Raw genomic sequence first — 57,671 nt, 5'->3', positions numbered from 1 at the left:
TTGCCAGCGCAGCCTGCTTGTTCCAGGTCGCCATAGCCGGGAACGGGAACAAAGGCTTCAACTGCCCCGATACGGCGACTCCGCCTCTCGTTTGCAAGGCGTCGCCTACGAAAACCGCCCGGCTGCGCGTGTCTAGAAAAGCCATCGAGCCCGGCGTATGGCCCGGCACGGCGACGGCTTGCAGCGAGCCGATCCGGTCGCCGTCCGCGAGCAGAACGTCCGCCCGCGTCCGTACGTTCTTCGGAACGCCGCCGCGCACCGGCGTTTGCGGCTCGTCCGGATCGAGCGAAACGTCGCCGGCCAGCAGTCTGCTGTCCCGGGCCGAGATGTAGACCGGCACGGCGGGCAGCGCCGTCTTCAGCGCATCAAGCGCGCCGATATGGTCGCTATGAGCGTGCGTCAGGACGATCCGCGCGATAGGCTTGCCCAGGCGCTCCGCCGCGCCGATGATCGCCTTTGCGCTGTAGGGCAGGGCGGCGTCGATCAGCGTAAGGCCGTCCGCCTCTTCCACGAAATAGCAGTTGACCGGAAACAAGCGGGGCATAAACGACAACTGATATAAAGTTTCCATTTTGGTTAATCTCATATATAATACACCTCATTTATTTTTTAAAAACTAATATCATTAGTTTTATAATAACTAATGTCATTAGTTTTTGCAAATCTTTTTTGCACCGAGCAAAAGGAAGTAGCCGGCCCGGCCTCAATCCAGTACAATGAAAGCGCCTAAATGAACCGGCAGAAAGCGGTAAAGGGGTGGCGGCATGGCGAAGCATCCGCTGGAAGAAGTCACGTTTCGGGCAAGCACATCCTTCGGCAAACGGGAGTGCGCTCCGGGCTGGTACTGGGACCATCAAACGCCGTTTCACGATTACGATATTTTTTACATCGTCTCCGGCAAAGGTACGATGCATTTAAGCGACGGCTCGTTCGACCTGCGCAAGAAAAGCTGCCTTGTTATGCGTCCCGGCGATATACCGAAAGCGGTTCAGGACCCTCATGACAGGATGACCGTGCTGTATATGCATTTTCAGGTTTCGGGGGCGAACGGGCTGATCCCCGATTTTTCGCTTCCGCGCTTTACCGTCGTCGGCGACGCGTTTCGGGCTGAGCATCTGCTGTACCAGATGATGGAGCTGCTCGAATTTCCCGCTCCGCTGCGGGATCTGGAGTTCGATTGTCTGATGAAGCAGTTTTTCGTCAACTTGTTCCGGCTGCAGCTCGCACCGCAGCATTCGGACGCCCATTCCGCCAAGCAGATGCAAACGGTCCGCGCCATCATGGCCTACATTCGGGAAGCACAAGGGGTGGACGTCGGCTTGGACGAGCTGGCGGAGGCGGTGAACATGTCGCCGCCCTATATAAGCAGGCTGTTCAAGGCGTGCAGCGGCGTTACGCTGAAGCAATTCATAGCGAATACGAAGGCGGAGCGAGCGCGCGAGATGCTGCTGCAAACCCGCATGAGCATCGGCGAGGTTGCGGAGCGTATGGGCTACAGCGATGTTTACGCGTTCAGCAAAAGCTTCAAGCGGGTATTCCGCCTATCGCCGTCCGACTATATGGCCCAGGCGAGGCTATCCAGACAAGCGCCCGGCTCGCAAAAATAGTTTACGCCCTATACGTTTCAGGACATCATTGTTCGTCACGGCACATTCCTTTTCGCCTCCGGCCTTGTTACGATACAGTCAAACGAGCGAGGGGGAAGATCCATGTTCAAGCCGACCGATGACCCGCAGCACATTGCCGATACGATGTACCGGTTCGACAAGCTGGCCGAACATCGCGTAAGAAGACCGGAGGATGTGACCGAAGAAACGATCAACCGCTACTACGAGCTGGGTTATGTCGTGATCGAAGAGGCGCTGACCGCAGAAGAGGTGGAGAAGGCGCTTCAGGACATCGCGGATACGATTCACGGACGGATCGAAGGGCCGAAAATCCAGTACTTCAAAGGCAAAAAGGAGCTGGATGCCAGCGGGGGCTTCCAAACGCCGGAGGAGCTGGAGCTGGCGGTCCGCAAGCTGCACCGGTTCATTCCTTACTGTCCGAATCTGCACCATATTTGCTACCATCCGCAAATCATGACTGTGCTGGCGCGTTTATTCGGCGAAACGCCGCGATTTTGCGAGGACCAGGCGCTGCTGAAGCCGCCCTCCAAAGAAGCCGGCATCGAAAAGCCGTGGCATCAGGATATGGCGTATGCGAACTTCTCGTTCAGCAAAATGGTTTCCGGCGTCTGGGTCGCCCTGGACGAGGCGGCTTTGGACAACGGGTGTATGCACGTCATTCCGCGTTCCCACCGTAACGGTCCGGTGCCGCACTATGCCGTCCGGGATTGGCAGCTATGCGATGCCGTCGTGGACGTGGACCGGGACGAAGCCGTTCCGCTCAAACCGGGAGGCATTCTCGTCTTCTCCGGTCTGCTTCATCATGGGACGCCGCCGAATCTTTCGAACAAGCGGAGAAGAGCGTTGCAATTCCACTACGCGCCGGAATCGGCGGCCAAGATGACGCCGGATCAGTACAAGGCCGTGTTCACGAACGAAATGACCCGGGCGGAATGCTAGCCAGTCACGATTTTGACCATTTATTGGGGCGACGGCTTGGGCTACAATAGAGAAGTCCGTTGGAAAAACGGACCAATCGGGGAAGGGTAGGGGATACGTTTTGCGGACAGGAACGAGCGCCATGCTGTATGAAGCGGTAGAAGGATGGGGCACACTGCCGGAGGGGATCAACTTCGGCTACACGCACGGGATCGTTGTGGACGGGAACGACAACATCTATGTGCTTCATTCGCTCCAGCCGAACGTCGTCGTGTTCGACCGCGACGGGAAGTATCTTTCGTCGTGGAAGCTGGAAGGAATTATCGGCACTGGGGCCCACGCCTTTTATTTGCATCGCGAAGCGGACGCCGAATATGTGTACTTGTCGGACAGCAACAACGGCAATGTCGTGAAAACGACGCTGCAAGGGGAAGTGGTGCTTCGGCTGACCCGGCCGGATTTGCCGGACGTTTACGGGGAAGGAAAACCGTACAAGCCGACGGACGTCGCCGTCGCTCCGAACGGGGACATTTACGTGGCGGACGGTTACGGACAACACTGGGTTCACCGGTATTCCGCCGAAGGCCAGTGGCTCTCCTCTTTTGGCGGAACGGGCAGCGAACCTGGCAAGCTGAATAGCCCGCACGGCATTTCCGTGAAAACAAGCGGCGCAGAACCGGAGCTGTACGTGGCGGACCGGGGCAACTATCGCATTCAGGTATTTACGCTGGACGGGACGCACAAGCGGTTTGTGGATCACGATATGGATAGGCCGTGCAGCTTTTATTTTCATGAAGACAAGATGTATTTCCCGGATCTGAACAGCAGAGTGACGATATTCGACGAACACGACCGGCTGCTCGCCCATCTCGGCGAGGATCAGCAGGCGTACAAGCAGAAGGGCTGGCCGAATTTGCCCAAAGAGTACTACCGCCCGGGAAAATTAAGCTCGCCGCACGGCGTGTGCGTCGATTCGCAAGGCTCGGTTTACGTCGCGGAGTGGATATCCGACGGTCGTTTGACGAAGCTGAGACGGGTACAAGCGTAAATCGGTAATCTTACTTTGCAAATACGAACGCGAAAAATCCGGCCCTGCGCCTAGGCGAGGGTCGGATTTGTTATTGACGATCGGCTGCGGGGTTACTCGCTCTCCACGAGCTCGTAATCGTACCACATGGCCGATTGATCCGTGCTTAAGTTGACGATGGTGTTGTAGGGGGTAATCGCATACAGCTGCCTATCCGAGCTTGCATACAGCTGTGCTTTCTCCGGGAGCGAACCCGGCAGCTTGGTCAGCTTTCCTTCCGCATCTACCGTATAGATGCCAGCCAGGCCGTTCGGCCGCCAGGTTTTCAGCGAAGCGCCGCTCAATTCGACGTACAGCTGACCGTCGCTCCGACGCGGGTCCGTATTCTCGAGGCCGAGAACCGAAATTTGCAATTCGTCCCATTCTTTGTTCATTAGGCGGAAGTTGCCCTGCGGGTCGAGCAGGCCCAGCGGATACGAATCCGGAAGCCTATGGCGCAGCTCCGAACGTCCGTCGGCGGCAATCCAGTAGCTGCCATCCCCGTTGCGTATAATCCGGTACGGTTCGCGCTTCAAGTCTTCGATGAGCGTGGCTTTGCCGTTTGCGATCCAAAAGGAGAAAACCGTATACGAGGAAACCGCGCCCGGATACAGGATACGGCGCTGAAGCGTGAGCAAAGATTGGCCTTCGTCCAGCTCGAACTCCGCGGTCGTCCATTCCAGCCCCGCCTGCACACTTCCCGGCACGGCATTTTCCGCTTGCTCTAGCAATTTGATCCCTTTGTAATAAATCCCGTCCTCCCGGATGTCCGCTTCAACCGCTGCACGGGCGTACGGAACGTTCGAGCGTCCCCGATCCATTTCAGACCGTACCCGGTCCGCTTCCTCTTTGTTCAGCCAGACCGGCTGCTGCTCCAGCGATTTGTGGATTTTGATCAAGCCGCCGTGCCACGGTTCCGTAATAATAACGGAGCCGGCATACAAATAATCGGCGTCGTCATAAACGATCGGGCCCAGTATCGGCTGCTGTCCTCCAATGACATTGAGCCCGTTCGCCGGGTCGAAGTACATCGTAAGCCTGAGCTGATCGTGCGCGAGCTGCCAGGTAAGCGGCAAATAAGTGATTCCTTCAAATTGGAGCAGCGGGTATGTCTCCTGACTGCTGTCAAACAGGCTCGTTTCGACGACGACCGGATCGGCGGCTTTTGTGACGGCGACCGTTCCGCCGAGCCGTCGACTCGCGGTCAAATCCTGTTTGAAACGCTGTTTTTTCCAGCCGATGAAGTTTCCCCCGCCTTTGCCGTAGCTGTTCCTAATCAGCATCGTTCCGTAATCGTCCCAAAACAGCTGTATGCCGAGCGCGCTCGTATTGTCCCAGGTTAAGGGTAAGTACGTAATGTCGCGGTATTGCAGAAACGGGTATTTCGTATGCGCGTTATCGATCAATTGCCCGTTGATGCGAATCGGCCCGGCGGCAATAGACGCGACGGTTCCGGCATTACCGGCCGCGTTTGCCGAGGGGGCGATGCCGACGATTGGCAGCAGCAGGGCCAGGATTATCAAGACAACCATCCATTTGCGGATCAAACCTGTCACCCTTCCTTTACATAAAATGTAAGTCGAATGGTTAGACGGTCATCAGTGCGGAAAAGTTGCGATAACGGCGGCCAAATATGGAAAAGCAAACCGACGTAAATGAAAACAGCCGCTGCGGAACTCGATCCCAAACGTTAACATCGTTAACAAGGGAGGCGAAGTTCGCCGGGCGGCTGTGTTTGTTCGTCTGACATGTATGTAACGACGCCGACTGTTACCGTACGCGCGGGAAAATACGCCGGATCGGCATGATAATCAGCGTAACGGCCAGCGCCTTGGCCGCATCCCCGGGCAAATACGGGAAGCAGCTCAGCGACAGCGCCTTGCCAAACGAAACGTTGAATTTGTAAGCGAACCACGGAACGCCCGAAACGTACAGCAGCAGCGAGCCGCACACTTCGATAATCACAAATACGGCGGCATAGGAGGCCCAGCCGTTGCCTTTTACTTTGCTGACGAGCCAGCCGATGAGCATGGCGCTGATCGGATACATCCAGATGAAGCCGCCGGTTGTGCCGAGCAGCAGGCCGAGGCCTCCCTGACCGTGCAGCAGGGGCAATCCGAGCGCGACCAGGAACACGACCAGGAACATGCTGAAAAAGCCGTAGTAGGCGCCGAGCAGGGCGCCGGCGATCATGACCGCCATGTTTTGCAGTGTAATCGGAACGGGAGAGAAGCCGAGGCGAATCTGGATATAGCTCATGACGGATAGAAGAGCGCCGAATAAGGCGCTGAACACAATGCCTTTGACCGAAAAAAGCGGCCGTGATGAGGCGGTCATACGTTTATTCCTCCCTTTCGCAGCGCTGCGTGCGCGTACAAGTTCAAACGGTTATCAGGCTTGCCATTATCGAAATTACAGCAAGCCACTTTAATTGTCAACCATTTTTCTGTATAATCAGGTTGACGTATTGGAGAGAGAGGAGTCAGGTTCGGTGAGAGCGGTATGGACTCTGCAAGAAGCGGACATCGGGCTGCAAACCGGAAACGAGACGGAGACGGTGCTGCGGCGGCTGAACCTGCGCATCGGCGAGGGAGAGTGCATCGCGGTGGTCGGACGCAACGGCAGCGGCAAAAGCACGCTGCTCCGCGCCTTGGGCGGGCTTGCGATCGCACCGGTTACGGGCGGGAAGCTTATGAGGGAGCAGGACGAGGAGTTGCTCGTCCGCATGGTGTTTCAAAATCCCGACGCGCAGCTCGTCGGGGAAACCGTATATGAGGATATCGGCTTCGGCCTGGAAAATAGAGCCGTTCCGCCGCCGCAGATGCCGGAGCGGGTGCGGTCGGCGCTCGCCGCAGTCGGACTGGATGTTCCGCCGGATCGGCCGGTAGAAAGCTTGTCCGGCGGGCAGAAGCAATTGCTGTGCATAGCGGCGGCGCTCGCGACTGGGGCGCAGGTGCTGCTGCTGGATGAGCCGACCTCGATGCTCGACCCGGAAGCAAAGCGGGACGTGCTGCGCGTCATGAGGAAGCTGCATCAGGAAGGCGCCACGATCGTTTGGACGACGCAGGCGATGGACGAGATCGGCGCAGCCGGGAGGGTTATCGCCCTGCAAGACGGGAGTGTGGCGTTCGACGGGACGCCGGAGCGATTCCTTTACGGCAGCGAGGGCGACACAGCCGGGTCAGAGGAGGCATGCCCGTGCCTGAAGGTCGGTCTGCGGCTGCCCTATGCCGTACAGGTCGCGCAGCGGCTGCTTCGCTCCGGCATAATGCTTTCCGCGAGGCCGGTAGATAACGGCGGGCTGCTGAAGGCGGTGACGGACAAGTGGCGATAAAAGCGGAACGAGTGAGCGTGCGGGTTGGCGGCGCGTCCCGGCCGCTGCTGAGCGACGTGAGCTGCACGCTGGAAAGCGGGCAAGTGACGCTGCTGATCGGCCGCAACGGAGCGGGGAAGACGACGCTTCTCGATGTGCTGGGCGGACTCGCAACGTTTGAGGGGAGCATCACGGTAGACGGACTGCCGCTTATGACGGAAAAGAGAGGGGTAGCGTCCGGACTTGAGCGTACCGGACAGCTGTTCCAATACCCGGAGGCGCAGCTGTTCGCCCGCAGCGTCAGGGGAGAATTCGATTATTCCCTGCGTTATTTGAAGCTGCCCGGAGCGGAGGCGAAGCGCCGGACGGAGGAGGCGATGCGCGAATTCGGCCTTGCCCCCGAACTGGCGGGGCAGTCTCCGCTGCTGCTGAGCGGCGGCGAGAAACGCCGCGTCGCGCTCGCTTCCACGGTGGCGCCAACGCCCGACTGGCTGCTGCTGGACGAACCGACGGCCGGGCTCGACCCGGAAGCGGCGGAGGAGCTGCTCGCCAGCCTGCTGCGGCGTAAAGCGTCGGGCGTCGGTCTCGTCGTGGCGACGCATGACCTAGACCTGCTGCTGCCGATCGCCGATCGGGTGATTGCGCTACGAGGCGGCCGCATCGCCTTCGATCGGCCTGCCGCGGAGCTAGCCGCCCAGCCGGAGCTGTGGGCGCATGCGCAGCTTGGCAAGCCGCTGTGCGTGGAGCTGACGGAGCTGCTGCGGGAGTCGGGCGAGTCGGCTCCGGCCGCGTTTTGGACGCCAGCGGAGGCGGCAGACGCATGGGCAGCGCAGCTTGGGCGGCGGGAGGCGGAAGGAGCCGCTCCGTCCGCAGACAGCTCGCCACAGCCGCCCGAAGCGGCCGTCACGGCGGTGCCGGAGCCGCTGTTAGCCGGGAACGCTGGCCCTTCGGGGAGCGATGACGCTGCCGGAGCGAACCCGTCGATCCGCTCGCTGGACCCGCGCTCCAAGTGGCTGTTTTATATGATCTTTTCCATCGGGATATTCGTGCAGCGCGATTGGTTCGGTCTCGGTATTGGCTTCGTGCTGACGGCTGCGCTCGTTATCGCATGCCGAGTTCCGATACGCAGCCTGACGCCGTTTGTGCGTCCGCTGCTCGGAATAACGGCGATATCGGCCGTTGTCTCGGGAATCGGCATGGGCGGCAAGCCGGGCGAAGCGGCAGGGCTGACGATCCCGTTCGGGAATGTGGAGTTAACGTTCTCTATAGTGTCTGCACTAGCCACCACGCTGGAATTTATGAAAATTTTGTGCGTTTTGGTCGGCGGCATCCTGCTGTCCGCCACAACGACCCCGCTTGAAATGAAGCGGGGGATCGAGAAGCTGCTTATGCCTCTCGTGCTGATCCGCTTTCCGGCCGAGGCGCTGTCGCTGGCCGCCTCGCTGCTGCTGCGCTTCGTCCCGGTGCTGCGCAAGGAGGCGGGCCGGTTCGGCCGCATCGCCAAATCGCGCGGCAAACGGGTGCGCCGCAGCGGGAAGATGCGCCTGCGCGATCTGCCCGCGATGTTCGTGCCGCTGCTGCTGTCGCTGCTGCAGCTCGCGTCCGACCTTACGCTGGCGCTTGAGGCACGCGGCTACACCCGGACGGGGCTGCGCCGTACGTCGGCCGTTACGCTGCGCTTGACGCGCCGCGACGGCGCAACCTTTGCCGCATCGGCGGCGCTGCTGGCCGTTATGCTCGCGCTTCCGCGGCTGATCTAGACGGGCCGTTACGCCGCCGTTACATCGCCGCTTGCAGCTTGAGACCGGCGTCTGATGCGGACGGACATGAGCGCGGCCGCCATGCAGACGAAGCCTGCTATCATAAACGCGACGTCATAGCTGCCGAGCGACTCGCGCAGCAGGCCGGCTCCGAAGGCGGCCGCAGCCGCTCCAAGCTGATGCGCGGCGACAATCCAGCCGAAGACCATGCCGGCCTGAGCAGCGCCGAATCGGTCGGAGGCGATTTTGACGGTCGGAGGCACGGTGGCGATCCAGTCGAGACCGTAGAAGACGGAAAATAACGTCAGCTCCGTGTACCCCATATCGAGCGCCGCCGGCAGGAAGAGGAGCGACAAGCCGCGCAGGCTGTAATACCAGAACAGCAGCCAGCGGCTGTCGAACCGGTCGGACAGCCAGCCTGACAGCGTCGTCCCGACTAGGTCGAACACGCCCATGAAGGCGAGTATGCCCGCCGCCGTTACTTCGGGAATGCCGAAATCGCCGCAGGCGGCGATCAGATGGGTGCCGATCAAGCCGTTCGTCGTGAAGCCGCATATGAAAAAGCTGCCGGCCAGCAGCCAGAACGTCCCGCTTCTCAAAACCGAACGCAGGGCGAGAAGAGGCTGAACGAACAAGCTGCCGCGAAAAGGAACCGGCCGAACGAGCTCGTCGGAGCCGTACGGCGGGAGTCCCAACTCAGCGGGATGGCCCCGCATCCACTTGACGGACACCACGATCATAACGATCAGAGCGGCCACGGCGGCCCACACCGCATAGCGCCAGCCGGCGTCTGAGGCAAGCTTGGCGAGCAGCGGAAGGAACAGCAGCTGGCCCGTAGCGGCGCTCGCGGTTAAGATGCCGACGACGAGTCCTTTGCGCTTCGCGAACCAGCGGTTCGCCACGGTCACGCCCAGCACATTGGCCATGACCGAGGTGCCAAGGCCGATAACGACGCCCCACAGCAGGGTGAGCTGCCAAAGCGAGGTCATCGCCGCAGACAGTGACAAGCCGGTAGCGAGCAAGGCGAGCGCCGTCACCATCATTTTGCGGACACCAAACTTTTCGAGAGATGCAGCTGCAAAGGGCCCCATCAGGCCGTACAGTACAAGATTGATCGAGACGGCGGCGGATATGCCCGACCGTTCCCAGCCGAATTCCTGTTCCAGCGGAAGCATCAGCACGCCGGGCAGCGAACGGATGCCGGCGGCCACGAGCAGCGACGCGAACGTAACGGCGGCGACAATCCAGCCATAGTGCAGCTTGCCGCTACCCGGAACTTCGTCGGATTTTATGCGTTTCATTGCCTGGTCCCCCTCGAGAAGAAATGTAATAAAAAAAACTACAGTTATAAGCGCGGCGGTGGCGTCATATGATCGAAACCTCCTAAAACACCGCATTGCCCAATCGCTGGGACAAGCCAAATTGCGTTGCGTGCTTATCCTTTAGCCTGTTGCTGTACGATGTCCAGCACATCCGCAATCGTATATCCGCCGAAGTAACGCTCCATCTGCTGCTCGGCTCCCGTAAAGATGGAGTCCATCGAGCTTTCGATATGCGCGCCTATCAAGCATTGCGGATTCGGGTTCGGCCACTTCGGCTTGATCGACCCTTCCGCCGTCAGGCGGTACAATTCGTCCAGCGTCACACCCTCGGGACTTCGAATGAGCTCGAATCCGCCCTTGGCCCCTTCCTTCGAACGAATGTATCCGTGCTTCCGCAGCAGGCTGAGCACCTTGCGAACCCGTACAGGGTGGACGGATACGCTCGTTGCGATATGGTCGCTCGTCGCCAGCCGCTCCTCCACATGGGCGAGAAATGTGAGACTGTGGACGGCTATGATGAAATCGCTGTTCAATCCGCCTCCCCCTTCCCTTTGCGCTTTTCTGAAATATATTTTATTACAGTTATAATGTCAAGATCAATTTTATGTACCTGCAACTGTTCAATTATAGGAAAGAATTGCTTGATCCTTGTGGGGTAAAATGGGGGCACGCCGCTACACGCCTAAGGCGGATGGCGGCCAAGATGCTGCCGGATTACGGTGCAAGGGGGATAAACAATGAAACGGATGCAACACAAATGGATCGTGCTGGGGATGTCGATGGCTGTGCTGCTGGCCGGATGCGGAGGCAAACAAACGGGAGCTGCCGACGAGGGCGAAAAGAAAGCGGCGGAAAACCGCGAGCCCGTGACGCTGAACTTTTTGTACAACGGCTATTCCAAGGAACTGCTCGAAGAACTGAAAGCGAAAGTAGAGAAACAATTGCCGCACATCAAGCTGAACGTTATGCTTGAAGGCAAGGGCAACATGCTCGAAGATGTAATCGGCGCGGGCGTATCCGTGGATGCGATAGCGAGGGCGGCGGGCGGGCTGCCCGGCACCTTGAAGGATCGTCTCGTAACGGACCTGACGCCGTACATGACGAAACAGAAATTCGACATCAACCGGTTTTCGCCAGGTGTGCTGGAAACAGTGCGGTCGTATTCCGACAAAGGCGAGTTTTTGCTCATGCCTTACGAGCTGAACAACTCGACCTTGTATTACAACAAAAGCCTGTTCGACAAATTCGGCGTTCCTTATCCGACCGACGACATGACATGGGACCAGGTATACGACCTGACCAAAAAAATGACGCGCGTCGAAGCCGGCATCAAGTACAAAGGCTTCAAGTTCAGCGCGCTGAACCTCGCCTTCCGGAACCAGATGGGGCTGCCGTTTATCGATCCGGTAACGGGAAAAACGCCGATCAATACGGAGCCGTGGAAAAAATGGGTGGAGTCGATGGTCCGTTTTTACGAAATTCCCGGGAACGAGCCATCGGCCGAAGATACGGCCAACTTCTTCACGAACCAGACGCTGGCTATGATGGCGGGTCCGAGTCCGCTCGACCTTCTGCCCGCCGCCGTGCAGAAGGGGCTCGACTGGGATGTCGTCACTTTGCCGCATTATGAAGGGATGAAGGGCGTTGGCTCTCAGATGAACGCTCCGTTTTATTCGATCATGCCGACGAGCAAGCATAAGGACGAAACGTTCGAGGTGCTCGCTTACATCGTCTCCGACGAGATTCAGGCAGCCAATGCGAGGAAAGGGCATGTGCCCGTGCTGAAGGACGAGAAAGTGCTGAACGATTTCGGCAAAGACCTCGATATTTTAAAAGGCAAAAACGTCAAGGCGTTCTACGCGGAGAAAATCGCCAAGCCGGTGCCGACGGTCATAAACGACGGCGGCATCCGCTCCAAACTGAGCTCGATTATCGATACGTTCGTCACCAGCCAGCAGGACCTGAATTCGATGCTGCGCAAAGCCGAGGAAGACGCGAACAAGCAAATCGAGGAGCAGAACAAAAAATAAAACGCCCCCCATCCCCGCCGAGCCACGATCGCAAACGATAGGCCGGCGGGGATGGGCGTTTTTCCGTCAGGAAATGACCCGCAGCCAGGCGCGGCCATACCTCCATTCGACCTCGACCGGGGATTGGAAAAAGTCGGATAAATAGGATCCGGTCAGCACGTCCTGGGTCGGGCCGGACTTGTACACCTCGCCGGAGCGAATCAGAAGCGCTTTCGTAAACGCAGGCGTTATTTCTTCGATATGGTGCGTCACGTAGAGCAGCGTCGGCGCATCGGGCTGCGAGACGAGCTCCTGAATGCTCGACAGCAACTGCTCGCGCGAGAAGACGTCGAGCCCGTTGCACGGCTCGTCCAGAATGAGCAGCTTCGGCGAAGCCATGAGCGCTCTGGCGATGAGCAGCTTCTGTTTCTCGCCCTGCGAGCACGAATGATAATGGCGGTCGTGCAGATGCCACACGCCGAGTTGCTTCATCAGCACCTCCACGCGTTCCATGTCCGCAGGCTCTGGCTTGTCGTACATGCCGATCGTCGCGTGTTTGCCGCTGAAAACGACATGCTGGGTTTTATCGTTCATATGCAGCTTTTCCTGCAGCGAAGAGCTGACCCAGCCGATCGACTTGCGCAGCTCGCGCAAATCTACGGTACCGTACAAATGCCCGAATACGCTGACTTCGCCTTCCGTCGGCCAGATGTAGCCGGTAATCATATTCAGCAGCGTCGTTTTGCCCGAGCCGTTCAGTCCGAGAATGGCCCAATGCTCGCCGGCGGCGACCTGCCAATCGATATGCTTCAGCAGCATTTTGTTGTCGCGTTTCCAGCTCACTTCGCGGACGTCTATGACGGAGCTCACGTTAGTCCACTTCCCATCTTTGTTTTTTACCCACGATTGTATCATATGGTGCGTGTGAAGGATCAACAATTTACCCGAAAAATGGGAAGCAAAAACCCCCGGGTCGGCATCGCTGCTCGAAAAGTCCGGGGGATTCCGCATCACAAACCGGGCGTATGCACTTATCGCTAGCCCCGGTCAGTTGCTGTTTTTGTATTTGCGCCAATCCATCTTGCTGTTCTCGAGCAGATGGCCAAAATCGTTATCAAGCCGTTTCTGCTCGACTTTACGCGCCTCTTCCTCGCGCTTCCGGGTTTCTTCCTTGCGCTGCGCTTCCGCGGCTTTCAGCTCGTCGCCGGCGGCCTTCAGCTTTTCGACGACAGCGGGGTTCAGCAAATCTTTGAGCGTAGCCGGTTTATCGGCAGCGGCCGGCGCGGCCTGGGAGAGCGGTTTTTTAGGTTTTGCCATAACGTTCACCTCGGATTTCTTTCTTACCATCATTATACCATAAACGGGCGGCGCAATCGGATGGGAGAGCCGTTTTACGGGAATACTGGAAGCGGGCGCCATTTTCTTTTTAACGGTCAAAGTGATAAAATAAAGCCAATAGCTGAAAGCGTTTGCGGCCTGTGGGGGGTCTGCGGCGGCTATCCGCCTCATTCGTCGAACGGAAAGGAATTTACGCATGGGGAAAAATAAGAAGAGATGGCTTCTCGCATCGGCTGCCGCAGCGACGGGAGCCGCCTGTTTCGCCGTCGTCGTCTGGTCGCCGTTTTCCGCGAAGCGGGAAAACGACGGGAAGCCGCCGGGAGAAAAGGAGAAAATCTCCATCGTCATCAGCAGTCTGGGGATATCGTTTCCGCCAGGGATGAACGAAAACAACAACCCGTATTTGGACTATATCGAGAAAAACACGAATCTGGATATCGGCGTATTCCTTCCTCCGATCGAGAGTTATGAAGAAAAGCTGAACATTATGATGACGTCCAGCAAGCTGCCGGATATGCTGCATACGGGCAATGAAGTATGGCTGGCCAGCTACGTCAGGCAGGGCAAGCTAAAGCCGCTGGACGAGGAGATTAACAAGTACGGCAGCGCCTTGAAGCAGAAGATTCCGAAAGAGGCGTGGGATCAAGTCACATATAACGGACACATCTATGCGATCCCGAGCTTGAACGAGGTAAAGGGCATCGAGCTAATGTACGTGCGGAAAGACTGGCTGGACCGGCTCGGCCTGAAGCCGCCGCGGACGCTTGATGAATACTACGAGGTTATACGCGCCTTCGCGACTCGCGATCCCGATGGCAACGGCAAAAACGATACGACCGGGCTGCTCGTTACGGAAAATTTGGGCCGGGCGGCCCCTTTTTTCGGCGCGTTCGGCACGCAGCTGAATCAGTGGCTGGAGCGGGACGGCCGGCTTGTGTATTCGAACGTTTTGCCGGAGACGAAGGAAGCGGTCGCCTTCTTGCACAAGTTATACGAGGAGAAGCTGATCGAGCCCGATTTTCCGCTCAACCGGATTCAGAATTTGTACTATGATAAAATCGTATCGGGGACGGTCGGACTGTTCTCGGCCACCTGGTACGATACGCGCGGGCCGATCGCGCAAAATAAAAGCCGCGATCCGAGGGCGTTGTGGATTCCGCTCGAATATCCGACCGGACCGGGCGGGGCCAAAGGCGTTTATTCGACCAATCCGGTGCGCGGCTACAACGTCGTTCCCGAGAGCAGTCCGAACGCGGCCAGCGTCGTCAAAATGCTCAATTTCATCGCCGGAGAAGGCCACCGCAATTTGAAGCTCGGCTTCGAGAACGAAGTGTGGAGCTTGCAAAACGGGAAGATGGTGACCGACTTCGAAAAGCATAACCTGAGCTTGTACCGGGGCATGTACTCCTCGCTCGCCGACGTTGTCGATCCGGATATGGAGAAACGGCGTCTCGACTCGCTCGGCGAGTCGTTTAATCTGTACGACAACCAGAAGCGGATCGAAGCCAATCTCATACCGAATAAATTCGACGGTTTGCCTACGCCGTCCATGGCGACGTATATGTCCAAGCTGACGGCGTCGATGCAAGAAACGTTCATCAAGATGATCGTCGGGGTGACCCCGCTGGACGAATTCGATGCTTATGTGGAGCGCTGGAAGCGCGACGGCCTCGACGCCATCACCCGCGAAGTGAACGAATGGTACCTTCGTCCGGCAAGTGACCGCCGGTAGGAGGGGGCCGCTTCTCCCATCTGAACCGAATTCTGAACCGAAACGGGGGTTTTGACGATTGCGCTGTTTCGCTGGATCAACCGGATGTACCGTCAAAATATCCAGCTTCGGTTGACCGTTTATTTTTTATTTATTTTGCTGCCGCTCGTTGCAGTCAGTTTGTTTCTGGCGTTCCGCTCGCGGGATTTGCTCGTCGAGCAAACGACGGAGCGGACGAAGGCGGCGTTGTCCTCGTCGATGGATTATATCGATTTGACGCTGCAGAACGTTGAAGAAATATCGACCAGCATCGCGACGGACAGCAATATGCTCCGGCTGCTGGAAAATTCGGGACCCGGCTTGCCGCCGCAAGCGGTAATCAATTATTTGGAGCTGCAGAAACAGCTGTCGAGCGTGACCTCGATCAATCAGATGATCTCGCAAATAGCGGTCTACCATTCGATCTCGGGCGTAATGATCTCGACGGCGAGCGGGAGCAAGAGGATCACGAATCCGGCACAGCTGGCATGGCTGGAGCAGATGTCCCGTTTCAGCGGAAGCGGTATCGTTTATACGATGTCCTCCGAGCCCACGCCCGACGGTTTGACCTTTGGCAATCTGATCGGTACCGACGGGATCTCGATCGTCCGCGCGATGGATCTGAACAACCCGAACCGCCAGCCGAATCTGCTTACCGTTACGCTGAGCAAGGCGAAGCTGCTGAACCTGATTCATTCGCTGCTGCCGTCGGAGAACGCGCAAATTTATTTGATGACGAACAACCGCAAGATCATCACCGGCTCGGACAATATCGACGAGAAGCAGCTCGCCGCCAAACGGGCCGACGACAGCATGTTCACCGTCGAAGTCAATTCGAAGGTGTACAAATGGTCGCTGCTGCTCATGCAGCCGGAGAGCGAAGTGTACGCGAAGTCCAAGCAGATGGAGCTGTATACGTATGTCATCATCGCCATCAGCGTGCTGCTGGCGCTCTGGATTTCATGGGCGGTGTACAGCGGCATCGCTTCGCCGATGCAGAAGCTGCTGCAAGGGATGAAGCGGGCCGGACGCGGCAATTTCAACGTCAAGCTGGAGACGGATCGCGAGGACGAGTTCGGCTATTTGACCCAGTCGTTCAATCAGATGATCCAGAACCAGAAGCAGCTGATCGAGAACGGCTACGAGCAGCAGCTTCGGGTGGCGCTTACCGAGCTGAAGTTTTTGCAGACGCAGATCAATCCGCATTTTTTGTACAATACGCTCGATTCGATATACTGGGCGGCCAAAAACTACGAGGCGGACGAAATCAGCGAAATGGTGCTGAACTTGTCGCGCTTTTTCCGGCTTAGCCTGAGCAAAGGCAGCGACACGTTTACGGTCGAGGAAACGGTCTCGCACCTGCACTACTACGTGCGGGTTCAGCAGCTCCGGTTTCTGGACAAATTCGCCATCGCCTATGACATTCAAGAAGAGAGCAAAGCGATTCCGATCATGAAACTGCTGCTTCAGCCGCTCGTCGAAAACGCCATCCTGCATGGCCTGGAGCAGCGGGACCGCGGCGGGGAGCTGCGCGTGCAGATTCGTCTGGACGACGCGTATCTGCATATGACCGTGTCGGACAACGGCGTCGGCATGTCGGCGGAACGGATGCGTTATGTACAGGACGAGCTGGCGCAAGTATTCGCTCCGGACAAGCCGATGCTGTCGCTCCCGCCATGGGAGGCTCCCAAAGATTTGTACGGCCTGAGAAATGTAGCATCGCGCATTCGTCTCGTCTACGGCAAGAGGTCGCGTATGGAGGTGGACAGCGTCGAAGGCGAAGGAACGAACGTTTCGGTATCGCTGCCGCTCGACAGGTGCAAGGAAACGTTTCAGCTTTCGCCGGAGAGGGCGGATACCGATCAACAGGAAGAGGCGGGGGGAACAACATGAATCTGCTCATAGTGGAAGATGAAATCCGCTTGTGCAACAGTCTGGTCAACAACCTTCCGTGGGAGCAGCATGGCATCGAGATCGTGGGCATGGCTCATAACGGACTCGACGCGCTCGAGCTGATCGAACGGAAAAAGCCCGATCTGCTGCTGCTCGACGTGCAGATTCCGGGCGTGGACGGGCTTGCCGTCGCGCGCAAGGTGCGTGAGCAGGGAATGATGACGAAAACGATTATTTTAAGCGGTCACGATAATTTTACGTATGCGCAAAAAGCGCTGGAGTTCGGCGTATCCAAATATTTGCTCAAGCCGGCCGGAGACGAGGAAATATTACAGGCGGTGCTGGACGCGGCCGGGCAGCTGCGCCGCGAGCTGGAGCAGAAGCACAGCCAGGACGCGCTTCAAGAGAAATGGAAGCACAATTTGCCGCATTTGCAAAATAACTTTTTCGTCAACTGGCTGAACGGGAAGTTCGTCGAATGGGAGGTAACCCGCCGCAGCCAGGACGTGCAGCTGGAGCTGGAACGGGAGGCCCGTTATGCGGTCGTCGCCATCGACATCGATCCGGTGCCGGAGGAAGAGACGCGGTTTCAGCAGCAGGATATGCCCTTGCTGCAATTCGCGCTCGGCGGCATCGCCAAGGAGGTGCTGCCGGACTTCTGGGTATGCTCCGACCCCGGCGGACCGACTGCGCTTATATACAAAGTGCCTTCGGACAAGGAAGCGGACGCGGTCATGCTGCAGATCAATACGGATGTAGCCCGGCTGCTGTCGACCGTGAAGGAATGTTTGAAGCTAACGGCGAGCGGCGGCATTTGCCGGACGACGGGAAGCCGCGATGAGGTACCGGAGCTGTACAGGCAAGCCGTGCGCGCGCTCCAGAACCGGATTGTCTACGGAGGCAACATCGCCATTCCGTTCCGGGAAGAGCCCGGCAACCGGCCGATGCTGCCGACCGATCCGAATATGGAGAAGTCGCTTGAGATCGCCTTGCAGACCGGCGACGAGAACAAGGCGACGGAGGCGCTGGAGGCGCTGTGGTCTTTCAGCGGGATTACGGATGCCGTATCGGTGGATGACGTGCAGGAGAACGTTCTGTATTTCAGCGCGCTGCTGATCCGGATCATGCAGCAGCAAGGCTGGCCGTTCAAGGAGCTGGCCGGGGACGACTTCGTGCATTTCCTGAGCCCGCAATCGCTTGGCCACAAGGAGCAGGTTCACGCGCTGCTGCTGCGAGTCGTGCGCAGGGCCGCCGGGTATGTGCAGAAGCAGCGCATGTCCGTCAGCCACCAGATCGTGAAGCAGCTGCTCGGCATCGTGGAAGAGGAGATGGATCAAGATATTTCGCTGCATCAGGTAGCCGACCGGCTGTTCGTCAATTCCTCGTACCTGAGCCGTCTGTTCAAGCAGGAGACGGGCAAGTCGTTCTCCGCGTACGTCATCGAACGCAAGATGGAGCGCGCCAAGACGGCGCTGCTCGACGGCGCGAAGATCAGCGAGGCGGCGGCGATGGTCGGTTATCACGACGGCAGCTACTTTACGCGCGTATTCCGCAAATATTGGGGCGTTACGCCGGGCGAGGTCAGGCCGTAGGACCGTCCCGCCCGGCGGTTCGAAATGGGATTACGCTCCCAGTGCAGGGGAGCGGTTATTCCTGAATCGTTCTTCGGTACACGGTAAACAGGGAGCCGTATTTTTGCTGCAAAACGGGAATGCGATCGACCAGAAACCAGTACATTTCCGTGCGATTTTGATTGGAAGGCCTCAGCGTTTCCTGCACCGCTCCGTTATAGACGACATCGAACACGATCATGGTACATGCGCCTCCCCGTTTTAGTCTTATCTCCATTGTATCACACCTCGGTTAACCCGGTATTATTGGGATGTTTTTGGAATGTAAAGCCCGGAGCAGGCGGCCGGGTTTCTTCGGCGTTCCTCCGCCTGTCGGAGCTGCTTGCGCCCCCGTAAGAGCAGACGCAGCAACGTTGTCACGAAAGTACCAAAACACGTAAAAGTAGTCCGGTACAGACGGGGACGCCATTTGCTATGCTTATAACAAGACATAATGAACGACGGAAGAGGCTCCCCTAAGCAGGCAGCTCCGATCGATCAGAAGGGGGACAAACAGATGAAGCCGGCAACGACCGAAGGCACCGGTCCCGCACCGAAAGCTCCGAAAACGTATATGCAAACGTTATGGTCGGATATACGCAAAGACTGGGATTTATATTTGGCGCTTCTTCCCGGTATCGCATTCATATTGCTATTCAAGTACACGCCGATGTACGGCATTGTGATCGCCTTCCAAGACTTCAACATTTTCGACCGGGCCGCAAGTACGTGGGTCGGATGGACGCATTTCGAGAAGCTGTTTTCGAACGATAGCTTTTTGCATGTGTTCCAGAATACCCTCATTATTTCCTTGTACAAAATTGTCTTTTTGTTTCCGCTCCCGATCATTATCGCCATCATGCTGAACGAGCTGAAACATATGCTGTTCAAGCGCGGCGTCCAAACCGTCATTTACTTGCCTCACTTCCTGTCGTGGGTTATCGTCAGCGGCCTGTTTATCGACCTGCTGTCCACGAACGGCGGTTTGGTGAACAAAATCATCGTCTCCCTCGGAGGCGAGCCGATCCGCTTTTTCCTCGATAGCGAAATTTTCCGCTCGGTGCTCATCTTTACCGCCGGCTGGAAAGAAACCGGCTGGAGCACGATCGTTTACTTGGCGGCGCTCACGAGCATCGATCCGCAGCTGTACGAAGCGGCTCGAATCGACGGCGCAGGCAAGTGGAAGCAAACGGTGCATGTTACGCTTCCGGGACTGATTCCGATCATCCTGCTCATGTTTATTTTGCGTCTCGGTCATGTTCTCGAAGCCGGTACGGAGCAAATTCTCGTCATGTACAACCCGGGCGTTTACAACGTCTCCGACGTTATCGGCACGTATGTGTACCGGATCGGTCTCGGCAATCAGGACTACAGCTTCTCGACGGCCGTCGGCCTGTTCGATTCGGTCGTAGGGTTTATCCTGATCATGTCTGGCAATTACTTAAGCCGCAAATTCCTCAAGCAGGGGATCTGGTAATGGCAACAAGGAAGGGGGATCTGCCATGAGTGCTGAAAGTACCGCCCACGGCGCTGGAAAAGTAAAGTCTCGCCGCATTAAAACGTCCATAGGGGAAAAAGTATTTGTTGTATTCAATCACTTCTTTTTCGTCCTGCTAGGACTGACAACCATATTTCCGTTCATCAACCTGATCGCCAAATCGTTCAGCAGCGAGGCGGCGGTAGTCTCCGGCATCGTGTCGCTGTGGCCGGTCGATTTTCAGATCGGGACGTATAAATACGTCGTACAAAATTCGATGTTTCTTAACGCGTTTAAAGTATCGCTTACGGTTACCGTTGTCGGCACGCTGCTGGCGCTGACCATGACGACTTTGGCCGCCTACCCGCTATCGAAGCCGCGCCTGCGCGGACGCAAGTTTTTTATTCTGATGTACATTTTCACGATGCTGTTCAGCGGGGGGCTCATTCCGACCTACCTGCTCATGCAGCAGCTTCACCTGATCGACAAGCTGCCGGTGCTGTTCTTGCCGGCGATGGTGAGCGTGTACAACATGCTCATTATTAAAAACTATTTCGAAAGCTTGCCGGATTCGCTCGAGGAATCGGCCAAGCTCGACGGCGCGGGCAACCTGACGATTTTGTGGCGGATCATGCTGCCGCTCTCGATGCCGGTGCTGGCGACGATCGCCTTGTTCTTCGCGGTGCAGTTCTGGAACGATTACTTTGCTTCGCTCATCTATATCAACTCGGCGCATCTGAAGCCACTGCAGCTGTATTTGAAAGAACTGTTCGTCTCGTCCAGCGACGCCTTCTTGCGAACAGGGCAGGACATCAATATCGATGCGGCGATGAATACGTCCCCACAGGCGATTCAGGCGGCTTCGATCATTCTGGCTACACTGCCGATTTTGGTCGTATATCCGTTCTTGCAAAAATATTTCGTGAAGGGCGTTCTCGTCGGCTCCGTGAAGGGCTGATCCGAGAGACTTGCCCGGTCTGAAAGGTGGTGGTGCGGAAAAACGAATGGTACGCGCTTCGCAAACACCGATTATGAGGAACAATCCACACGCTTCAACGATCTGCACAGTTCAAAGGGAGGTTCAACTATGTTAAAGAAAACATTGTCGGCCGTATCGGTCGCTACGCTGGCACTCGCGGTAGCTGCTTGCGGCAACGGCGGCGATACGAAAAAATCGGGAAGCCAGGCTCCGGCGGATACAGGCAAGCAGGTTGACGCGAACAAGCCGAAACCGGAACTCAAAGCACTCATGCAGTACGGCCGTTTCGACCCGAACGCGGAATTTACGGCCAAATTTTTGAACGAGAAGACCGGCTACAAAGTAACGTACGACATGCTGCCGGTTGAAAACGCCGACGAGAAGCTGAACCTGCTCATGGCGAACAAAGAGCCGTACTCGTTCATGATTTTGGGCGCTTCCCAGTATGCCAAACTGGCTGCCGCCGGCGCGCTTGAGCCGATCGACGATCTGGTGAAGCAATACGGCACGAACCTGAAAAGCGTCATCAGCGAAAAGTCGTGGAACGGCGCGAAGCTGAACGGCAAAACGTACGGAATTCCGCAAACCGGCTCCGGCGTAGTCGTGAACCTCGGTCTGTTCGTCCGCCAAGACTGGATGGATGAGCTCGGTCTGAAAAACCCGACGACTCGCGACGAGTTCTACAACGTTCTGAAAACGATTAAAGAGAAAAAGAACGTTATCCCGCTTACCGGTGGCAAAAGCCCGATGGTCGAACAAATCGCTACGACGTTCGGCCTGACGACGAGCTGGACGGAAACGAACGGAAAAATTACGCATATGGTCGAAAGTCCGGCCATGAAAGACTACTTGACGTTCATGAAGAAGCTGTATGACGAGAAGCTCATCGATGCCGAATGGTCCATCAACCAAGGCAACAAGGTCATCGAGAACTTCACGAGCGGCAAAGCGGCCATGATGGCAAACGGGTATTACAATGCGCCATCGATCAGCTCGGCCTTGCTGAAAAACTTCCCGAACGGCAAAATCAGCATTTTGCCGCTCATCAAAGACAACAACGGCAAAACCGCCGCTGTAGGCACAGCCGGCATCAGCTATTATGCAGCCATTCCGAAATGGGCCGAAAATAAAGAAGAAATTATTAAGTATCTGGATCTGAAGCTGGACAAAGAAATCCACAAAGGCGCCACGATCGGCCAAGAAGGCGTCCATCACAAAGTGGAAAACGGCAACTATGTACCGATCCTGCCTAAGTTCAATGACGATCTGAACAACGGCAGCGGCTTCCTGACCGGCGTTGACGAGAAAAACTATCCGATCTACTGGCAAGCTCGCGTTCGTAAAGATCCTATCTTGACCGACGCGTACAACAAAATTCAAGAGAACGCCAAAGGCAGCACCATCGTCGATCCGCTCGCTTTCGCGCCTCCGATCGATGCCGTCGCCAAAAACGCGATCAAGCTGAACAAGCTGATGGAAGACACGTTCATCAAATATTTGACCGGCGCAGAGCCGATCAGCAACTACGACAAGTTCCTTGCCGCTTGGAAAGCGGACGGCGGAGACGAAATGATCAAAGCCGCCAACGAATGGTACGCTTCCTCGAAAAAATAATCGTTTCTTGACGCCGCTTGAAGCCGGCGACAGATAGGACCGTCAACCGTGGGACTGCTAGCACCCGGGGGGCGGTCCCTTTTTCGCGTTGTGCGCGCCTTAGACGGGTTCGGGAAGTTGCGGTTGTACGCGTTTTCATTACGCGTTAATATAAGGATACAAACGCATACCGATTTGGCGGAGGGGATAGTATGCCGAAGGCGAAGTTCCGCATCAATTCGAAAAGTGTCCTGGTTACGTGGCTCCTTTCGTATGCCGTTGTCCTCTTGTTCCCCATCCTCATCAGCATTATCGTTTACGTCCAATCGAGCAGCATGCTCGAGAACGAAATCCATGAAGCGAACGGCTCCATGCTGGAGCAGTTCCGCAGCGTGATGGACGGCGAATTTGCCGACATGAAGCGGCTCAGCTTCGAGCTGGGCTGGAACCTCAAAGTCAGACAGCTGCTGTACTCCAACAAATACTTAAATTATCCCCAGGATCTGATCTACGACCTTTACCAAATAACGCAGGATTTGAACGTATACAAAACCTCCTTCCCGCAAATCGACCTGTTCTACATTTATTTGGCCAATCAAAAGCTGCTGCTGCTGCCGAATCTGTACCGGGATTCCGCATTCGGCTATAAGCTGCTGCATGATAATAAAGCGCTTCCCTTCGAGAGCTGGAAATCGCTCGTCGAGAGCGGTTCGTCGCCGGGTTTTATTCCGTCCGTCCGGGTTACCGAGGACGGGGTGCCGAAGAAAACAGTCGCTTACGTGGCCGCCCATCCCGGCGATAACGGCCAGCCGGTCGGCACGAATGTGATCATGATCGACCAATCCCGCATTCTCGGCGCGTTCGGTAGCATGGAGCTGTTCAACAAGGGGCATATTGCGATTTATAACGAAAGGGGCGAGCTGCTCGTTTCGAGTTTGGGCGAATCGATGCTTAACGGGCTGCCCATATCCCGCGCGTCGGGCGAGCAAGCCGCTTTTTGGCAGGACGGAGACAGGCGTTATGAGGTGTCCGCCATCGAATCGGCCGAGACGAAGCTGAAATACGTTACGCTCATACCGAGTGGCATCTTCTGGGAGAAGGCGCAGCGAGTGCGCGCTTTCACTTATTTGAGCATTGCCGTCAGCTTGCTCGGCGGAGGTATTCTAACTTACTTTTTTGCCCGCCGCCATTACAATCCTCTCCGCTCCATTGTGCAGTCGCTGGACGTCCGGCCTGCGGAGTCGAAGGGAAGCGGCCGCGGCTACAACGAATTTCGCTTCATCCAGGAGGCGCTCGTCAGCACGCTGGACGAAATGGACCGGCTGAGAAGAAGCGTCAAGCAGCAGCATTCGATCGTCCGCGCCCATTTTATCGCCAAGCTGCTGCGAGGCCGAACCGATTCGCACGTCCCGGTCAGCGAGTCGCTCGCGGCTTTCGATATGCGCTTCGAGACCGACGATTTTGCCGTGATGCTGCTGTGCGCCGACGAAAGCGAGCCGTTTCCGGACGGCGTTCCGGGCGAATATGCCGACAAGTTGAAGCTGCTCCATTTTATCGTGACGAATATAACCGAAGAACTGGTTTCCGTACGCCATCGCGGCTATGTCGCCGAGGTGGGCGGGGCGCTGGCGTGTCTGATCAATTTCGCCGAGCCGAATCCCGAAGAGCGGCAGCGGGAGCTGTACTGGATCGCTCGTGAAATTCGTACATTCCTGAATGCGAAATTCCATATTCGCCTGTCGGTGTCGTTCAGTTCGGTCCACCGGACGCTCCAGAGCCTCCCGCAAGCCTACAACGAGGCGCTGGACGCGATGGAATACAAGCTCGTCATGGGCGACAGCGATATTTTGTCCTACGAAGACATTCACAACACCGCTGCGACTGAGCCGGACGAAGGCTATTATTATCCGTTGCAAGCGGAACAGCAGCTGATCAATTTCGTCAAAGCCGGCGACGAGGCGGGGGCCGAGCCGCTGCTGCTCGACCTGATCGCGCGCAACTTCGAATCGAACACGCTGCCGGCCCCAGTCGCCAGATGTCTCGTATTCGATCTCGTCGGCACGCTGATGAAGGGCGTCAGCGAGGTGGGAGGAGGAGCCGCTCTGCAGCTGTTCCAGCGGGGGAAGCGGATCGAGAAGCTGGCGTCTTGCGAAACGGTCGCCGACATGCGGGCGCAGCTGACCGAGCTGCTGCAAGACGTATGCGACTATACAGGGGCGAAGCGGAAGCAGCATATGGAGGAATCCCGCAAGCTTGCCCTACAGGATTTGGCGGCGCGGGTATCGGCGTTCATCGCCGAGAGGTACGAGGACCCGAATCTGAACATTACGGTGATCGGCGAGCATTTCGACTTGAAGCCGGCTTATATATCGAAGCTGTATAAGGAGCAGATGGGCGAGGGGCTGCTCGACCGCATCAACCGCGAGCGCATCTCCCAGGCGAAGCGTTTCATCGGCAGCGGCAACAAAAGCGTATCCGATGTGGCCGGCCGCGTCGGCTTCCACGATGTCAATGCGTTCATCCGTATTTTCAAAAAACTGGAGGGCGTCACGCCCGGGACGTATCGGGAAAGCGTATTTCCCAAGGCGGAATAGCAGCGCGGTCTGGCGTCTGCATCCGCATATTTTGAAGATGCGATTGTACGTTTTGAAGATACCCGGAGGATGAATTAACGATCCGAATCGCAAAAATAGCGATATCCGAAATGAAAGCGGTGCCATACAGTAAAGGTACGAGAATGTTCTCGATGCATTCCGGCTTGACCGGGAGTACAAGGAGGTCTTGTTCGCAATGAGACAAAAACGATTCAAGCTCGTATCCGCTTTCGCGGCCACCGCCATGATGGGCGCTTTCGTCGCCGCCTGTTCGGGAGGCTCGGGAACCGGCAATTCTTCACCGGATGCCGGCAAGCCGGGAACACCGACAACGCCTAACAACAGTTCGTCTTCTGCAGGGGCGACGTATCCGATTAAGACGGATCAGACTTTGACGTATTGGGCGGAGCTGCCAGGCAACTTGACCGGGGTCAAGGCCGCTCACGGCGAAGTGCCGTTTTATCAGGAATGGCAGAAGAAGACGGGCATTCCGATCAAGTTTACGACTGCTCCGGTCAATCAGGCGAAGGAAACGCTGAACGTCATGCTGGCGTCCGGCAACCTGCCGGACATGATCGAGTACAATTTCGTCTCCTTCCCCGGCGGGCCGGAGAAAGCGATCAAGGACGGCTATATTTTGAAGCTGAACGATGTGATCGACAAGTACGCTCCGAACTTGAAAAAGTATTTGAAGGAACATCCCGAAGTCGACAAAATGATCAAAACCGACAACGGCAGCTATTACGTCTTCCCGTTCATCCGCGGCGACGATAGCCTGATGGTGTTCCAGGGGCCTATCGTCCGCAAAGACTGGCTGGATGAGCTGGGCTTGCCGGTTCCGACGACGATCGACGAATGGACGACGATGCTCAGGGCATTCAAAGACAAAAAAGGCGCCGCCGCCCCGTTCTCCGTCGTCAGCAAACCGAGGGTATTAAACGAGTTTAATGCCGGCGCCTTCGCTGGAGCTTTCGGCGTCACCCGCGCCTTCTATTTGGAGAACGGCCAGATCAAGTTCGGACCGGCGGAAAAAGGCTTCAAAGACTTCCTCGCCCTGTTCCGCAGCTGGTACGCGGAAGGGCTGCTCGATAAAAACATCGCCAACATCGATACGAAGGCGCTTGACGCGAATATCTCCTCCGGTGCGACGGGAGCAACGGTCGGCAACGCCGGCGGCGGCATCGGCAAATGGGCGCCGCTTATTACGGCCAAAGATCCGAAGGCGAAGCTCGTGGCAACCCCGTATCCGGTGCTGAAAAAAGGCGACACGCCGAAGTTCGGCCAGCGGGATCAGCCGTTTACGCAGGGCGGTATGGTCGCCATTACGGCCAAGTCGAAAAACGCCGAGCTCGCCGCCAAGCTGCTCGATTATGGCTACAGCGAAGCCGGGCATATGTTCTTTAACTTCGGAACGGAAGGCGTCAGCTACAAGATGGAGAACGGTTACCCGAAATATACCGATCTCATTATGAACAATCCGGATAAGCTTGCTCCGGCTCAAGCGATGTCGATGTATTTCCGCAGCAACTACAACGGTCCGTTCGTTCAGGATAAACGGTATATCGAGCAATATTTGGCGCTTCCCGAGCAGCGCGATGCCGTCGGCATCTGGCAGAAGACGGATATGGCGAAGCATCAGCTGCCGCCGATTACGCCGACACAGGAGGAAAGCTCGGAATACGCGAAAATTATGACCGACATTGACACGCTTGTCGACGAAATGACACTCAAGCTCATTCTCGGCACGGAGCCGATGGACAGCTTCGAGAAGTATGTGGATAAGATGAAATCGCTGAAGCTGGACCGGGCGATCGAGATTCAGAAGGCGGCGCTCGACCGTTACAACAAGCGGGGAAATTAGCGCTTTGAATAAGTGGGCAAAGAGATGGTGGCGGGGGAATTGGGGGACCTGGGGGACCTGGGTGAGCAAGCAGGCAAAGAGATGAAGCGGTGAAGACTGGGGACGGGACTATACGCTCCAGCCTCTCTTGGAATCGGGTTTCTTTGAATGGATTATAGGGTAGGAACCCGATTTCAAAGGAGGCCCGTAAACTTTCCGCCGTATAGTTCCCGCCCCCATCCGTAGTTCATAATCTCTTTGCGCTTGTTCACCGGATAACCAACTCGACCGGCACCGCCGGGAAGGGAAAGAAATTAGGCAAGGAAGACTGAAGGGAGGTCCGCTGATGGACAAGACGCTTCAAGCAGATCCCGCCAAAGCGGCCCCGCAATCGCAAACGTCCTGGAAGCGCCGATTCCTGAGAGATTTCGCGCTGAACAAATATTTGTACGTCATGATGATTCCGGTTCTTGCGTATTACGTCGTTTTTCATTACGCACCGATGTACGGGGCGACGATCGCTTTCAAGGACTACAGCCCGATGAAAGGCGTTATGGGCAGCGAATGGGTCGGTCTGACGCATTTTCGCGACTTTTTCGGCAGCTATTACTTCTGGCGCATTTTGAAAAATACGCTCGTCATCAGCCTGCTGACGCTGCTGTTTGGCTTCCCGGCCCCGATTATCCTTGCTCTGCTCATCAACGAGGTGCGGCGCCGCATGTTCAAGCGGTTCGTTCAGACGGTCACCTACATGCCCTATTTCATCTCGCTCGTCGTGATATGCGGCATGGTGAAGGAATTTACGAACAGCGGCGGGATCATCAATACGGCATTCACCTATTTCGGTTATGACGGGCTGGCGATGCTTCAGAAGCCGGAGCTGTTCCGCGGCATCTATGTGCTGTCGGAAATCTGGCAGCATGTCGGCTGGGAATCGATCATTTACATCGCAGCTCTTATGGGAATCGATCAGGAGCAGTATGAGGCAGCCCGGATCGACGGCGCCAGCCGGCTTAGGCAGATTTGGCATATTACGCTTCCGGGCATACTGCCGACGATTACGATTCTGTTCATCTTGCGAATGGGCAATATGCTGAACGTAGGCTTCGAGAAAATCATATTGCTGTACAATCCGGCGATCTACGATACGGCCGACGTGATCTCGTCGTTCGTGTACCGCAAAGGGCTGCTCGAATTCGTCTGGAGCTACAGCTCGGCGGTTGGCTTGTTCAACTCGGTATTTAATCTGCTTCTGCTCATCACCGCCAACTATATTAGCCGCAAAGTGAGCGAAAACAGCCTATGGTAGACGAAGGGGGAGGGGATGCGGGTGGTACGGAAGAGCGGAATGTCGGATCGTTTGCTCGATATCGTCGTATATGCCGCTTTGCTGGCGCTCGTTGTCGTGACGCTGTATCCGCTGCTGTACGTAGCCTTCGCTTCCGTCAGCGAGGCGGGCCGGCTGATCGATCATAAAGGATTGTTATGGGCGCCGCTTGGCTTCAATCTGGAGGCGTACCGGAGCGTCTTTCAAAACCCGGCCATTTTAACCGGTTACCGCAATACGCTGTTCATTCTGGTAGCCGGAGTTACGGTCAACCTGCTCATGACGTCGCTCGGAGCGTACGTGCTGTCGCGCCGCAACGTGATGTGGAACAAACTGTTCATGATGATTATTGTGCTTACGATGTTCGTCAGCGGCGGACTTATCCCGCTTTATCTCGTTGTGAAGGGCGTAGGCTTGATCGATTCGCTGTGGGCGACGATCATCCCGTTTTCGATCAACACATTTAATCTGATCATTATGCGGACCGCTTTTATGGCCGTGCCCGAAAGTTTGGAGGAATCGGCCAAGATGGACGGGGCCCATCATTTCACCATTTTGTTTCGAATCATCGTTCCGCTATCGATGCCGGTCATCGCCGTCATGATCCTGTACTACGCGGTGGAGAAATGGAACGGCTGGTTTTACGCCTCGATCTTCATCCAGGACCGGAACTTGTTCCCGCTGCAGCTTACGCTGCGCGAAATCCTGATCGCCAATTCAACCGACAGCATGGTGCAGGGCTCGGATGCGGGCGACCGGTTTCAGCTCGGGGAAACGATTAAATATGCGACGATTATGGTCGCTACGATCCCGATTTTGTGCGTGTATCCGTTCCTGCAAAAGTATTTCGTCAAAGGCGTCATGGTCGGCGCCCTGAAAGGATAGACCATGGCAGGAGCAGAAAGAAGAGCCGTTCCTTATCACCCGAGAGTGAGGAGGAGCGGCTCTTTTTTCAACGATCCTTATGCAGCGCCGAGAAGATTGTTCATGATGTTTCGGCTAGCTTTCTTCTAAACATTTCGACGACGGCGAATGGAATTCGATGTTTTTTGGTGATCTCGATACTTCTCACTTGCGGGTTTTCTTTTACTTCTTTTTGAATCAAAGCGATGATGTCTTCTTCTTTCAATGGGATCAGGCCCCTTCTTATCCTTATATCGTGATCGGTGTAATCGCGATGCCTTGAGGGAAAAATCCGACCGGGATCGGAGTGCCGATGACCGAGTTGGTGGCTACATCGATCACCGAGACGTTATTATCGAGGAGATTCGAGACATAAGCCCGACTCCCATCGGGCGTAATCGCTATCCCTAAAGGATTATCCCCAACGATAACCGCAAGAGGGAAGACCTGCAAATTGGTGGTCGTATCAAACATGGAGACCGTATCGGTGCCGGCATTTGTGACAAGAGCGAAATTCCCATCGGGCGTAATCGCTACCCCTTGAGGATTATCCAAGGTTGAAATCGTAGTAAGGATCGAGTTAGTGGCGATATCGATCACTGAGATTGTATCACTGTTCGCATTTGCGACATAAGCCCGAGCTCCGTTAGGCATAATGGCGATTCCTTGAGGCCCGTCCCCGACCGGAATCGGAAGACCGACGACCATGTTGGTGGCGGTATCGATCACCGAGACCGTGCCGCCGCCGGCATTGGTGACATAAGCCCGGCTTCCATCGGGTGTAATCGCTATCTCCGAGGGAGCATCCCCTACAATAATCGGAGCGCCGACGACCGAGTTGGTGGCGATGTCAATTACCGACACCGTATCATTACCGACATTTGCGACATAAGCCCGCGCCCCGTTAGGGGTAATGGCGATCCCTTGAGGAAGAAATCCAACCGGAATCGAAAGGCCGATGACCGAGTTGGTTGTCGTATTAATGACCGAGACTGAGCTATTGAGGAAATTTGTGACATAAGCCTTCGTCCCATCGGGCGTAATCGCTATCTTTGCAGGATTGTTGCCAACCGGGATCAAAGCGATGACCGTGTTGTTGGCGGTATTAATGACCGCAACCGTATCGTCGGCGGAGACGGCTACATAAGCAAACGGTCCGAAATCGATGGAACTGATCGTACAAATCGGAATAATGCGCGTTCCCAAGGTCCCGACCAGAATCATTTTTCCGTCGTCGACTCGGAAAACGCGCCCGAACAGACTATCGTCGCAGCAACCCGAGAGCGTAACCGAAATCAGTTTTCCTTGAAGCTGCTGCAGCGTCGTCCTCATATCTTGGAAGCAAGGGTCGGGCGACGGCGACGGCGTAGAGGACCCTTCGAATAATAAAAGCGCAACGTCATCGATCAGAACATCGGCGCTGCCGGCCAAAGCCGACTTGAAGACGGTCATCTGTCCTACGGCGGCGCCGGCTGGCGCAGGTGAAGCAATTGCAGTAATTTGGGTCCAATCGTTTTCCGCATTATCGGGAAGACGACCGGCAGGGATAAATATATTCAAACCAACTCCTAGGAAAGATAATGCCGCGGTGTAGTAGGAAACGGAAATCCCGATCGGAGGACTTGTTGCCGGACTAAGTTTTGCCAGAGCTACATTTGCTTGAAAGTTTTCTTCAGGGTTTACAGAGAAAAATTGGGAGACAAAAGCATTCACGGCTCCTCCCGTTAACCGCGCGCTAAAACTTCCGGAGTGACTGTGGGCAGCATCAATCGATGCGTTGCTTACAGTCCAATCGGCAAACGTCCCGGTTTCAAAACCCGGATTCTGAATTTTATTTGAAATAGTAATGGCCAAAACACTCCCTCCTTCCTAATCCTATACTATGTAAGTTTGCTATTTTTGAAAGGGATATGAGTCTCGCTTCGGAAGTTTTTATAAGTTAGGAGGACGTTCAAAAACGCTGCAACCATAAGTTGCAAAAAAAGACTAATGTACCTGCGGCGAATCAACGAATAGTTTCATGCCAATCGGCTGCCGTTGTGATAGGGTAGATAGAGTAAGGGACAAGCGAAAGGATGCGAAACGGATGATCGATGGGCGGCAGCTCGGGGGCAAAATAGCGGAATTGCGAAGAAGCAAGGGGATGACCCAGACGGAGCTGGCGGCGCAGCTGAATGTGACGCATCAGGCCGTGTCGAAGTGGGAGCGGGGCGAATCGCTGCCCGATCTGCCAACGTTCGCCCGGCTGTCCGTGCTGCTCGGCGTTCGGACCGATGAGCTGCTTGGGCTGGAGGCGTCTGAAAAAGGGGAGCATCAGTGCGATGCCGCGGGCAAGGAGAAGGTCGAATCGGCCGAATCGGAGACGGTCATTCCGCTTCCTGTAACACTGGAGGATCTCGACGCGGAAGAGTTATGGAGGGAAGTTACGGCGCATGCACGTAAGACGATATCGCTGCCAAGCTTCAACACGTGGATCAAAAATACTGAGGCTGTGATCGAGAACGGAGCGCTAGTCGTGTTTGGTGCTAGTCCGTTTCAACGAGATTGGCTGCGGGCCAGGTATCATAAGATGTTTGTGCAGCAACTGAAGCTTGTAACGGGATTGGATTGTATTCCGATCGAATACCGAAGTAGACAAACCGGTGCATCCGCAGGGTGGCAGGCTGGAAGCGAATAGCCAGCTCGCCTGCAGCCGTGAATTCCGCAAAATAAAAAGAAGCACGTATAAAACCATGCCCCATTAGCCCACCCTTAATGGAAGAAGGGAGGTGAACGGACATGGCCAAAGACGTACTTTGCGAAGTGAACTCCTGCAAATATTGGGCTAACGGCAACAAGTGCAACGCATCCTCGATTTATGTGGTCAGCCACCGCGGCGAACATGCGCGCAACTCGGAAGAAACCGACTGCAAAACGTTCGAATCGAAAATTTAATCGCTTTGATGAAAGAGGGGAGCTGCCATCTCCCCTCTTTCTCTTTTTATATTATGACCAATAATGATAATTATTATCACCGGAGTCATTCCATTTTATTTCAATCAAAAGCGGATTTCGATGCCTTTTTCCGCGGATTCGTAAATGCCGCAAAGAATTTTCATCATTTCTACGCCGTCTTCCACCGGGCTGAGCGTTTCGCGCTCGCCGAGGCAAACGCCGATAAAGTGGTCGATCTCGTCCTGAAACCCTTTGACGAAATCGAACGACAGGTTGTTGATTTGCGGCGTTACGTTCAGGATCGTATCGTATTTCTCCGTGACGATCGCCAGTTCCGGTTCTACCTCGAAGCCGCCTTTTTCCCCGAACAGCTTGACCGAGATTTCATCTTTCTTCGCATGCAGCGTAAAGCTGACGTCGACGAGCAGGGAAGCACCGTTCTCGAAGCGGATGACTGCGTTCGCGAGGTCCTCAACGTCGTTATGCTCGGCGTTGAAGTCGGCCGCTTTGTAGTAGGCCAGATTTTTCACGTTGGAGCGGTTGCCCAGCTTGCGATACGTATTGCCGCTGATGCTTTTCACCTTCGGACGGCCCATCAAATACCAGCAGAGATCGATCACGTGAACGCCCAGGTCGATGAGCGGTCCGCCGCCGGAGCGCTCGATATCGGAAAACCAGCCGCTCGGGTTGCCTAGTCTGCGGATGCACGTTGCTTTTGCGTAATAGATCTCGCCTACTTCGCCGTTATCGATATATTCCTTGACGATACGCGTGTTCGACGCGTACCGGCGTACGAAGCCGACTTGCAGCGTTTTGCCGCTTTTGCGCACCGCTTCTTCGACGGCATAAGCTTCCTCGACCGTTTTGCAGAGCGGCTTCTCGCACAGCACGTGCTTGCCTGCGTTCAGAGCGGCGATGCTGATCGGCGCGTGGCCGTTGTTCCACGTACATACGCTGATCGCGTCGATATTCGGGTCTTTCAGCAGCTCGTTGTAGTCGGTGTACACGTGCGGAATGTTGTATTTCTCCGCTTTGGCGCGTGCGCGCTCTTCATTCAGGTCGCAGATGGCGTACAGCTCGGCTTGCGGATTTTCCTTGTAGGAACGCAGATGGCTCTCGGAGATCGAGCCGGCGCCGACGACGGCGATTTTTACGATTTTGCTCACAGCTAACACCTCATTTTGGAGTTGTAATGGCATTCTTTCTTAAAATAGTACAGGTCACACCGGGCGAGTTACCGGCCAGGAAAGCTCGATGCCTTCGCGCGCAAGCAATTGCTGGAACTGCTCGAGCTCCGGCTTCGTGCCGCGCACGGCGCGCGGAGAAATGCCGCGTTCCAGACAGTAGGCGGCCAAATAACCGGCGGCTTCGCCAATGTTCCATTCGACCGGATGGAGCCGGTAGCAGCCGTTTGTAATGTGCGTTACGCCGAGGTTTTTGCAGGCCGGCAGCAAATTGTTCATGCGCACCGGAATGAGCGCCCCGAGCGGAATTTGGAACGGCAGCGACGAAATATCGATATAATGGCGGCCGGACGTGCTCGGATGCAGGTCGATCCGGTAGCAGCCAATTCCGACGGAGTCGTCAAACGTTTCGGCTTTGCCGTCGGGACGGCACGCGGTAGCCACATGCTGCTCAAGGACGGTAAATTCGGCTTTGATGCGGCGCGCTTCGCGAATGTACGGATACATCGCGAGACCGTCTTCGGTGCCGACGATGTCGGGACGCAGACGCAAGCCCGGATAGCCTTGTTTGCCGTCGGGACGCGGAGCTTCCGTTTGCAGCCAGTACAGCAGCGACAGGCTGAGCTGCCGAGCGCCCTCGAGATGCTTCGCGCGCTCTTCTTCGCTGACCTCGAATACCGGGCCGAGCCAGTAGTCGTTCTGCGGCCAGTTGACGAGCGTCGCATTGCCTGCGAACGTACCCGGCACGAAATGAGACTTCTCTACGATTTGCCGGTAATGGAACAGTGAATACCGGTCCGTTCCGGGGAACAGCTCGTACTGCACCGTTTCCAGCGTATGCGGACGAACGCCCGTCCAGCTGAGCAGCTTGTCCGGCCAGAAGTCGGCCTTGTAATCGCGCCAGAAGTCATACTGGGCCGGACGGTCGATCGTAAAGTCTTCGCCCTCGATGTAGTCCATCGCGAAGCAATGGGTGAAGCCCTGCATGTCGAGCGGGTCCGCTTCCCCTTCCAGCGCATGGGGCTCGCCGGTTTGCGCTTGCGATTCCGCGCCGGTCACATATTCGGTGCCGGTCATCGGCAGCATATCCCCGCATTCGGTTGCATCGAGGAAATAAGGCGCGGTCAGCGTAATGCGGTTGCCGGTGTCCCGGTTCAGCACGACGGCCGAGACGACGCGGTCGCCTTCGGTTTCCGCCGATTCGATGGCGTGGCGGGTCAATATGGTAAGCTTGCCGCTATGCACGAAGGGCGCCAGCATCTGAAGCAGCACGGCATGGGCGGTGCGGAACTCGTGGCACAGCCGGCTGACGCCGCCGCCGCCCGGGTTCAGCCGGTCATTGGCGCGGGCTTCCGGCGTAAGCGGGAAATGGTCGCGGTAATAGGCACGTACCCCGTTCCGGAACTGGCGGTAGCTGCGGGTGCTGCCGAACTGCTCGATCCAGGGATGCTCGTCGGGCGGAACGGCTTGGCTTGTGAGCTGGCCGCCGATCCAGTCGGTTTCCTCGGTCATAATAACGGAGCGTCCCATACGGGCTGCCGCCAGCGCTGCGGCGGTGCCTCCGGTGCCTCCTCCAATAATAACGATATCCGCGTGAAGATGACGATTCATCGGTTCGACTCCTTTTTTGCCGGTAATGTCATTTCCATGTCGATCTTCCGCCAAAGCGAATGGTACCCGCGATGGGAAAGGCATAGATAAGTTTATTGTATGAGAAACGAAGCGGCAATCCTATGCAATGCTATGACCTTTTTTGGTACTTTCGCCGTTTTTTTCGGCGGTGAAGAAGGGGATACCGTGGTGTGGCCAAGCAAAGGCGGCATTTTATTCCAAATTTGAGCTGATGCCAACTGTGGAGTGTCCTCATTCGGGAATGATGGGGCGATTTTCCGCCGGATCTGGCCGGCTGTCTGCGGATGCAGGTTTGAACCGAATCGTCGCTGCGATTGCGGTGCTTTTTTGGCGGATCGGACAATACATATATCGGTGTCGGTGTTCGGCATATTGCGAAAATTCATCTATACTGGGTTCATGAGCGGTTGGCGGGCCGGAAGTCCGGTTCGGTGCATGATTAGAGGAGGGAATGAGCGTGGAAGTATGCGGCATCGAACGTACGCGTCAGCTGCTTGTAGTCGAATCCCCGGACTACGTTTCGGTTCAAGCGCGGCTGACGATGTGGGAGAGGCAGGCGGAGACTGCCGATTGGCGATTGGCCGGAGACGTTCCGGCTGCGATCGGGCATAGCGGACTATCGCTGCTGAAACGGGAGGGAGACGGGAAAACGCCGGCCGGGCGTTTTCGGATGGGCACCGGCTTTGGCGCCGAGCCGAAGCCGGCCGGAGCGTGGCCGTATCGTCTCGCAAACGATCAGGATTATTGGGTGGATGATCCGCATTCGCCCGACTATAACCAATGGGTTCGTTTTGACGGCGATCCGGCCAAGCGCTGGTCATCGTTCGAGCGGCTGGCGATCCCGGTATATCGCAAAGCGGCGGTGATCCGGTACAACGAAGACCCTATCGTGCAAGGACGGGGGAGCGCTATTTTCTTTCATATATGGAGCTCCCCGTTCTCCGGCTCGGCCGGATGCGTGACGACCGCGGAAGAGCACGTGCTGCGCGTGCTGGAATGGATGACTCCGGGGGCGGAGCCGGTTATGGCGATCGGTACCCGTCAGGAGCTGGTGCGGCTCGCGCCGTTTGCCATTTCCTGAGCTGCTCGTTTATGGCGCCGTTCGCCTGAGCAAGATGCGCTCGTGGCTGGGGTAGGAGGAGGGGGGAGTGGCGGTAAGGGTGAGTGGTCGGGTCATTGTCACTATTCATCCTTTTCAGGTGATGGCTGCCTGCATTAGCGGAATTTATTTCCGTTAATGCATTATTTCCCGGGTATTTCCCGAAAATAAAGGAACTGTGTTCCGTTAAGAGCGCCCTATTCGGGCGAACGGCGCGACTTTATCGCAAATAACGGAATACAGTTCTTTTATTGCTAAATGTAGTTTGTTTTTCATGATGCTAACGGAAGTTTATTCCGTTAGTTTTTTTTCGTGCAGCCGCATTTGAAGGATCTGCGGTTCTGGACACGCTGCTTATATATGGAACAGGGGGGCATTCGGCTTTAGTCGGTATGACCGGATACGCTGCGATCCTGTAGCCGGTACGAGCAGGTCGGCCTCAACCAATTGGTACATCAACTCCCTTGCATGCCGATCGCTGATTTCGAGCTGTCGGCATACTTCCCCCGGCGAATCGGCCGTCCTGCATGAATGGCGAACCGGATAATTTCTCTTTGCTTAAGCGTCAACTTGGGGCTATTTCTTATGTCGTCCCCGAACCATTTCCCCAGAAGCTGCTGAATGAGCTGTTGGCAGCGGCGAGGTTTGTCCTGAATGTCGTCATAGGCGAAGCGGATGACTTTCCAGCCCTCGATGACGAGATGATTTTGCCGCCACAGCTGGTCCGCGAACTGCCAGCGGCTCGTATCCCGCAGATGAGGGCCGTAACCGTCCAACTCGAAGCAAACTTGAAACGGCTCACGAAGATAGGCAAAATCGAGAAAGCGCGTGCCGTCCTTGAAGTCATAAACCTCATATTCCGGGTGCAAATGGTCGAAATGGCCGACGGCCGGCCACCAGACGCTGCCGAGAAAAAGCTTCTCCGCATGGCCAAGTCCTTCTTGCAGCCTGCGCCCGCTTTCCCCCGATCGCTTCTCCTGATACCGCAGCAGAAAAGCGGTGTACGCAGTTTCGACCGTCAGCGGAATCAACTCCCTCTTTATGAAATAAAAAACACCGCATCGTCCCTAAGAGGGTCCGAGCGGTGTGTGCTTCACACGATTAACGTTTTGCTGTTGCAATGCACTCATCTTAATACAGAGAGTAGCCGTCCGCAAGAGGGAAGAGACAATTTATTAAAATTCCGGATTCCGCGACATGCGGATCATTTTCAGGACGTCAATCGGCTTGTCATTATGCTCGTTGAACAGCTGCCCTTTCTTGACGTGATCGATATAAAGGACACCGTCCAAATGGTCGATTTCATGCTGCAGGCAAACGGCGACATTGTCCGTTCCCTCCACGTACGTGACATTCCCCGCGCGATCCAGTGTCTTCACCTTGACGTACTGCGCGCGTTTCACAAAGCCGTAGACGCCGGGAATGGACAAGCAGCCTTCCGCTCCCGTCTGTTCGCCGGATCGCTCGACGATTACCGGATTAATAAGCTCGATCAGTCCGGTACCGTAATCGACGACCGCCACCCGTTTGGCGATGCCGATTTGCGGCGCAGCTAGTCCCGCCCGGTTTTCTCCCGAATGGATGGTATCCGCCAAATCGTTTAACAATTTGATCACGTTCGCCGTAACGGCGGGTACAGGCTTGCAAGACTGCCGCAAGACCGGATCTCCGATCTGACGGATCATACGCTCGGCCATCTGTTTTCACACTCCTTGATGTATGGTAATTCGAAAAGTCTCTTAATGGCAGCCCCCGCCCGCAGCTCGCTCGTTCACCCTAGCTCCCCCAAAAAGCGGTGAAGCAGCTGCTCGTTGCCTCCGACTAGCGTATATCGGTGTGTGTTGCGGTCGGGGTTCTCGAATACGCCTTCCTTGACCAGTACCTTGAATGTAACGTATACCGGCAGGCGCGGGGCGCGTTTGTACTCGCTTTTCTCCACGATCGTGTCGAGCTTGCCGCTTAGCACATCGGCCGTTTTCACATAACCGTTCGCCCGGATTTGTGCAAGAGCGGCAAGGGCCAGCTCTTTAAACAGCCAAACCGGAATAATATTCGAATAGGCCGTGCGTCCGCCTTCGGTTTGCACGCGGATTTTGTCCCCGATCTTCTCCCAGCGCGTGCGTGCGGTCACCGGCAATTGGTCGGTATCGTCTTCGGCAGCGGTGGGTTCGGAATCGTCCAGACCGTTCAAGCGATCCCATTCTTCCTTAAGCGCCATAATTTTGTGGGCAAACGTCCGGATTTGTTTGGCATAATCGGTCCGTTCCTGAATGCCCTGCCAATCGCGCCGTTTGGCGAGTTCCCCGATCTCGTCCGCGAGCTCCTCCTCGAAGGCGGCCATACCTTCGGACAATTCGTCAAGCGAAGAGCTTACCGCTGTAGGCTCCGGCATAAAATCATCTCCCGCATTCACTTTTGTGTTTTGATTATATAACTGTAACGATAAATAATCAATTATGTAATTGAAATTTGGTTACAAAAAACGTTTGCTTTTCGATATACGTTTGGTGCATAACCGCATATCAGCATTCGGCATTTCCGATGTCGCCCAACGGCCCATATACTGGAAACTGTAGGAGGCGAGCTTATGTGGCAAAAAATGATGATGAGAACCACGCGCGGCATATTCGAACTGTTTACCGCAGGGCAAGGCGACCCGGTTTGCGTGACACACTATTACAGCGCCTTTACGGAAAAAGGGAACACGTTCGCCGACCGGTTCGCAGCCGGCCGTCAAGTTTTTTTGGTCAATCTTAAGGGCTGCGGCCAGACGGACCGGGCGGCGGACGAGCACGATTTGAGTATGGAGGCGTCCGTCCACGATCTGGAGGCGATTCGGGAAGCGCTTGGGCTGCAAAGGTGGTCATTCGCGGGTCATTCGACGGGCGGTATGCTCGGGCTTCTATACGGAATCCTATATCCGGAGCGACTGATTAAGCTGGTCGTGGCAGGAGCGGCCGCTTCGTATGCGTATATGTCCGATCCGGACAGTATTTATTGCCGCGATCATCCGCAAAATGCTCGGCTCCGGCAGCTATTCGCCATTCTGCGCAGTCCGGAAACCAGTGCCGAAGCGAAAGGGGCCGCAGGCCGGGAGTGGGTGGAAATGTCGCTATACCGCCCGGACAAATGGGACGAATACTTTGCCAAGCCGAGCAGCGGAAAGGTTGTTCAGAGCAGGCTGGACTATTACAACCGTCACTTGTACGACTACGATATTCGCGAACGTTTGCCGGATATTCGCACGCCATCATTGATTTTATGCGGGAGGCACGATTCGCAATGCCCGGTTCGTTTCTCGGAAGAGCTGCACAGGCTTATTCCCGGTTCGGAGTTGACGGTATTCGAGGAAAGCAATCACTCCCCGCATACGGAGGAGCCCGACAAGTTCGTAGAGGTTATCGACCGGTTTTGGAGCGGGACTGGATTGGGGAAACGGTGAGTCATAGATAAAGTTGCTGCTGTATAAAAAAGGGCCTCGTCCTTCGCTGAACTGCGCCCCACCGGCGACATCTGTCGATGGGAGACGAAGTTCGAGCGAGGCCACGAGGCCCTCTCGCAAAAATCAGAATAACTGTCCATTAAAGCCGTCTGCGTCTGAACTTGGCGACAAACACACTGGCGAGCAGCAGCAGGACGAGCATCCCGGCAACCAGATACGCTTCCTTGAGATTGGCTTCCGTATTGACCTTCGACTGGTTTCCCATCCCGAACATACCGCCTGGTCCACCGCCCATGCCCCCTGGCGGCCCGCCCATGCCGCCTTGGCCAAACCCTCCGCCGCCGGGCCGCATCTGATCTTGACCACCGTTTTGGCCCTGCTGACCGTCGGGGGCCAGCTGCCCGTTCGGGACTTGCTGCCCGTTCGGGACTTGCTGCCCGTTGGGAGCCAGCTGCCCGTTCGGGACTTGCTGCCCGTTGGGAGCCTGCTGCCCGCTCGGGGCCTGCTGCCCGTTTTGGGCCTGCTGCCCGTTTTGGGCCTGCTGCCCGTTCGGGGCTTGCTGCCCGTTCGGAGCTTGCTGCCCGTTCGGCTGCTGCCCGTTCCCGCCTTCCGCGGCGGCGGTCCGGACGAAGCCGTTCTGCCCGGCCGGCGCTGCGATCGCCCCGGCTCCTGCGGGAGCGCCGCCGCCTCCTCCGCGTCCGCCTTGCCGGTTCCCGCCGAAGCCGCCTCCGTCACCCATGCCGCCGGGGCCGCCCATCCCGCTGCCGCTTCCGTTGCCGGAAGAGGGGAGCGTGCCGTCGAGCTGCTGCGCATAGTTGCTTACGCGGCTCGCATTGCCGGAAATCAGCTGCGTCAGCCCGCTTTTATACTGATCGTACGAGCTGAACGGCCGCGGGTCCTGCTCGACGTAACCGGAGATGAGCTCGTTCAACTGCTGCACGCGAGCCTCGAACCGGTCGTTCGATAAATAGTCTTCGATAGCGGTGCGAATCAGGCTGTGGTAAAGCTCCTTGTAAGCATCCACCTCAAGCAGTTTGGCGATTAACGGCCGCTCGGCGACCGCTCCCTGTGTCGGTTCGTCGATCAGCAGGGACGAATTGCCGAGGCCGCCGAACGCCATGTTGTAATCCCACGGCAGCACCGAGAACACGCCTTTATTTTCGTACAAATAGTAGTTCTGCTTGTTTGAGCCCAGATAGCTGTCCGTATTTTGCGTAACGACGTTCAGGGCTACGTATTTGAGCGCTTCCTCCACATCCAGTACCTTTTCGTAATCGGTGCCGTTATTCAGCTCATCCAGCATGCTCAGTAAAATGTCATCGTTTGAGCTCTTCGACTTCTGCACGAGGGCCGGATAAGAGTCTAGGTCATTATCTCTCCATATTAGGTCGCCGCCATTGCCGTTCATTTCGGCTTTGTACAGCGCTCCGTAAGAATTGCCGAAGTGGCGCTGAAGATAAGAATCCCCGATCTGCTCGACGGCCAAATAAAAGCCCCACAGCTCGCCGTTTACGTACACATTCACGTAGGAAACTCCCGGTGTGGGAAGTCCCATCTCGGCGGCCAGCTCATACGTCAAAAACTCGCGCATATACGTAGGGTCGCTGTAATTGTTGTTCAAGTTGATTTTGCTAATGCCGTAAAACGTTTGGTTCGTTAAATATTCATCGAAGGAAAGCTTGAAGCTATACCGGTCCGAGTCCGAATTCACGACGCTCCGCAGGCTGAGGTTGCCCTTCGCACGGATGCCGATATTATCGAAATGAACGCCGTTATAATCGACCGAAGCGGTTTTCATTTCCTCTGCGGAAGCATTGTCCAGCATATCCTGAAAATCTTGCGGATCGATGGTGACTTTTACATCGACCACCTTATCTTTCGGAAACACGTACTGCTGGATATAGGAAGCCTGTTCCGCCCCCGCCGAAGATTGCGCCGCGCTCGCCGTTCTGTCCTGCGTCCCGGAGAGCGACTTGCCCGTAAAACCGATCAGCAGCATTACGATGCAGAGGAACGACAAGAGCGGCAGAGCGGCCCTGGACTTTAACATCATCATCACCACCCGTGTTTAAGCTGTATAGTCGCCGCTGTAGCTGATGAGCACGGCGTTCCGGACGCCAGCCAGCTCGGAAATCCGGTTCACGAAGGAGCCTTCGCGGTCTTTCAGGCGAATTTCCATCGTCAGCTCGGTGTTGCCGTGCTTGACCGTTTTTTGTTTGACGTTGTAACGTTTGACGAGGCCGTTCAGCGTACGGTGCACTTCCTGCTCGCTATCGTCGCCGTCGCAGTTCACGACCAGCAGATAAGGAGTTTCCGCGGCCATGCTTTTAATAAACAGAACGAGCACGAGACCTACGACGATCGAACCAATAATAGCGAGCGTGTAAAAGCCCGCACCGGTCACAATGCCGGCTACCGCCGACCAGAACAGAAAGATCAGATCGGTCGGGTCCTTGATCGGCGTCCGGAAGCGGACGATCGACAGCGCGCCGACCATGCCGAGGGACAGGACAAGGTTGGAGTTAATGGCGATAATGACCACGGCGGTGACCATCGTCATGCCGATCAGCGAAACGTTAAAGCTTTTGGAATACAAAACGCCGCTAAAAATGCGTTTGTACAAAATGTAAATGAACAGTCCGATAAAAAAAGCTACGCCGAGCGTGATGAGTATTTTCCAAACGCTAATGTCCGAAGAGAAGTTTTCCAGTACGGACTTTTTGACGATATCCGAGAAATTCGTTGTCGTCGTATTGTTAACCGCATTAGTTTCCATATTAATAATCCTCCCAGCCGTTTTCTTTCAAAAATTTGCGGCAAATGACGTACTTGGAAGCCGACTGCCGAATGAGGCCTTCATGCTGAATCGCGGCCTTGATATATTCGGGAATATACTCGTCGAACTTAACCTCAAAAATGAACATGCCATTCTCGAGCGCCTGGACGGTTTCGAGCCGTTTGTTAAATAAATCCGTGGAATGAAGCCCGGTTCTCAAATCTTTGTCAAACGTGATTCGGACATTGCCGTTAGCGCATACGAACGGCTCGCGCACATAATCGACGATGACCTTCGGCCTCAGCAGCTGATGCATCGCCTGATCGTATACTTCCTTCAGCAGAGGCTTCTCCGGCACATTCAGCACCTCATAGTCACCCGCCATGATCGATTCGAACATGTCCCTCGTCAGCGGCTCCTTCAACTTGGCGATGTAGTCGTGCCGCTTGATCTTTTTCTCCAAGTGAATGACGCCATCCTCAAGGTTGTAGATCCGGATGCGGTATTTGGCCCGGTCCCGGATGCCGCCGAGCTTCTCGTGGAGCGCCGTGTTGCGGATATCGTCGAAGTACAGGCTGCGGATATGATAGTCGCCTGCCGGGCCCGCATGCTGATCGGTGTCCACAAGCTCCTGCAGCCGGTGCCGGATCAAATGATACTGATGATAATTGACGAAAAACTTCAGCTCGTTGCGAAATTTCAGCTTGGAAGGGCTGGGAGTCATCTCGCTCTCCTCCTCTATGATCATGTTTTTCGGATGTGTGCAAGGATCTCGGCTCTGCCGGTGTGCTGCTGAAACCCATTGTAGCGGCTAGAGCTGAATGTGCCCTGAACGCACGCTAAGAGGAAGCTGAATATTTACAATTTATTAATAAATGACGTTTGGAGAACATAGGGGTAAGGGATGCAAAATTGGATGAAAGCGATTTATTACGGTACAATGAGGAAGCAAAACGGCAAGTTTCGAGCAAGTCCCATACTCCTTGCAAGCCGTTCTTCGGCATAAACCGAGGAAGCGGCATCACGTATAGAGATAACGGATTAACACTTGGAAGGAAGGCGGAGGCATGGTGGAATTCGAATATTTGCTCCGGGTCATACTGGCCGGCATTTGCGGGGCACTAATCGGATACGAACGTAAAAGCCGCATGAAGGAAGCGGGGATACGGACTCATTTTGTCGTAGCCGTCGGAGCGGCGCTTATGGTCGTCATATCAAAATACGGATTTCGCGATCAGAGCGGCTGGGAGAGCTTGGCGTTCGATCCTTCGCGGATTGCCGCACAGGTTGTCAGCGGCGTCGGCTTTTTGGGCGCCGGGATGATTTTCATGCAGAAGCAGACGGTACGAGGCTTGACGACCGCGGCCGGCATATGGACGACGGCCGGTATCGGGATGGCAATCGGAGCGGGCTTGTACGAGGTCGGAGGCGGCGTGACCGTGCTTGTGCTGGTGGCACAGAAGCTGCTGCACGGCAAGATGATGAAGTGGTTGTCGGCCCCGAGGACGGATACGCTCACGATGCGGGTGGCCAGCGAGCCGGCTGCGCTGGACCGCATTTTGCAAGTGCTTAGCGAGAAAGACGTCTCGGTTCTGAGCTACCATGTCGAGCAAGCGGCGGACGACCATGCCGTGCTTCAGGTGGAGATGAATCTCAAATTTGCGGGAGGCGGGAAGACGGAGCAGTTGATGCCGATCATTCAGCAGCTTCCGTTTATTTTGTCGGTTGAGGCGGCGCCGGGCTCGGCATAAAGGGAAGCGGGAGATTTGGGGCAAGGAATCCATATACAGCAAAAAACGGAGACGCCCAGGCGTCTCCGTTGTATATTCCCATAACACGACATCTTGAAATAGAGAGTGTCCCATGATAAAATGGAAACTGATTCTCGCTCAAGAATAATGACTTATCATCATGAATTCCCAATATAATAATAGCACAAGGGAACGGTGGTTGTCAAACTGATTTTTGAGCAAAAATAAGGACGAAAGGGAGCGGTGGCATGAGCGCGGAGCAAAGTCGTTCGGAGGAGCAGATCAGAGTAACCCGGATTACAGGCATCATCGAGAAGCGGATCGAGCAGTTAGAAGAACAGACCGGTGATCTGAAATCGGATATCGTAAACATCCGCAAAACGTACTGGGATGACGTTACCGTCAATATGGAAGATATGGAAGAATTGGCGGAATCGTATGCCAGCATGAAGCAGCAGGCGGAAGTGCTGTCGGAGCGGGAGCGCGTCCATCGCGTCGCCGCCGCCCAGCTCAAAGCGCTGAAACGGCTGAGGCAGACACCGTATTTCGGCCGGATCGATTTTGTGGAACAGGGCGAGCGCAGTGCAGAGAAGATATATATCGGAACTAGCTCTCTGGTGGACGACAGCGGGCTGGAGTTTCTCATTTACGATTGGCGGGCACCGGTTTCGAGTCTGTATTACGATTATGGACCGGGCACGGCTAAGTATGAAACGCCTGGGGGCACGATCGAAGGCGAAATGACGCTGAAGCGGCAGTTCATCATACGGGACGGCCATATTCGCAGCCTGTTCGACACCGGCGTCACGATCGGCGACGAGCTGCTCCAGGAAGTGCTCGGCAAGCAGTCCGATGCGCAGATGCGGAGCATCGTGGCGACCATTCAGCGCGAGCAAAACCGGATCATCCGCAACGAAAGCGCGCGTCTGCTTATCGTGCTGGGAGCGGCGGGAAGCGGTAAAACGTCGGCTGCGCTTCAGCGCGTCGCTTATCTGTTATACCGATACCGGGAAACGCTCAAAGCCGATCAGATCGTGCTCTTCTCGCCCAATCCGATGTTTAACAGCTACGTATCGACGGTGCTGCCGGAGCTTGGAGAAGAAAATATGCAGCAGACGACGTTCCAGCAGTATATCGATCACCGGCTCGGACGATCGTTTCAGGTGGAAGATCCGTTCGAGCAGATGGAATATACGCTCAGCGCCGCGGAGGAGCCGGAGTATGAAGCACGCATGCAGGCGATCCGCTACAAGGCTTCGGCTGCCTACATGCGGCTGCTCGACCGGTATGCGGTTTATTTGGCGCAGGAAGGCGTGTTGTTCCGCGATGTGATGTTCCGCGGCGAGGTACTCGTTCCGGCCGAACGTTTGCGGGAGCAGTTTTACGGGGCAAACATGGCCTATACGCTGCCGAACCGGATGCAAGCTTTGTCGGAATGGCTGCTCAAGGAGTTGACCCGGCTCGCCAAGCTGGAGCGCCGCAAGCCCTGGGTCGATGACGAGATCGAGCTGCTTGACAAGGAAGCGTATATGCAGGCGTTTGAACAATTGCAGAAAAAACGGCAATTTTCCGAGAACACCTTCGACGACTATGCGAGGGAGCACGATCAGCTTGCTTTCATGGTCGTTCAGGAGCAGTTCAAGCCGCTGCGCCGGGCGGCGAAGCGATTTGCCTTTATCGATCTTCCCGGCATATACCGGCAGCTGTTCGCAGAGCGCGATTTCGCGCGTTCGCTTGCTCCCGAAGAGGCGCTTCCCCCGCTGTGGAGCGACATTTGCGCCTTGACGACACAAAGGCTGGATCGCAGAGAACTGAGCTGCGAAGACGCAGGACCGTACCTCAACGTGATGGAGCGGCTCGAAGGGTTTCAGACAAATTCGGCGGTCCGCCACGTATTCATCGACGAGGCGCAGGATTATTCGGCCTTCCAGTTCGCGATGCTGCGGCGGCTGTTCCCCCGGGCGAGGATGACCGTTCTGGGCGATCTCAATCAGGCGATTTACGCGCATGCCCATGGAGAAGACAGTTTTGCCGAGCTGCGAAGACTGTTCGGCGAAGAAGAGAAGGAGCAATTCGCGCTGACCCGAAGCTACCGCTCCACGCGCGAAATTGTCGAGTTTACGCGCCAGCTTGTGGCGGGCGGCGAAGCGATCGAGCTGTTCAATCGCGGCGGGAGCAAACCGATCGTTGTGGCAGCCGCTGACAAGAAGGCGCTGCAGAGCGCCGTTCTGGAGCGTATACAGCGTATGCAGGCGGAAGGACACCGCTCGATTGCGGTCATTTGCAAAACGGCGGAGGAAAGCCGGGAAGCGCACGAAGCGCTGCAAGCCTCGCTGCCGATCAAGCTGATCGGAACCGGCTCCGCTTCCTTCGAGCAAGGTCTTGTCGTCATTCCTTCGTATTTGGCCAAAGGGGTGGAGTTCGACGGAGTCGTGCTGTACGACGCCTCCTCGGCACGCTACGGCCGGGAAAGCGAGCGAAAGCTGTTTTACACCGCATGCACGCGGGCGATGCACGAGCTGCATATTTGCTATATGGGCGAGCCGACGCCATTTCTTCAAGGCGTATCCCCCGATTCGTACGAGACGGAATCGGCAATCGGAGTGTAAGGCTGCGCTGCGGGCAGAGGGCATGGCGTATCCCCGGTCAAAGCTGGTACAATAAGGACGAGAAAACGATGGGAGAAGCCGCTTATTTAGACGGCAAAGCGTTCCGGCTCCCGAAGTCTTTCAGGTGCCGGTTTTGACACAAGGGATGCGGATACGGAACAGCTTCTACGCACGTCTTTCGCGGCTTCGAGAGGGGATAACGGCCGATGATCAAATGGGATGGGCATTCGCACACGAAATTTTGCAAGCACGGGCATCCGGACGAACTGGAGCGCTACCTCGACCGGGCTGTGCTGCTCGGGTTCGAGCGCTACTCCGTGACCGAGCATCCGCCGCTGCCGGAGAAGCTCGTCGACGATGCGCAATTGATGGCGGAGCTGGCGATGGACGAGAGCGAAATGCCGGCGTATTTCGACTACGTCAGCGAGAACAAGAAACGTTACGAGGGCCGTCTCGAAGTCACGATCGGCCTGGAAATTGACTATTTGCATGAAAACTTCGCCTTTACCGAGCGGATCGTAGAGCCGTGGGCGGACGTTCTCGAAGATTGCGTCGTCTCGGTTCATTACTTGCCGGGCCGAGGTGGGATGCGCTGCATCGACTACAAGCCGGACGATTTCCGGACGAATCTGCTGAGCTACTACGGGACGATGGAGAAAGTAGTCGGCGAATATTTCGACCATGTCGAGCTGGCGATCGAAAGCGCGGCCCGGCTGCCGGGGCGCAAACGGCTCGGGCATATCGGCTTGATCGAGAAGTTCCGGCACGCGCTGCCGCCGGTCGACGAAGGGCAAATACGCGAAAGGCTGGAGCGCGTCCTGCCGCTGCTTGCGGCAACGGGCACCGGCATCGATGTCAATACGGCGGGACTACGCGTCGCCACGTGCGAGAAGCCTTATGTGCCGGAATGGTTCATTCGCGCTTGTACGGCGAAAGGGATCGAGTGCGTGTACGGCTCCGATTCGCACAAGCCGGAGCAGGTCGGCTTCGGCTGGGACAATTTCGAGCGGGCGATGCAAGGCGGCTGACGGGCTGTTCCCCGGCAAAAAGGAAAGCGAAAAAGCCGTCGCCCAGCGATGCGGTCACAAAGACGCATGGCTGGCACGGCTTTTTTGCGCTGCATCTGCGGCGCGGTATCCGAAGCCGCTTTAATCCCGAGCGCCTAGCAGGGCGCGGGCTTTTTCCGCGATGTCGCGAACGATCTGCGCAGCGGGCGTGTCCCGGGTGAGCAGCCGCACTGCTTGTCCGCTCCACAGCGACATGTAATCGGCCCGTCCTTGCTTCGCCGCCTCTTGCCGCAGCGGGCCGGTGGCGCTGTTCTGGCTCGGGAACGGCAGCGGCTCGATGCCCGCCCGCTCCGCTTCCTGGATGAAGCGATTGCGCAGCCCCCGGGCCGGCCGGCCCGAAAACCAGCGGGTGACGACGGTGTCGTCCTCCGCGCTCGCCAGCAGCGCCTCCTTGTAGGCGGCATGGGCGCCGGACTCGGCCGCGGTCAGGAACCGCGTGCCGAGCTGCGCCCCTTGCGCCCCCAGGAGCAGCGCTGCCGCAAGGCCGCGGCCGTCCATCACGCCTCCGGCGGCGGCGACGGGCACTTTCGCCTGGTCCGCAATTTGCGGAACCAGCGAAAACGTGCCCACGAGGGCCCCGGTCGTGCCGTTCGATGTCGAACGTGCCCCGGTGGCCCCCGGCGTCGCTGCCCTGGGCGATCAGGACGTCCGCGCCCGCGGCTTCGGCGAGCTGCGCTTCCTCCACCGTCGTCACCATCGTCGTGACGAGCCGGCCCGCTTCGCGCGCCGCGCGCCCGAGCGGCTCCGGGAGCGGGCCGAACGCCGTGCTGAGGACGGGGACGTCCTCCTCCAGCAGCACGGCGAACTGCCGCTCCAGGCGATCGGGCGTGCGCGGCGGCTCCGCCCCGGCCCGGGCAGGCACGCCAAGCTCCGCGCCGAGCCGGTCGAGCACCGGCTGCACCTCGGCGTAGCGCGAATAATCGTCGCGCATGGACAGCGTGAACAAATTGACGCTGAACGGCTTCGCCGTCAGGCGCCGGATCGTGCGCACCGCTTCGCGGATCGCCTCAGGCTCCATATAGGCTGCGCCGAGCGTGCCGAGACCGCCCGCTTCGGAGACGGCGGCTACGAGCTGCGGCGTTGTCGGGCCTCCGGCCATGCCGGCCTGAATGATCGGCAGCTCTATGCCGAGCAGCTTGCACAGCGGTGTAGATAACGGATCACGGGACATGTTTGGAAAACCTCCTTAATGGCGGTTTGCGTCCGAAGACGAGTTGACACTGCGTTTCTATTCCCATTATACTGGGAGCAAGCCGCCGCACCAAAAAAGGACGGCCGAATCGAACGAAAGGGCAAGGTACACTGTGCTATGGATTATGTATCCGTATCGTAAGGCAGCGCATTTGATTGTTACAATGATAAATCAAATTCGATTGACCCGGATATAGGATACGTCTGTCCATTTACGCCAAGTGCCGTCCTTTAACATGATGCCGCTGCCGCCCTAGGCGGGAGCTTCGGTTTGCGTTTGCTTTACGGGTGACGCCCGGCTTGCCGCGGAAATTTTTTTCGCAGTTTAAAGCTCGGTTTTTCACGTCTGCAAATCGATATAGGGTATCGGTGTGTTTGGGCTGCGTCGTTACGGCGCGAAAAATAATGGAACGAACGATCCTCTCCGGGTTACGGGGAGGTTTTTTTGTATGTTAAGACTGGAAGCGAATCAGGTGGAACGGCGGATCGGCGACCGGCTGCTGTTCCGGATTGCCGGCGTGCTGCGACTGTATGAAGGAGAACGGGTCGGACTTGTCGGCGTGAACGGCGCGGGCAAATCGACGCTGCTGTCCGTGTTGGCAGGACTGGAGGAGCCGGACGGCGGGACGGTAGCGAGGCACGGCAGTGTGGCGGTCGTTCGGCAGCTGGATGAAGCGGGGGAGCGGGCTGGCACGGGGCCAAGCGAGGAGAGCCTTGCTGGAGGAGAGACGGAAGCGCCGGAGGGTGAGCCTTCGCGGCCGGCCGAATATGCGACGATGAGTGGAGGCGAGCGGACCCGGTGGAAATGGCGGCAAGCGATGCGAAAGCGGGCGGCTCTGCTGTTCGCCGACGAGCCGACGAGCCATCTCGATACGGAAGGCGCGGCGGAGGTGGAGGAAGAGCTGCGGACTTACGAGGGGACCGTGCTGCTCATCTCGCACGACCGGATGCTGCTGGATCGGGTATGCACCCGCATTCTCGAGCTGGAGGACGGCGAGGTGCGCGAGTATAGCGGCAATTTCTCCGAATACCGGCGGCAGAAGGAGTTGCGACGCGAACGGGCTTTGTTCGAATACGAGCAGTACGACAAAGAGAGGAAACGACTCGAACGGGCGGCCGTAGAAAAAGCGGAGAGCGCGAAGGGGATGAAGAGGGAGAAGACCGGCAAGACGAACACGGAGGCGAGACTCGGAAAAGACCAGTTCAACCGGCGGAAATCGAAAGTGGAGAAGACGGCCCAGGCGATCCGCAAACGAATCGAGCAGCTCGAGGTAAAGGAAAAGCCGAAATCGCAGGAGCAGCCGGTATTCGATATCCGCTACCATAAACCGATTCATGCCAAGGAAGCGATCCGGCTCGAACGCGTGACCCGCTCTTTCGGAGCTAGGATGCTGTTCCGGCCTTTCTCGTGCGGCATTACTCCGGGCATGCGGCTGGGAATCGTAGGTCCGAACGGCTCCGGCAAAACGACGCTGCTGCAAACAATTGTTCGCGGAGAAGCTGGGGTCTGGACGTCCGCCGCGAGTCAAATCGGCTATTTCGATCAGCGGCTGGAAGGGCTGGACGAAGAGCGGACGGTTCTGGGGCAGGTGGCCGAATCGAGCGACTATCCGGAAACGAGCATCCGTACCGCGCTTGCCCGCTTGCTCATGAAGAGGGACGACGTGTTTAAGCCGGTTTCGGTCCTGAGCGGGGGCGAAAAGGTGAAGGCGGCGCTCGCCAAGTTGTTTATGGCCGACTGCAACGTACTGCTGCTCGACGAACCGACGAATTATCTCGATATTTTCGCCAGAGCGAAGCTGGCGGAGGTGCTGCGGGAATACCCGGGAACGATTTTGTTTTGCTCCCACGACCGTTTTTTCCTGGATGAGGTCGCTACGCATCTGCTCGTAATCGAGAACGGGGAATGGACGTTCGAAATCGGCGGCTACTCCGAATACCGGGAGCGCAAGAAGAAGCGGCACTGCTTGGAAATGCCGCCTGAAGGCGATGCGGAGGCCGAGAAGGAGAAGCTTGCCGAACTCGTTCCTGCGGTCGAGTATCGGGAGCGTCTGACTCCGGCGGAACGGGAGGCCGAAACGATGAGACTAGAGCTGGAGCTGACCGGATTGCTCGGGCGTTTGGCGGCCCCTGGTAAACACGAATCGAAGCCCGAGCTCGAAGCGGCATATAACGAGTGTCTCGGCCGGCTGAAACAGCTCAAGCAGCGCTAACGATCGATGAGTCCGAATCGAATTTCATCCGTATAGCATACTAGCTATAGGGATAGGAGTGAAACGGTTATGAATGGTCCACGGGATGGGCGGGAAGGCTTAGGGAGCGAAACCGGCCCGTCCGGCGCCGTAAGCTATAAGGAACGATCGAAGGCCGAGCTGGAGCGGGAGCTGGAAATGGTAATTCGCTGGGAGCAGGAGCAGAAGGATATATGGTTTTGGGAGAAGCTCGGCCGAATTCCGTTTCTGCTGCTCGACAAGCTGACGCCCAAGGCGATACGAAATAAGATTGGCCAGGCGATCGATGAACTCGGCGGTTATGTGCAAACCGGGGGGCGTTATCTCCTTTCCGAGAAGCAGGTGCTGGAGTCGCTGGGGCGGGCCGCGCGGGAGCGAGGCTACGAAGGGACGGTCCTAACATCCGTACGGGCGGCGGGGGAATTGCCGCTTGAGGTGATGGACCTGACGGCCGATCGTCTGGCGGAAAGCCGCAAAACGCTAGCTGCCGTTCAGGGCGCGACGACCGGCTTCGGCGGTTTGTTTACGCTGGCGATCGATATTCCGGCCCTGCTTGGATTATCGCTCAAGGTGCTTCAGGAGATCGCCATCTGCTACGGCTTCGATCCGAACGATCCGCAGGAGCGCATTTTTATCGTCAAATGCTTGCAGTTCAGCTCTTCCGATATCGTCGGCAAACGGGCGGTTCTGGAAGACCTCGCCTCGGCAGCGACTGGCGGCGGGCGGCAGGATAAGGAGCTAGCCTCCCAATTGCAGGGCTGGAGGGAAGTGGTCGCCACATATCGCGACAATTTCGGCTGGAAAAAGCTGTTCCAGCTCGTCCCGGTCGCAGGCATGCTGTTCGGCGCGCTGCTGAACAAAAGCACGGTTGGCGACGTGGCGGAGGCCGGCAAAATGATGTACCGGAAACGGGCGATCATCCGGAAGCTGCGGGAAGCGGACGCCTAGAACAACAAATCTAAATCCAAAACAAATGCCCGAGCGGCGTTGGTTTTGGATTTTTTTTGAAATTATATATTGACTCGATATATATCGAAATGATATATTGGCAACAGAGGACGAAATGGGAAAGTAAGGAAGGTGAAAGGTGTGACCAGTCAGGACGTGATTCTCGGTTTGCTGATGACGCAAAATTTTTCCGGATACGATATCAAGATGCGATTTGAGAAGTTGTTCTCTTATTTTTTCGATGCCAGCTACGGGACGATTTACCCGACGCTTGCAAAGATGGAGAAGGAAGGCCTGATTACGAAGCAAATGTTGGCGCAGGAAGGCCGCCCGAACAAAAACGTATACTCCATCACGGACAAAGGCCGGGAAGCTTTCGGGGATTATATGCACAGCGAGATCCAGAAGGATGCGATCAAGTCGGATTATTTGACCCGCTTGTTTTTCGGCGAGCTGGCGGAACCGGAGCTGCTGGAAAGCTGGCTGAGGCTGGGCATCGCGCATATGGAAGAGGAACTGGTGAGAATGACAGCGGACTATGCGAGGTGGGAATCGGGAATGTCGCTGTCGCAGCGAATATGCATGGAGATCGGGATGGCCGGCAATAAGGCGAAGTTGGACGTTTTGCTTGCCGGTCTGGAGCGCCTTCGGGAGCGGAACGGATAACGCGGCTTGGCACGCTATTCTATTACGAAACGAACCGGGAGTGGTAGCGATGGGGAAAGAGAAGACCGGACTGGTCGTGCTGGCGATGGCGCTTGGTTTGCTGATGGCATCGCTGGACAATACGATCACGTCTGCGGCAATTAATCCGATTTTGAAAGACATCGGCGGCTTCGACAAAATGACGTGGGTGTTTACGGCCTACATGCTCGCTTCGACGAGCACGATGCTTATTTTCGGCAAAATGTCCGATCTGTTCGGGCGCAAGCTATTTTATATGATCGGTATTTCGATTTTCCTGATCGGGTCGGCACTTTGCGGCGTGGCTGGCAGCATGGAGCAGTTGATCGCTTTTCGCGTTGTGCAAGGGATCGGCTCCGGGGCCATCTTTCCGATCAGCTTTACGATCATCTTCTCCCTGTTTACCGATCCGAAGATGGCTGCCAAGCTTTCCGGCGTATTCGCCGGCATTTTCGGCCTATCCTCGGTTGCCGGGCCGCAGCTCGGCACGTGGATTTCCGACCATATCGGCTGGCGCTGGTGCTTTTACGTGAATGTACCGATCGGCTTGCTTTCTTTTATCGTATTGTTGCTTGCTCTTAAGGAATCCCGCTCCGATCGTAAGCCGGTCATCGATTACTTGGGTACGCTGCTGCTAGTCGTATGCACGGTTTCGTTCATGCTCGCTCTGGAGTGGGCCGGCCGGGAATACGCTTGGAGCTCTTGGCCTATCGTTGGTTTGTTCGTGACGGCGGTAGTCACCTGTTTCTTGTTCCTCATCGTGGAACGCAGGGCGGTGGAGCCCGTGCTGCCGCTGCATCTGTTCCGCAACCGAATGGTGCTAGGCACGAGTTTGGCGGTGCTTTGTCAAGGGGCGATCATGTTCTCGGCGATTACGTATTTGCCTATACTTTCGGTAGCCGTGCTTGGCCGCGCCAGCTCGAACGGCCTGCTTACGCCGATGATGTTCTCGCTAATGGTTGGGGCGGTATCCTTCGGCATGCTGCAAGCGAAGTTCGCCTTCCGCCCGCTTATGGCCGTATCGATGGGATCGGCGATCGTGATCACGTTTCTGCTCAGCTCGGTCGGTACGGCAACGTCTCCGTGGATGATTACGCTGATTATGGTGCTGCTCGGGTTTGCAGCGATCGGTCCGCTCATGAGCGTTTCGCAAAATGCGATCGCGGCCAGCGTAGAGAAGCGTTATATCGGCATCAGCTCCTCGATCGTAGGCTTTTGGCGCAATATCGACGGGGTGCTGGGCGCTTCCTTGATGGCAACGGCCGTCAACGGCAACCTGCGCCATCTGATTGAAGCGGGCGCCGACAGCCGCCACATTCCGGCGGATCAGATCGGGACGCTGGCCAATCCGGAACTGCTCGTTCGGGGGAGCTCCATTCTCTCGCCGCAAATTCGCGATTTTTTGCGGGAATCGCTGGGCACGGCGATTAATCACGGCTTTTGGCTAGCCATCGGCTTTGCGGTTCTTGGGCTTCTTGCGGCGATTTACTCCGGCCCTGGACGATATAAGCGGCCTGCGGAAGCTACGGCGGCGAAGACTGCACCTGGAGCTGCGGTATAATGGCAAGAACGAACCCCTGGAGGCCTATAAGCCTTCAGGGGTTTTCGCGTTAATTCATATGGCTCGCAATAGCAAGCAGGTCCTCTTTCGACACGGAAGAAGATTCTGTGGTCAGCTCCACCTTGATCGTACTGCCGCCTGCGCTCTCGGCCCACATCAGCATTTGCATCTGGCCGTTTTTACTGAAGAAATGGTTCGGGCTGTACGTGTATATCGCGTCGCTGCCGTTAACCTGAAGCTTCTCGGCAGCTGTGCCGCCTCCGGCCTTGACGTCCATGACCACATTCGTTCCTTCGGGAATCGTCATCCAACTGACCGTGACTTCCTCGCCTGTTTTAGTTTTCAGGACCAGGTTCGGCACGTAAACCCCAGAGAAGGACGCCAGCGGTTCTTTTTCAACTTTGACCCAAGCGACGGGTTCGCCGCTTTTTCCGGCTTCTTTTTGAAGTGTGCGACCATACTTGTCGATCCATTCGGAAGTGACGCCTTCGATTGGAAGCTGCGTCCGCCCGCCGGCGATCGTGAACCCCTCGGGCAACAGCGTCGGCATCTTCCAGGCGCTATCGAAGCCAGCTTTCTTTTTCCACTCGGCGAGGTCTGTATAGAGGTGGGGATTAGACAGGCTGATCATGGCGGGCAGCTTCTCCCGATCCAGCAGGCGAACGAAGGCGAATGCTTTTTCATCCTCGCCCAGAGACCCTCTAACGCGGTCCAGCGCTTTGTAAATCTCCGTTCCCGTTGTGTGCTTGAGCTGAATGGACGGATCGACGTTCATTTCATAGCGCAGATTGTTCGTCTTCGTCACATACAGAGCGGTTGAGGCGTACGCGACGCCGCTGAATAAGGAAATACTGAGTGCAACAATCGCTACGCGTTTGCCGAACGCGCTTTTTAAACGGCCATTATTCCTTTTGTTCCCGTTTGCCCAGGAATCGAACAGTCGGGCCGCACGAGCATCAAGACTTGCAGGGGGAGTGACTTTCTCGGCGTGTCTGCGGAAAGCGATGTGTAAGTCGTTATCGTTCTGCATGGATGGAATCCTCCTTGGCGAATGGGCTCTGCCGCACATGAAGACGGAGTTTTTTCAAGGCCAGATGATGCCGGGACTTTACGGTTCCGACCGGTATTTGCAAAATGCCGGCTATTTCCTCCAGAGAGCAGTTCTGATAGTATCGCAGCACGATGACCGCTTTAAGCTTGAAGGGCAGGTTTTCGACGGATGCCCACAGCTCGTCCGAGCTCTCGCTTTGCAGCACCTCGTCGGCGGCGTCCGCTTCTATTTCTTCGCGATGCATCGATTTGTTTCGTTCGAACAAGCGGAATAGGCGCCACATCTTTCGGTTCCAATTGCGGGCTTGCCGGACGGCGATGCCGTTTAGCCAGAAGACGAAGCTTTGTTCCGCGCGGTACCCGGGCAAACAGCGGAGCAGCTCCGCGTAAACCTCGCTGACGACGTCTGCCGTATCCTGCTTCTGATTCAATAGAAAATAGACGGTCCGGTACGTTTGATCGCGGGTAGCCCCATACAGCAAGGCGAATGATTCGCGGTCTCCGTCTCGCAAACGTTGCAGCAGCTCATTTGTAATTGGTAGTTGCACAGGGGCCGGCCTCCTTCACTCTATATTGGTTCTGCGCGTTTCAAAGGTTCACCGATTTTATGGAAAAATTGGGCGCGTGTCCGCAATATGTATTGCACAGGCTGAAAGCATGGGTTAAGCTAGATTTTAGATGGAATCCCGTTTCTAAACCGACCGGGATAGGCGGATTTTTCGCGCACAGATATGGACAAAACCTAGATGAGAGAGACGAGTGATAGCGATGAATGGCGGACTTGTAGCGATGAAGGCAATTTTGGATCAATTGAAGCCGTCGGAACGAAAAGCGGCGGACTATATATTGGAGCATCCGAAGGATGTCGTCAAGCTGTCCGTACAGAAACTAGCGGAGTACAGCGGCGTTTCCGAAGCGACGATTATCCGGCTGACGAAAACGATGAATATGAAAGGCTTCCAGGAGCTGAAGCTGCGCATTGCCGGAGACCTCAGCTCGAATATTCCGACCGGAGTATACGAAGAAATCAAAATGGGGGCATCCGTCGAGGAAATTATTCAGGCGGTCAGCAACAATAACAAGCAATCGATTCAGGATACGATATCGGTTCTTTCGTTCGAAGAGGTGGAGCGTGCGGCGGAAGCTTTGGCCAAGGCCCGCAAAATCGACGTATACGGCATGGGGGCGTCGGCCGTCATTGCGCAGGATATTCACCAGAAGCTGAACCGGATCAACTGGTGGTGTCAGGCGTATGCCGATTTTCATGCTCAGCTTACGTCGGCCGTAACGCTTACCGATCGCGATGTAGCCTTCGGCATCTCGTATTCGGGGCAAACGAACGAGATTATCGAATCGCTATCGGAAGCGAAGAAACAAGGGGCCACGATCATTACGCTGACGAAGTTCGGGTCGTCTCCGGTTGCCGATCTCGGCGATATTCGTCTGTTTACAAGCTCGGTGGAGCAAAGCATCCGAAGCGGGGCGATGGCTTCCAGAATCGCGCAGCTTAACGTGGTCGACATTCTGTTCATTACGATTGCCAGCCGTCAGCAGGACAAGGTGATTCCGCTTCTGGATAAGACGAGGGTAGCCGTCGGACAGCGCACGAAACGCACTTAATGTATTCCTGGAAATACCAGTTGTAAATCAAAAATAAACGTGGTATATTATTCATCGTTGTCTTTTCGAAAACAAATTGTGTATAAGAATCTGTTCCTGCTGGTAAGCCATTACCCTGGACTGGAGAAAAATACGAGTTGCATTTTGAATAACAATATGATAAGATGTGGTTCCATCGCCCGGATTGATAAGATTCGGTAAAGGTGGTCACGAAAAAAAGTGTTGCAATGCAGAATGAGAATGTGGTATAGTAATTCTCGCTGTCGCAACAAAATGAAATGAATGCTCTTTGAAAACTGCACAACGAGTGAAAAGCAAAAGCTAGTAAAGTAATGAGCTATCAGCTTATCTGATAAGGTTTCACCTTTTTGGAGAGTTTGATCCTGGCTCAGGACGAACGCTGGCGGCGTGCCTAATACATGCAAGTCGAGCGAATCCTTCGGGATTAGCGGCGGACGGGTGAGTAACACGTAGGCAACCTGCCCGTAAGTCTGGGATAACTATCGGAAACGATAGCTAATACCGGATACGAAGAGAGAACGCATGTTCTCTTTTGGAAAGGCGGAGCAATC

Annotated in this window: 50 protein-coding genes, 1 rRNA gene and 1 pseudogene (1 of these 52 running past the window's edge); 30 read left to right on the top strand and 22 right to left on the bottom strand. The window is 56.2% G+C overall.

All coding sequences use genetic code 11. The features are described 5' to 3' along the window. On the bottom strand, positions 1 to 586 hold the 5' portion of the coding sequence (locus D7M11_RS23205) for an MBL fold metallo-hydrolase (RefSeq protein ID WP_120749656.1). The gene continues 146 nt to the left of window position 1, outside the view; 586 of the gene's 732 nt are visible here — the first part of the coding sequence; its start codon is at positions 584 to 586; the stop codon falls past the left edge of the window. A 178-nt stretch (positions 587 to 764) separates the two neighbouring features. On the opposite strand from D7M11_RS23205, the gene D7M11_RS23200 reads away from it, so the two are divergent. The 3 genes from D7M11_RS23200 (at position 765) to D7M11_RS23190 (ending at position 3,594) form a co-directional block, all read left to right on the top strand. Further along, on the top strand, positions 765 to 1,607 hold the full coding sequence (locus tag D7M11_RS23200) for a helix-turn-helix domain-containing protein (RefSeq protein ID WP_120749655.1): 843 nt from the start codon (positions 765 to 767) through the stop codon (positions 1,605 to 1,607). A gap of 102 nt (positions 1,608 to 1,709) precedes the next feature. Continuing rightward, positions 1,710 to 2,567 carry a phytanoyl-CoA dioxygenase family protein gene (locus tag D7M11_RS23195; RefSeq protein WP_120749654.1) on the top strand — a complete coding sequence of 286 codons (858 nt, stop codon included), beginning with the start codon at positions 1,710 to 1,712 and terminating at the stop codon, positions 2,565 to 2,567. 100 nt (positions 2,568 to 2,667) lie between these two features. Beyond that, a complete protein-coding gene (locus tag D7M11_RS23190) occupies positions 2,668 to 3,594 on the top strand; it encodes an NHL repeat-containing protein (RefSeq protein ID WP_120749653.1) in 927 nt (308 codons plus the stop codon). A 92-nt stretch (positions 3,595 to 3,686) separates the two neighbouring features. On the opposite strand, the gene D7M11_RS23185 is transcribed toward D7M11_RS23190, so the two are convergent. Together D7M11_RS23185 and D7M11_RS23180 are read right to left on the bottom strand one after the other, a co-directional pair. Next, positions 3,687 to 5,159, bottom strand: a complete 1,473-nt coding sequence (locus D7M11_RS23185; protein ID WP_120749652.1) for a hypothetical protein — start codon at positions 5,157 to 5,159, stop codon at positions 3,687 to 3,689. A 223-nt stretch (positions 5,160 to 5,382) separates the two neighbouring features. Further along, on the bottom strand, positions 5,383 to 5,949 hold the full coding sequence (locus D7M11_RS23180) for a biotin transporter BioY (RefSeq protein WP_120749651.1): 567 nt from the start codon (positions 5,947 to 5,949) through the stop codon (positions 5,383 to 5,385). Between the two features lie 154 nt (positions 5,950 to 6,103). Here D7M11_RS23180 and D7M11_RS23175 point away from each other — a divergent pair, with 154 nt between their 5' ends. Further along, the gene (locus D7M11_RS23175; protein ID WP_158606783.1) at positions 6,104 to 6,946 is read left to right on the top strand and encodes an energy-coupling factor ABC transporter ATP-binding protein; all 843 of its coding nucleotides are present in this window, start codon (positions 6,104 to 6,106) and stop codon (positions 6,944 to 6,946) included. Then, a complete protein-coding gene (locus tag D7M11_RS23170; protein WP_120749649.1) occupies positions 6,937 to 8,685 on the top strand; it encodes an ATP-binding cassette domain-containing protein in 1,749 nt (582 codons plus the stop codon). The genes D7M11_RS23175 and D7M11_RS23170 overlap by 10 nt, the downstream gene beginning before the upstream one ends. Before the next feature lie 8 nt (positions 8,686 to 8,693). On the opposite strand, the gene D7M11_RS23165 is transcribed toward D7M11_RS23170, so the two are convergent. Then, positions 8,694 to 9,986, bottom strand: coding sequence for an MFS transporter (locus D7M11_RS23165; protein WP_120749648.1), 1,293 nt, complete (start codon positions 9,984 to 9,986; stop codon positions 8,694 to 8,696). Between the two features lie 134 nt (positions 9,987 to 10,120). Further along, positions 10,121 to 10,540 (bottom strand): Rrf2 family transcriptional regulator, encoded by a 420-nt coding sequence (locus D7M11_RS23160; protein WP_120749647.1) that lies wholly within the window; start codon positions 10,538 to 10,540, stop codon positions 10,121 to 10,123. A 204-nt stretch (positions 10,541 to 10,744) separates the two neighbouring features. Here D7M11_RS23160 and D7M11_RS23155 point away from each other — a divergent pair, with 204 nt between their 5' ends. Beyond that, complete coding sequence (locus D7M11_RS23155) at positions 10,745 to 12,037, top strand: ABC transporter substrate-binding protein (RefSeq protein ID WP_120749646.1); 1,293 nt, start codon at positions 10,745 to 10,747, stop codon at positions 12,035 to 12,037. 66 nt (positions 12,038 to 12,103) lie between these two features. Here the strand turns inward: D7M11_RS23155 and D7M11_RS23150 are convergent, their stop codons facing one another. Together D7M11_RS23150 and D7M11_RS23145 are read right to left on the bottom strand one after the other, a co-directional pair. Continuing rightward, entirely contained in the window at positions 12,104 to 12,886 is a 783-nt protein-coding gene (locus tag D7M11_RS23150; RefSeq protein WP_120749645.1) for an ABC transporter ATP-binding protein, read from the bottom strand. A 177-nt stretch (positions 12,887 to 13,063) separates the two neighbouring features. After that, entirely contained in the window at positions 13,064 to 13,333 is a 270-nt protein-coding gene (locus D7M11_RS23145; protein WP_120749644.1) for a YqkE family protein, read from the bottom strand. A 217-nt stretch (positions 13,334 to 13,550) separates the two neighbouring features. Between D7M11_RS23145 and D7M11_RS23140 the strand changes: the two genes are divergently transcribed. Genes D7M11_RS23140 through D7M11_RS23130 form a run of 3 tightly spaced genes read left to right on the top strand, consistent with a single transcriptional unit; the run spans position 13,551 to position 18,589 of the window. Continuing rightward, on the top strand, positions 13,551 to 15,086 hold the full coding sequence (locus D7M11_RS23140; RefSeq protein ID WP_120749643.1) for an extracellular solute-binding protein: 1,536 nt from the start codon (positions 13,551 to 13,553) through the stop codon (positions 15,084 to 15,086). Positions 15,087 to 15,137: 51 nt separating this feature from the next. Beyond that, positions 15,138 to 16,997, top strand: coding sequence for a sensor histidine kinase (locus D7M11_RS23135; RefSeq protein WP_240041269.1), 1,860 nt, complete (start codon positions 15,138 to 15,140; stop codon positions 16,995 to 16,997). After that, on the top strand, positions 16,994 to 18,589 hold the full coding sequence (locus D7M11_RS23130) for a response regulator (RefSeq protein ID WP_120749642.1): 1,596 nt from the start codon (positions 16,994 to 16,996) through the stop codon (positions 18,587 to 18,589). The genes D7M11_RS23135 and D7M11_RS23130 overlap by 4 nt, the downstream gene beginning before the upstream one ends. Before the next feature lie 55 nt (positions 18,590 to 18,644). On the opposite strand, the gene D7M11_RS36510 is transcribed toward D7M11_RS23130, so the two are convergent. Continuing rightward, on the bottom strand, positions 18,645 to 18,809 hold the full coding sequence (locus tag D7M11_RS36510; RefSeq protein WP_158606782.1) for a hypothetical protein: 165 nt from the start codon (positions 18,807 to 18,809) through the stop codon (positions 18,645 to 18,647). A 372-nt stretch (positions 18,810 to 19,181) separates the two neighbouring features. Between D7M11_RS36510 and D7M11_RS23125 the strand changes: the two genes are divergently transcribed. From D7M11_RS23125 to D7M11_RS23095, 7 genes are all read left to right on the top strand, one after another. After that, positions 19,182 to 20,084 (top strand): ABC transporter permease, encoded by a 903-nt coding sequence (locus tag D7M11_RS23125; RefSeq protein ID WP_240041277.1) that lies wholly within the window; start codon positions 19,182 to 19,184, stop codon positions 20,082 to 20,084. 25 nt (positions 20,085 to 20,109) lie between these two features. After that, the gene (locus D7M11_RS23120) at positions 20,110 to 21,042 is read left to right on the top strand and encodes a carbohydrate ABC transporter permease (RefSeq protein WP_120749640.1); all 933 of its coding nucleotides are present in this window, start codon (positions 20,110 to 20,112) and stop codon (positions 21,040 to 21,042) included. A 129-nt stretch (positions 21,043 to 21,171) separates the two neighbouring features. Beyond that, complete coding sequence (locus D7M11_RS23115) at positions 21,172 to 22,677, top strand: type 2 periplasmic-binding domain-containing protein (protein ID WP_120749639.1); 1,506 nt, start codon at positions 21,172 to 21,174, stop codon at positions 22,675 to 22,677. A 191-nt stretch (positions 22,678 to 22,868) separates the two neighbouring features. After that, positions 22,869 to 25,250, top strand: coding sequence for a helix-turn-helix domain-containing protein (locus tag D7M11_RS23110; RefSeq protein WP_120749638.1), 2,382 nt, complete (start codon positions 22,869 to 22,871; stop codon positions 25,248 to 25,250). Positions 25,251 to 25,446: 196 nt separating this feature from the next. After that, positions 25,447 to 27,111: an extracellular solute-binding protein gene (locus tag D7M11_RS23105; protein ID WP_240041268.1), complete on the top strand. Its 1,665-nt coding sequence runs from the start codon at positions 25,447 to 25,449 to the stop codon at positions 27,109 to 27,111. A gap of 325 nt (positions 27,112 to 27,436) precedes the next feature. Continuing rightward, a complete protein-coding gene (locus D7M11_RS23100; protein ID WP_120749637.1) occupies positions 27,437 to 28,399 on the top strand; it encodes an ABC transporter permease in 963 nt (320 codons plus the stop codon). A 39-nt stretch (positions 28,400 to 28,438) separates the two neighbouring features. Beyond that, complete coding sequence (locus tag D7M11_RS23095) at positions 28,439 to 29,302, top strand: carbohydrate ABC transporter permease (RefSeq protein WP_420818439.1); 864 nt, start codon at positions 28,439 to 28,441, stop codon at positions 29,300 to 29,302. 100 nt (positions 29,303 to 29,402) lie between these two features. Here the strand turns inward: D7M11_RS23095 and D7M11_RS36505 are convergent, their stop codons facing one another. Continuing rightward, positions 29,403 to 29,546 carry a hypothetical protein gene (locus D7M11_RS36505; protein WP_158606781.1) on the bottom strand — a complete coding sequence of 48 codons (144 nt, stop codon included), beginning with the start codon at positions 29,544 to 29,546 and terminating at the stop codon, positions 29,403 to 29,405. A gap of 23 nt (positions 29,547 to 29,569) precedes the next feature. Beyond that, positions 29,570 to 31,174 (bottom strand): NTTRR-F1 domain, encoded by a 1,605-nt coding sequence (locus D7M11_RS23090; RefSeq protein ID WP_120749635.1) that lies wholly within the window; start codon positions 31,172 to 31,174, stop codon positions 29,570 to 29,572. A 232-nt stretch (positions 31,175 to 31,406) separates the two neighbouring features. Between D7M11_RS23090 and D7M11_RS23085 the strand changes: the two genes are divergently transcribed. Together D7M11_RS23085 and D7M11_RS23080 are read left to right on the top strand one after the other, a co-directional pair. Next, positions 31,407 to 31,997, top strand: coding sequence for a helix-turn-helix domain-containing protein (locus D7M11_RS23085; RefSeq protein ID WP_120749634.1), 591 nt, complete (start codon positions 31,407 to 31,409; stop codon positions 31,995 to 31,997). Positions 31,998 to 32,098: 101 nt separating this feature from the next. Further along, complete coding sequence (locus D7M11_RS23080; RefSeq protein WP_120749633.1) at positions 32,099 to 32,254, top strand: DUF1540 domain-containing protein; 156 nt, start codon at positions 32,099 to 32,101, stop codon at positions 32,252 to 32,254. 104 nt (positions 32,255 to 32,358) lie between these two features. On the opposite strand, the gene D7M11_RS23075 is transcribed toward D7M11_RS23080, so the two are convergent. Continuing rightward, positions 32,359 to 33,420 carry a Gfo/Idh/MocA family protein gene (locus tag D7M11_RS23075; protein ID WP_120749632.1) on the bottom strand — a complete coding sequence of 354 codons (1,062 nt, stop codon included), beginning with the start codon at positions 33,418 to 33,420 and terminating at the stop codon, positions 32,359 to 32,361. Positions 33,421 to 33,474: 54 nt separating this feature from the next. Then, entirely contained in the window at positions 33,475 to 35,049 is a 1,575-nt protein-coding gene (locus D7M11_RS23070) for an FAD-dependent oxidoreductase (RefSeq protein WP_120749631.1), read from the bottom strand. Between the two features lie 99 nt (positions 35,050 to 35,148). Between D7M11_RS23070 and D7M11_RS37795 the strand changes: the two genes are divergently transcribed. Both D7M11_RS37795 and D7M11_RS23065 read left to right on the top strand, forming a co-directional pair. After that, positions 35,149 to 35,277: a hypothetical protein gene (locus D7M11_RS37795; RefSeq protein WP_275671730.1), complete on the top strand. Its 129-nt coding sequence runs from the start codon at positions 35,149 to 35,151 to the stop codon at positions 35,275 to 35,277. A gap of 244 nt (positions 35,278 to 35,521) precedes the next feature. After that, a complete protein-coding gene (locus D7M11_RS23065) occupies positions 35,522 to 36,151 on the top strand; it encodes a L,D-transpeptidase family protein (RefSeq protein ID WP_120749630.1) in 630 nt (209 codons plus the stop codon). Between the two features lie 473 nt (positions 36,152 to 36,624). Here D7M11_RS23065 and D7M11_RS23060 read toward each other — a convergent pair whose 3' ends face one another. The 3 genes from D7M11_RS23060 to D7M11_RS23050 form a co-directional block, all read right to left on the bottom strand. Beyond that, positions 36,625 to 37,200 carry a DNA-binding response regulator gene (locus D7M11_RS23060; RefSeq protein WP_240041267.1) on the bottom strand — a complete coding sequence of 192 codons (576 nt, stop codon included), beginning with the start codon at positions 37,198 to 37,200 and terminating at the stop codon, positions 36,625 to 36,627. A gap of 144 nt (positions 37,201 to 37,344) precedes the next feature. After that, positions 37,345 to 37,866: a peptide deformylase gene (gene def, locus D7M11_RS23055; RefSeq protein ID WP_120749629.1), complete on the bottom strand. Its 522-nt coding sequence runs from the start codon at positions 37,864 to 37,866 to the stop codon at positions 37,345 to 37,347. Positions 37,867 to 37,940: 74 nt separating this feature from the next. After that, entirely contained in the window at positions 37,941 to 38,561 is a 621-nt protein-coding gene (locus tag D7M11_RS23050) for a hypothetical protein (RefSeq protein ID WP_120749628.1), read from the bottom strand. 195 nt (positions 38,562 to 38,756) lie between these two features. On the opposite strand from D7M11_RS23050, the gene D7M11_RS23045 reads away from it, so the two are divergent. Next, on the top strand, positions 38,757 to 39,611 hold the full coding sequence (locus D7M11_RS23045) for an alpha/beta fold hydrolase (RefSeq protein WP_120749627.1): 855 nt from the start codon (positions 38,757 to 38,759) through the stop codon (positions 39,609 to 39,611). Positions 39,612 to 39,750: 139 nt separating this feature from the next. Here the strand turns inward: D7M11_RS23045 and D7M11_RS23040 are convergent, their stop codons facing one another. The 3 genes from D7M11_RS23040 to D7M11_RS23030 are packed head-to-tail and all read right to left on the bottom strand — an operon-like array spanning position 39,751 to position 43,111. Next, on the bottom strand, positions 39,751 to 41,661 hold the full coding sequence (locus D7M11_RS23040; protein ID WP_120749626.1) for a CotH kinase family protein: 1,911 nt from the start codon (positions 41,659 to 41,661) through the stop codon (positions 39,751 to 39,753). Between the two features lie 18 nt (positions 41,662 to 41,679). After that, on the bottom strand, positions 41,680 to 42,387 hold the full coding sequence (locus D7M11_RS23035) for a DUF4956 domain-containing protein (protein ID WP_120749625.1): 708 nt from the start codon (positions 42,385 to 42,387) through the stop codon (positions 41,680 to 41,682). A gap of 1 nt (position 42,388) precedes the next feature. Continuing rightward, positions 42,389 to 43,111, bottom strand: a complete 723-nt coding sequence (locus D7M11_RS23030) for a polyphosphate polymerase domain-containing protein (protein ID WP_120749624.1) — start codon at positions 43,109 to 43,111, stop codon at positions 42,389 to 42,391. A 343-nt stretch (positions 43,112 to 43,454) separates the two neighbouring features. Between D7M11_RS23030 and D7M11_RS23025 the strand changes: the two genes are divergently transcribed. From D7M11_RS23025 to hisJ, 3 genes are all read left to right on the top strand, one after another. Continuing rightward, positions 43,455 to 44,138 carry an MgtC/SapB family protein gene (locus D7M11_RS23025; protein WP_120749623.1) on the top strand — a complete coding sequence of 228 codons (684 nt, stop codon included), beginning with the start codon at positions 43,455 to 43,457 and terminating at the stop codon, positions 44,136 to 44,138. A gap of 248 nt (positions 44,139 to 44,386) precedes the next feature. Next, positions 44,387 to 46,747: an RNA polymerase recycling motor HelD gene (gene helD / locus D7M11_RS23020; protein ID WP_120749622.1), complete on the top strand. Its 2,361-nt coding sequence runs from the start codon at positions 44,387 to 44,389 to the stop codon at positions 46,745 to 46,747. 206 nt (positions 46,748 to 46,953) lie between these two features. Next, complete coding sequence (hisJ, locus tag D7M11_RS23015; RefSeq protein WP_120749621.1) at positions 46,954 to 47,775, top strand: histidinol-phosphatase HisJ; 822 nt, start codon at positions 46,954 to 46,956, stop codon at positions 47,773 to 47,775. Positions 47,776 to 47,895: 120 nt separating this feature from the next. Here hisJ and D7M11_RS37945 read toward each other — a convergent pair whose 3' ends face one another. Beyond that, positions 47,896 to 48,384 (bottom strand): NAD(P)H-dependent flavin oxidoreductase, encoded by a 489-nt coding sequence (locus tag D7M11_RS37945; protein ID WP_338042514.1) that lies wholly within the window; start codon positions 48,382 to 48,384, stop codon positions 47,896 to 47,898. Between the two features lie 91 nt (positions 48,385 to 48,475). After that, positions 48,476 to 48,913: pseudogene (locus tag D7M11_RS37940) on the bottom strand (nitronate monooxygenase); the annotation flags it as partial. A gap of 541 nt (positions 48,914 to 49,454) precedes the next feature. Between D7M11_RS37940 and abc-f the strand changes: the two are divergent. The 4 genes from abc-f (at position 49,455) to D7M11_RS22990 (ending at position 54,429) form a co-directional block, all read left to right on the top strand. Next, positions 49,455 to 51,218, top strand: coding sequence for a ribosomal protection-like ABC-F family protein (gene abc-f / locus D7M11_RS23005; RefSeq protein WP_120749620.1), 1,764 nt, complete (start codon positions 49,455 to 49,457; stop codon positions 51,216 to 51,218). Between the two features lie 69 nt (positions 51,219 to 51,287). Then, positions 51,288 to 52,184, top strand: a complete 897-nt coding sequence (locus tag D7M11_RS23000; protein WP_120749619.1) for an EcsC family protein — start codon at positions 51,288 to 51,290, stop codon at positions 52,182 to 52,184. Positions 52,185 to 52,325: 141 nt separating this feature from the next. Continuing rightward, the gene (locus D7M11_RS22995) at positions 52,326 to 52,850 is read left to right on the top strand and encodes a PadR family transcriptional regulator (RefSeq protein WP_120749618.1); all 525 of its coding nucleotides are present in this window, start codon (positions 52,326 to 52,328) and stop codon (positions 52,848 to 52,850) included. Positions 52,851 to 52,899: 49 nt separating this feature from the next. After that, entirely contained in the window at positions 52,900 to 54,429 is a 1,530-nt protein-coding gene (locus D7M11_RS22990; protein ID WP_120749617.1) for an MFS transporter, read from the top strand. Between the two features lie 49 nt (positions 54,430 to 54,478). Here D7M11_RS22990 and D7M11_RS22985 read toward each other — a convergent pair whose 3' ends face one another. After that, entirely contained in the window at positions 54,479 to 55,459 is a 981-nt protein-coding gene (locus D7M11_RS22985) for a hypothetical protein (protein WP_120749616.1), read from the bottom strand. Beyond that, positions 55,446 to 56,027, bottom strand: a complete 582-nt coding sequence (locus tag D7M11_RS22980) for a sigma-70 family RNA polymerase sigma factor (RefSeq protein ID WP_120749615.1) — start codon at positions 56,025 to 56,027, stop codon at positions 55,446 to 55,448. The genes D7M11_RS22985 and D7M11_RS22980 overlap by 14 nt, the downstream gene beginning before the upstream one ends. Positions 56,028 to 56,247: 220 nt before the next feature. Between D7M11_RS22980 and D7M11_RS22975 the strand changes: the two genes are divergently transcribed. Both D7M11_RS22975 and D7M11_RS22970 read left to right on the top strand, forming a co-directional pair. After that, positions 56,248 to 57,099, top strand: a complete 852-nt coding sequence (locus tag D7M11_RS22975) for a MurR/RpiR family transcriptional regulator (RefSeq protein ID WP_240041274.1) — start codon at positions 56,248 to 56,250, stop codon at positions 57,097 to 57,099. A 365-nt stretch (positions 57,100 to 57,464) separates the two neighbouring features. Continuing rightward, a 16S ribosomal RNA gene (locus D7M11_RS22970) occupies positions 57,465 to 57,671 on the top strand; the annotation flags it as partial.

The sequence above is a fragment of the Paenibacillus ginsengarvi genome (assembly GCF_003626695.1).
Classification (GTDB): domain Bacteria; phylum Bacillota; class Bacilli; order Paenibacillales; family NBRC-103111; genus Paenibacillus_AB; species Paenibacillus_AB ginsengarvi.
Note: the sequence above shows the minus strand (reverse complement) of the source record. Positions and strands in the feature narration are given on the sequence as shown.

Coding starts and splice junctions, on each gene's coding strand:
- D7M11_RS23200 (WP_120749655.1), top strand. CDS start 765: ATGGCGAAGCATCCGCTGGAAGAAGTCACGTTTCGGGCAAGCACATCC.
- D7M11_RS23195 (WP_120749654.1), top strand. CDS start 1,710: ATGTTCAAGCCGACCGATGACCCGCAGCACATTGCCGATACGATGTAC.
- D7M11_RS23180 (WP_120749651.1), bottom strand. CDS start 5,949: ATGACCGCCTCATCACGGCCGCTTTTTTCGGTCAAAGGCATTGTGTTC.
- D7M11_RS23165 (WP_120749648.1), bottom strand. CDS start 9,986: ATGAAACGCATAAAATCCGACGAAGTTCCGGGTAGCGGCAAGCTGCAC.
- D7M11_RS23155 (WP_120749646.1), top strand. CDS start 10,745: ATGAAACGGATGCAACACAAATGGATCGTGCTGGGGATGTCGATGGCT.
- D7M11_RS23145 (WP_120749644.1), bottom strand. CDS start 13,333: ATGGCAAAACCTAAAAAACCGCTCTCCCAGGCCGCGCCGGCCGCTGCC.
- D7M11_RS23140 (WP_120749643.1), top strand. CDS start 13,551: ATGGGGAAAAATAAGAAGAGATGGCTTCTCGCATCGGCTGCCGCAGCG.
- D7M11_RS23130 (WP_120749642.1), top strand. CDS start 16,994: ATGAATCTGCTCATAGTGGAAGATGAAATCCGCTTGTGCAACAGTCTG.
- D7M11_RS36510 (WP_158606782.1), bottom strand. CDS start 18,809: ATGATCGTGTTCGATGTCGTCTATAACGGAGCGGTGCAGGAAACGCTG.
- D7M11_RS23125 (WP_240041277.1), top strand. CDS start 19,182: ATGCAAACGTTATGGTCGGATATACGCAAAGACTGGGATTTATATTTG.
- D7M11_RS23120 (WP_120749640.1), top strand. CDS start 20,110: ATGAGTGCTGAAAGTACCGCCCACGGCGCTGGAAAAGTAAAGTCTCGC.
- D7M11_RS23115 (WP_120749639.1), top strand. CDS start 21,172: ATGTTAAAGAAAACATTGTCGGCCGTATCGGTCGCTACGCTGGCACTC.
- D7M11_RS23110 (WP_120749638.1), top strand. CDS start 22,869: ATGCCGAAGGCGAAGTTCCGCATCAATTCGAAAAGTGTCCTGGTTACG.
- D7M11_RS23105 (WP_240041268.1), top strand. CDS start 25,447: ATGAGACAAAAACGATTCAAGCTCGTATCCGCTTTCGCGGCCACCGCC.
- D7M11_RS23100 (WP_120749637.1), top strand. CDS start 27,437: ATGGACAAGACGCTTCAAGCAGATCCCGCCAAAGCGGCCCCGCAATCG.
- D7M11_RS23095 (WP_420818439.1), top strand. CDS start 28,439: ATGTCGGATCGTTTGCTCGATATCGTCGTATATGCCGCTTTGCTGGCG.
- D7M11_RS23085 (WP_120749634.1), top strand. CDS start 31,407: ATGATCGATGGGCGGCAGCTCGGGGGCAAAATAGCGGAATTGCGAAGA.
- D7M11_RS23080 (WP_120749633.1), top strand. CDS start 32,099: ATGGCCAAAGACGTACTTTGCGAAGTGAACTCCTGCAAATATTGGGCT.
- D7M11_RS23070 (WP_120749631.1), bottom strand. CDS start 35,049: ATGAATCGTCATCTTCACGCGGATATCGTTATTATTGGAGGAGGCACC.
- D7M11_RS37795 (WP_275671730.1), top strand. CDS start 35,149: ATGAGAAACGAAGCGGCAATCCTATGCAATGCTATGACCTTTTTTGGT.
- D7M11_RS23065 (WP_120749630.1), top strand. CDS start 35,522: ATGAGCGTGGAAGTATGCGGCATCGAACGTACGCGTCAGCTGCTTGTA.
- def (WP_120749629.1), bottom strand. CDS start 37,866: ATGGCCGAGCGTATGATCCGTCAGATCGGAGATCCGGTCTTGCGGCAG.
- D7M11_RS23050 (WP_120749628.1), bottom strand. CDS start 38,561: ATGCCGGAGCCTACAGCGGTAAGCTCTTCGCTTGACGAATTGTCCGAA.
- D7M11_RS23045 (WP_120749627.1), top strand. CDS start 38,757: ATGTGGCAAAAAATGATGATGAGAACCACGCGCGGCATATTCGAACTG.
- D7M11_RS23040 (WP_120749626.1), bottom strand. CDS start 41,661: ATGTTAAAGTCCAGGGCCGCTCTGCCGCTCTTGTCGTTCCTCTGCATC.
- D7M11_RS23035 (WP_120749625.1), bottom strand. CDS start 42,387: ATGGAAACTAATGCGGTTAACAATACGACGACAACGAATTTCTCGGAT.
- D7M11_RS23030 (WP_120749624.1), bottom strand. CDS start 43,111: ATGACTCCCAGCCCTTCCAAGCTGAAATTTCGCAACGAGCTGAAGTTT.
- D7M11_RS23025 (WP_120749623.1), top strand. CDS start 43,455: ATGGTGGAATTCGAATATTTGCTCCGGGTCATACTGGCCGGCATTTGC.
- helD (WP_120749622.1), top strand. CDS start 44,387: ATGAGCGCGGAGCAAAGTCGTTCGGAGGAGCAGATCAGAGTAACCCGG.
- hisJ (WP_120749621.1), top strand. CDS start 46,954: ATGATCAAATGGGATGGGCATTCGCACACGAAATTTTGCAAGCACGGG.
- abc-f (WP_120749620.1), top strand. CDS start 49,455: ATGTTAAGACTGGAAGCGAATCAGGTGGAACGGCGGATCGGCGACCGG.
- D7M11_RS23000 (WP_120749619.1), top strand. CDS start 51,288: ATGAATGGTCCACGGGATGGGCGGGAAGGCTTAGGGAGCGAAACCGGC.
- D7M11_RS22990 (WP_120749617.1), top strand. CDS start 52,900: ATGGGGAAAGAGAAGACCGGACTGGTCGTGCTGGCGATGGCGCTTGGT.
- D7M11_RS22985 (WP_120749616.1), bottom strand. CDS start 55,459: ATGCAGAACGATAACGACTTACACATCGCTTTCCGCAGACACGCCGAG.
- D7M11_RS22975 (WP_240041274.1), top strand. CDS start 56,248: ATGAATGGCGGACTTGTAGCGATGAAGGCAATTTTGGATCAATTGAAG.